Source organism: Pseudomonas gessardii, assembly GCF_001983165.1.
Classification (GTDB): Bacteria; Pseudomonadota; Gammaproteobacteria; order Pseudomonadales; family Pseudomonadaceae; genus Aquipseudomonas; species Aquipseudomonas gessardii.
Window position 1 is genome coordinate 112,361 of record NZ_MNPU01000006.1, and the last position, 56,525, is coordinate 168,885.

General features: G+C 58.1%; 56 protein-coding genes, 1 tRNA gene and 2 pseudogenes (2 of these 59 running past the window's edge). 35 read left to right on the forward strand and 24 right to left on the reverse strand.

The features are described from left to right. Nucleotides 1–22, reverse strand: the beginning of a protein-coding gene (locus BLL38_RS06935) for an AAA family ATPase (RefSeq protein WP_076961885.1). The gene continues 971 nt to the left of window position 1, outside the view; the window shows 22 of its 993 coding nt (coding positions 1–22); the start codon lies at nt 20–22; its stop codon lies off the left edge, out of view. 878 nt (nt 23–900) lie between these two features. Here BLL38_RS06935 and BLL38_RS06945 point away from each other — a divergent pair. Together BLL38_RS06945 and BLL38_RS06950 are read left to right on the forward strand one after the other, a co-directional pair. Beyond that, entirely contained in the window at nt 901–1,536 is a 636-nt protein-coding gene (locus tag BLL38_RS06945; RefSeq protein ID WP_076961887.1) for a lytic polysaccharide monooxygenase auxiliary activity family 9 protein, read from the forward strand. Nucleotides 1,537–1,576: 40 nt separating this feature from the next. After that, nucleotides 1,577–2,578, forward strand: a pseudogene (locus BLL38_RS06950) (chitinase); the annotation flags it as partial. Between the two features lie 336 nt (nt 2,579–2,914). On the opposite strand, the gene BLL38_RS31845 reads toward BLL38_RS06950, so the two are convergent. The 5 genes from BLL38_RS31845 to BLL38_RS06970 form a co-directional block, all read right to left on the reverse strand. After that, complete coding sequence (locus tag BLL38_RS31845; RefSeq protein WP_428839098.1) at nt 2,915–3,046, reverse strand: hypothetical protein; 132 nt, start codon at nt 3,044–3,046, stop codon at nt 2,915–2,917. 91 nt (nt 3,047–3,137) lie between these two features. Continuing rightward, nucleotides 3,138–4,295: a DUF4350 domain-containing protein gene (locus tag BLL38_RS06955; protein WP_076961889.1), complete on the reverse strand. Its 1,158-nt coding sequence runs from the start codon at nt 4,293–4,295 to the stop codon at nt 3,138–3,140. Continuing rightward, complete coding sequence (locus tag BLL38_RS06960; protein ID WP_076961890.1) at nt 4,292–5,821, reverse strand: DUF4129 domain-containing protein; 1,530 nt, start codon at nt 5,819–5,821, stop codon at nt 4,292–4,294. Before BLL38_RS06960 ends, BLL38_RS06955 begins: the two co-directional genes overlap by 4 nt. Continuing rightward, entirely contained in the window at nt 5,808–6,788 is a 981-nt protein-coding gene (locus tag BLL38_RS06965; protein WP_076961891.1) for a stage II sporulation protein M, read from the reverse strand. The genes BLL38_RS06960 and BLL38_RS06965 overlap by 14 nt, the downstream gene beginning before the upstream one ends. Continuing rightward, nucleotides 6,785–7,477 (reverse strand): RDD family protein, encoded by a 693-nt coding sequence (locus BLL38_RS06970; protein WP_076961951.1) that lies wholly within the window; start codon nt 7,475–7,477, stop codon nt 6,785–6,787. The genes BLL38_RS06965 and BLL38_RS06970 overlap by 4 nt, the downstream gene beginning before the upstream one ends. Nucleotides 7,478–7,687: 210 nt before the next feature. On the opposite strand from BLL38_RS06970, the gene sbcB reads away from it, so the two are divergent. Next, nucleotides 7,688–9,115: an exodeoxyribonuclease I gene (sbcB, locus tag BLL38_RS06975; protein WP_076961892.1), complete on the forward strand. Its 1,428-nt coding sequence runs from the start codon at nt 7,688–7,690 to the stop codon at nt 9,113–9,115. A gap of 89 nt (nt 9,116–9,204) precedes the next feature. Here the strand turns inward: sbcB and mvaT are convergent, their stop codons facing one another. After that, a complete protein-coding gene (gene mvaT, locus BLL38_RS06980) occupies nt 9,205–9,579 on the reverse strand; it encodes a histone-like nucleoid-structuring protein MvaT (RefSeq protein ID WP_029295469.1) in 375 nt (124 codons plus the stop codon). A 349-nt stretch (nt 9,580–9,928) separates the two neighbouring features. Between mvaT and purU the strand changes: the two genes are divergently transcribed. Further along, complete coding sequence (gene purU, locus BLL38_RS06985; protein WP_076961893.1) at nt 9,929–10,777, forward strand: formyltetrahydrofolate deformylase; 849 nt, start codon at nt 9,929–9,931, stop codon at nt 10,775–10,777. Between the two features lie 87 nt (nt 10,778–10,864). Continuing rightward, the gene (locus tag BLL38_RS06990) at nt 10,865–11,062 is read left to right on the forward strand and encodes a hypothetical protein (protein ID WP_076961894.1); all 198 of its coding nucleotides are present in this window, start codon (nt 10,865–10,867) and stop codon (nt 11,060–11,062) included. Nucleotides 11,063–11,107: 45 nt separating this feature from the next. On the opposite strand, the gene BLL38_RS31850 is transcribed toward BLL38_RS06990, so the two are convergent. Together BLL38_RS31850 and BLL38_RS31855 are read right to left on the reverse strand one after the other, a co-directional pair. Next, nucleotides 11,108–11,872, reverse strand: a complete 765-nt coding sequence (locus tag BLL38_RS31850) for a methyl-accepting chemotaxis protein (protein ID WP_373562108.1) — start codon at nt 11,870–11,872, stop codon at nt 11,108–11,110. A gap of 93 nt (nt 11,873–11,965) precedes the next feature. Beyond that, a pseudogene (locus tag BLL38_RS31855) lies at nt 11,966–12,997 on the reverse strand (cache domain-containing protein); the annotation flags it as partial. 197 nt (nt 12,998–13,194) lie between these two features. Between BLL38_RS31855 and BLL38_RS07000 the strand changes: the two are divergent. Then, the gene (locus tag BLL38_RS07000; RefSeq protein WP_076961952.1) at nt 13,195–14,673 is read left to right on the forward strand and encodes a helicase HerA-like domain-containing protein; all 1,479 of its coding nucleotides are present in this window, start codon (nt 13,195–13,197) and stop codon (nt 14,671–14,673) included. Nucleotides 14,674–14,744: 71 nt separating this feature from the next. Here BLL38_RS07000 and BLL38_RS07005 read toward each other — a convergent pair whose 3' ends face one another. Beyond that, complete coding sequence (locus BLL38_RS07005; protein ID WP_076961896.1) at nt 14,745–15,200, reverse strand: DUF721 domain-containing protein; 456 nt, start codon at nt 15,198–15,200, stop codon at nt 14,745–14,747. Nucleotides 15,201–15,508: 308 nt separating this feature from the next. Here BLL38_RS07005 and secA point away from each other — a divergent pair, with 308 nt between their 5' ends. The 4 genes from secA to BLL38_RS30395 all read left to right on the forward strand — a co-directional run bounded on the left by secA (nt 15,509) and on the right by BLL38_RS30395 (nt 22,042). After that, a complete protein-coding gene (secA, locus tag BLL38_RS07010) occupies nt 15,509–18,244 on the forward strand; it encodes a preprotein translocase subunit SecA (protein WP_076961897.1) in 2,736 nt (911 codons plus the stop codon). Nucleotides 18,245–18,364: 120 nt separating this feature from the next. Next, nucleotides 18,365–19,582 (forward strand): bifunctional glutamate N-acetyltransferase/amino-acid acetyltransferase ArgJ, encoded by a 1,218-nt coding sequence (gene argJ / locus BLL38_RS07015; RefSeq protein WP_076961898.1) that lies wholly within the window; start codon nt 18,365–18,367, stop codon nt 19,580–19,582. A 58-nt stretch (nt 19,583–19,640) separates the two neighbouring features. Next, nucleotides 19,641–20,585 (forward strand): Nudix family hydrolase, encoded by a 945-nt coding sequence (locus BLL38_RS07020; RefSeq protein WP_076961899.1) that lies wholly within the window; start codon nt 19,641–19,643, stop codon nt 20,583–20,585. A 96-nt stretch (nt 20,586–20,681) separates the two neighbouring features. Next, a protein-coding gene (locus BLL38_RS30395) for an IS3 family transposase (RefSeq protein ID WP_415640219.1) occupies nt 20,682–22,042 on the forward strand; the annotation gives its coding sequence in 2 pieces (ribosomal slippage) (nt 20,682–21,149 and nt 21,152–22,042; 1,359 coding nt in all). A 112-nt stretch (nt 22,043–22,154) separates the two neighbouring features. Here the strand turns inward: BLL38_RS30395 and BLL38_RS07035 are convergent. Genes BLL38_RS07035 through BLL38_RS07045 form a run of 3 tightly spaced genes read right to left on the reverse strand, consistent with a single transcriptional unit; the run spans nt 22,155 to nt 25,736 of the window. Then, complete coding sequence (locus BLL38_RS07035; protein ID WP_032862480.1) at nt 22,155–22,733, reverse strand: cob(I)yrinic acid a,c-diamide adenosyltransferase; 579 nt, start codon at nt 22,731–22,733, stop codon at nt 22,155–22,157. A 2-nt stretch (nt 22,734–22,735) separates the two neighbouring features. After that, on the reverse strand, nt 22,736–24,772 hold the full coding sequence (locus BLL38_RS07040; RefSeq protein WP_076961954.1) for a sensor histidine kinase: 2,037 nt from the start codon (nt 24,770–24,772) through the stop codon (nt 22,736–22,738). A gap of 46 nt (nt 24,773–24,818) precedes the next feature. Beyond that, a complete protein-coding gene (locus BLL38_RS07045; RefSeq protein WP_076961901.1) occupies nt 24,819–25,736 on the reverse strand; it encodes a putative 2-dehydropantoate 2-reductase in 918 nt (305 codons plus the stop codon). A gap of 137 nt (nt 25,737–25,873) precedes the next feature. Between BLL38_RS07045 and BLL38_RS07050 the strand changes: the two genes are divergently transcribed. Together BLL38_RS07050 and BLL38_RS07055 are read left to right on the forward strand one after the other, a co-directional pair. Further along, nucleotides 25,874–26,359, forward strand: a complete 486-nt coding sequence (locus BLL38_RS07050) for a YajQ family cyclic di-GMP-binding protein (RefSeq protein WP_057440144.1) — start codon at nt 25,874–25,876, stop codon at nt 26,357–26,359. Nucleotides 26,360–26,488: 129 nt separating this feature from the next. Continuing rightward, nucleotides 26,489–27,331 carry a mechanosensitive ion channel family protein gene (locus BLL38_RS07055; RefSeq protein ID WP_076961902.1) on the forward strand — a complete coding sequence of 281 codons (843 nt, stop codon included), beginning with the start codon at nt 26,489–26,491 and terminating at the stop codon, nt 27,329–27,331. A gap of 176 nt (nt 27,332–27,507) precedes the next feature. Here BLL38_RS07055 and BLL38_RS07060 read toward each other — a convergent pair whose 3' ends face one another. Next, on the reverse strand, nt 27,508–28,803 hold the full coding sequence (locus tag BLL38_RS07060) for an OprD family porin (protein WP_076961903.1): 1,296 nt from the start codon (nt 28,801–28,803) through the stop codon (nt 27,508–27,510). Between the two features lie 729 nt (nt 28,804–29,532). Between BLL38_RS07060 and BLL38_RS07065 the strand changes: the two genes are divergently transcribed. Together BLL38_RS07065 and BLL38_RS07070 are read left to right on the forward strand one after the other, a co-directional pair. Beyond that, on the forward strand, nt 29,533–29,958 hold the full coding sequence (locus BLL38_RS07065; RefSeq protein ID WP_076961904.1) for an HIT domain-containing protein: 426 nt from the start codon (nt 29,533–29,535) through the stop codon (nt 29,956–29,958). A 3-nt stretch (nt 29,959–29,961) separates the two neighbouring features. After that, nucleotides 29,962–30,168 (forward strand): SlyX family protein, encoded by a 207-nt coding sequence (locus BLL38_RS07070; protein ID WP_076961905.1) that lies wholly within the window; start codon nt 29,962–29,964, stop codon nt 30,166–30,168. Between the two features lie 81 nt (nt 30,169–30,249). Here the strand turns inward: BLL38_RS07070 and BLL38_RS31650 are convergent, their stop codons facing one another. After that, on the reverse strand, nt 30,250–30,852 hold the full coding sequence (locus BLL38_RS31650) for a cold-shock protein (protein WP_076961906.1): 603 nt from the start codon (nt 30,850–30,852) through the stop codon (nt 30,250–30,252). A 408-nt stretch (nt 30,853–31,260) separates the two neighbouring features. Between BLL38_RS31650 and BLL38_RS07080 the strand changes: the two genes are divergently transcribed. From BLL38_RS07080 to BLL38_RS07165, 18 genes are all read left to right on the forward strand, one after another. Further along, nucleotides 31,261–31,734: a Dps family protein gene (locus BLL38_RS07080; RefSeq protein WP_076961907.1), complete on the forward strand. Its 474-nt coding sequence runs from the start codon at nt 31,261–31,263 to the stop codon at nt 31,732–31,734. A gap of 192 nt (nt 31,735–31,926) precedes the next feature. Next, nucleotides 31,927–32,277 (forward strand): ribbon-helix-helix domain-containing protein, encoded by a 351-nt coding sequence (locus BLL38_RS07085; RefSeq protein ID WP_076961908.1) that lies wholly within the window; start codon nt 31,927–31,929, stop codon nt 32,275–32,277. A gap of 163 nt (nt 32,278–32,440) precedes the next feature. After that, a complete protein-coding gene (locus BLL38_RS07090) occupies nt 32,441–32,662 on the forward strand; it encodes an FmdB family zinc ribbon protein (RefSeq protein WP_029300317.1) in 222 nt (73 codons plus the stop codon). A 110-nt stretch (nt 32,663–32,772) separates the two neighbouring features. Then, nucleotides 32,773–34,548, forward strand: coding sequence for an aspartate--tRNA ligase (aspS, locus tag BLL38_RS07095; protein ID WP_076961909.1), 1,776 nt, complete (start codon nt 32,773–32,775; stop codon nt 34,546–34,548). Nucleotides 34,549–34,683: 135 nt separating this feature from the next. Then, a complete protein-coding gene (locus BLL38_RS07100; protein WP_076961910.1) occupies nt 34,684–35,430 on the forward strand; it encodes a YebC/PmpR family DNA-binding transcriptional regulator in 747 nt (248 codons plus the stop codon). Between the two features lie 182 nt (nt 35,431–35,612). Further along, nucleotides 35,613–36,137, forward strand: a complete 525-nt coding sequence (ruvC, locus tag BLL38_RS07105) for a crossover junction endodeoxyribonuclease RuvC (RefSeq protein ID WP_005790910.1) — start codon at nt 35,613–35,615, stop codon at nt 36,135–36,137. Between the two features lie 63 nt (nt 36,138–36,200). Continuing rightward, complete coding sequence (gene ruvA / locus BLL38_RS07110; protein WP_076961911.1) at nt 36,201–36,812, forward strand: Holliday junction branch migration protein RuvA; 612 nt, start codon at nt 36,201–36,203, stop codon at nt 36,810–36,812. Next, nucleotides 36,813–37,871, forward strand: a complete 1,059-nt coding sequence (ruvB, locus tag BLL38_RS07115) for a Holliday junction branch migration DNA helicase RuvB (RefSeq protein WP_029300308.1) — start codon at nt 36,813–36,815, stop codon at nt 37,869–37,871. Between the two features lie 136 nt (nt 37,872–38,007). Beyond that, nucleotides 38,008–38,463: a tol-pal system-associated acyl-CoA thioesterase gene (gene ybgC / locus BLL38_RS07120; protein ID WP_076961912.1), complete on the forward strand. Its 456-nt coding sequence runs from the start codon at nt 38,008–38,010 to the stop codon at nt 38,461–38,463. 1 nt (nt 38,464) lies between these two features. Continuing rightward, entirely contained in the window at nt 38,465–39,160 is a 696-nt protein-coding gene (gene tolQ / locus BLL38_RS07125; protein ID WP_029300305.1) for a protein TolQ, read from the forward strand. 23 nt (nt 39,161–39,183) lie between these two features. Continuing rightward, nucleotides 39,184–39,636 carry a protein TolR gene (gene tolR / locus BLL38_RS07130; protein WP_162473200.1) on the forward strand — a complete coding sequence of 151 codons (453 nt, stop codon included), beginning with the start codon at nt 39,184–39,186 and terminating at the stop codon, nt 39,634–39,636. Further along, nucleotides 39,636–40,709 carry a cell envelope integrity protein TolA gene (gene tolA / locus BLL38_RS07135; RefSeq protein ID WP_076961913.1) on the forward strand — a complete coding sequence of 358 codons (1,074 nt, stop codon included), beginning with the start codon at nt 39,636–39,638 and terminating at the stop codon, nt 40,707–40,709. The genes tolR and tolA overlap by 1 nt, the downstream gene beginning before the upstream one ends. Nucleotides 40,710–40,726: 17 nt before the next feature. Continuing rightward, entirely contained in the window at nt 40,727–42,007 is a 1,281-nt protein-coding gene (gene tolB, locus BLL38_RS07140; protein WP_154220440.1) for a Tol-Pal system beta propeller repeat protein TolB, read from the forward strand. A gap of 55 nt (nt 42,008–42,062) precedes the next feature. Beyond that, complete coding sequence (gene pal, locus BLL38_RS07145; protein ID WP_029300299.1) at nt 42,063–42,563, forward strand: peptidoglycan-associated lipoprotein Pal; 501 nt, start codon at nt 42,063–42,065, stop codon at nt 42,561–42,563. Between the two features lie 6 nt (nt 42,564–42,569). Further along, nucleotides 42,570–43,394: a tol-pal system protein YbgF gene (ybgF, locus tag BLL38_RS07150; protein WP_076961914.1), complete on the forward strand. Its 825-nt coding sequence runs from the start codon at nt 42,570–42,572 to the stop codon at nt 43,392–43,394. A gap of 165 nt (nt 43,395–43,559) precedes the next feature. Next, nucleotides 43,560–44,207: a 7-carboxy-7-deazaguanine synthase QueE gene (gene queE / locus BLL38_RS07155; RefSeq protein WP_057441364.1), complete on the forward strand. Its 648-nt coding sequence runs from the start codon at nt 43,560–43,562 to the stop codon at nt 44,205–44,207. Between the two features lies 1 nt (nt 44,208). Continuing rightward, on the forward strand, nt 44,209–44,898 hold the full coding sequence (queC, locus tag BLL38_RS07160) for a 7-cyano-7-deazaguanine synthase QueC (protein ID WP_076961915.1): 690 nt from the start codon (nt 44,209–44,211) through the stop codon (nt 44,896–44,898). Nucleotides 44,899–44,961: 63 nt separating this feature from the next. Next, nucleotides 44,962–45,037, forward strand: a tRNA-Lys gene (locus BLL38_RS07165). 258 nt (nt 45,038–45,295) lie between these two features. Here BLL38_RS07165 and BLL38_RS07170 read toward each other — a convergent pair. Together BLL38_RS07170 and BLL38_RS07175 are read right to left on the reverse strand one after the other, a co-directional pair. Continuing rightward, complete coding sequence (locus BLL38_RS07170) at nt 45,296–45,553, reverse strand: DUF3077 domain-containing protein (RefSeq protein ID WP_242627603.1); 258 nt, start codon at nt 45,551–45,553, stop codon at nt 45,296–45,298. A 681-nt stretch (nt 45,554–46,234) separates the two neighbouring features. Next, nucleotides 46,235–46,900, reverse strand: a complete 666-nt coding sequence (locus BLL38_RS07175) for a hypothetical protein (protein ID WP_232243736.1) — start codon at nt 46,898–46,900, stop codon at nt 46,235–46,237. 583 nt (nt 46,901–47,483) lie between these two features. Here BLL38_RS07175 and BLL38_RS07180 point away from each other — a divergent pair. Both BLL38_RS07180 and BLL38_RS07185 read left to right on the forward strand, forming a co-directional pair. Beyond that, entirely contained in the window at nt 47,484–47,762 is a 279-nt protein-coding gene (locus tag BLL38_RS07180; RefSeq protein ID WP_076961917.1) for a type II toxin-antitoxin system Phd/YefM family antitoxin, read from the forward strand. Beyond that, nucleotides 47,734–48,042, forward strand: coding sequence for a Txe/YoeB family addiction module toxin (locus BLL38_RS07185; RefSeq protein WP_076961918.1), 309 nt, complete (start codon nt 47,734–47,736; stop codon nt 48,040–48,042). Before BLL38_RS07180 ends, BLL38_RS07185 begins: the two co-directional genes overlap by 29 nt. Nucleotides 48,043–48,071: 29 nt before the next feature. On the opposite strand, the gene BLL38_RS07190 is transcribed toward BLL38_RS07185, so the two are convergent. Further along, entirely contained in the window at nt 48,072–49,409 is a 1,338-nt protein-coding gene (locus BLL38_RS07190; RefSeq protein ID WP_076961919.1) for a site-specific integrase, read from the reverse strand. Beyond that, a complete protein-coding gene (gene mobH / locus BLL38_RS07195; protein ID WP_169897717.1) occupies nt 49,406–51,259 on the reverse strand; it encodes a MobH family relaxase in 1,854 nt (617 codons plus the stop codon). Before mobH ends, BLL38_RS07190 begins: the two co-directional genes overlap by 4 nt. 538 nt (nt 51,260–51,797) lie before the next feature. Here mobH and BLL38_RS30400 point away from each other — a divergent pair. After that, the gene (locus BLL38_RS30400; protein WP_076961921.1) at nt 51,798–52,157 is read left to right on the forward strand and encodes a DUF3742 family protein; all 360 of its coding nucleotides are present in this window, start codon (nt 51,798–51,800) and stop codon (nt 52,155–52,157) included. Nucleotides 52,158–52,191: 34 nt separating this feature from the next. Here the strand turns inward: BLL38_RS30400 and BLL38_RS07205 are convergent, their stop codons facing one another. The 5 genes in view from BLL38_RS07205 to BLL38_RS07225 are tightly spaced (at most 22 nt apart) and all read right to left on the reverse strand, a layout consistent with a single transcriptional unit that may run on beyond the window. Beyond that, nucleotides 52,192–53,745 (reverse strand): conjugal transfer protein TraG N-terminal domain-containing protein, encoded by a 1,554-nt coding sequence (locus tag BLL38_RS07205; RefSeq protein ID WP_076961922.1) that lies wholly within the window; start codon nt 53,743–53,745, stop codon nt 52,192–52,194. Beyond that, the gene (locus BLL38_RS07210) at nt 53,742–54,116 is read right to left on the reverse strand and encodes a hypothetical protein (RefSeq protein ID WP_076961923.1); all 375 of its coding nucleotides are present in this window, start codon (nt 54,114–54,116) and stop codon (nt 53,742–53,744) included. The genes BLL38_RS07205 and BLL38_RS07210 overlap by 4 nt, the downstream gene beginning before the upstream one ends. A gap of 10 nt (nt 54,117–54,126) precedes the next feature. After that, a complete protein-coding gene (locus tag BLL38_RS07215) occupies nt 54,127–55,488 on the reverse strand; it encodes an integrating conjugative element protein (RefSeq protein WP_076961924.1) in 1,362 nt (453 codons plus the stop codon). 22 nt (nt 55,489–55,510) lie between these two features. After that, nucleotides 55,511–56,452, reverse strand: coding sequence for a TIGR03756 family integrating conjugative element protein (locus BLL38_RS07220; RefSeq protein WP_076961925.1), 942 nt, complete (start codon nt 56,450–56,452; stop codon nt 55,511–55,513). Beyond that, nucleotides 56,449–56,525 carry the end of a TIGR03757 family integrating conjugative element protein gene (locus tag BLL38_RS07225; RefSeq protein ID WP_169897716.1) on the reverse strand. The gene runs 352 nt beyond the window's last position, so 77 of the gene's 429 nt are visible here — the last part of the coding sequence; its start codon lies off the right edge, out of view; the stop codon is at nt 56,449–56,451. The genes BLL38_RS07220 and BLL38_RS07225 overlap by 4 nt, the downstream gene beginning before the upstream one ends.

Consider the following 56,525-nt stretch of genomic DNA (forward strand, 5'->3'; position numbering starts at 1 on the left):
CGTCCACTGGAGAGTCGCTCATTGGTTCTGGAGCCTTGCTAACGGTTACATGTAGTTTATCGTCCATAAGTCAGTCACTTACCTAATCTAACTGTTTCTAAAATTTTTTACGCGTGGAACGAGTGTGTGACTACCAAGCTGCCCCGTAGCAAGTCTTCGGCAACCTCCTCCTTTGTGCGTTCGTCTGAAGTGGAGGTTAGGCCATGATGGCAATCATGTTTGTAGGTAGTGATCCTATCCTTCAGAAGAACGAACTCCGGAACTGGGGCTATGCCATCGCGAACAAAAGTGGCTTCGATAGTCAGTAGCCTAACGACATGGACTCAAAAGGTAAGCCGAATTTTATCTCATCCGATTTCGATCTCTTCAACACCAGCGTCCGTCAGCAACTGATAGAGCTCGGAGGCATTCCGTCTTGCACCTCGATGCGGACAGAACATAAAAATTGCGCGTTGCTTGGCGCGACAGGGCGACTGGCTGGCATTACGTTGCCGAGCACGCTCGCCGCTTTGGTCGCGACCAACTGATCTGCGATTCCTGGCATTACCTGATGCTTTGAGGAAGCGATAAAGCCGATTCCAAAACTGCATCGCCCCACTGCTATCCCGCGCGCCCAGACCAATGCTTCATCCCATGCAAATGGCCATCCCTTACGAACGGGATAAGGCGATTTACGAGAGAGACTGTGTTGATTTGCGCCTAGTTTTGTAGGAAATCGACCTTTAGTCGCGTAGGTTATTTCCATAATACTGGTTTTATATCCAGTATTTTCAGGTCGGTGCTCTCATGAAACGAAAATGAGTGAAAAATGGGCCTGTGGAAAAAAAAAGTAACTCCGTTAGTTTGAAGTCCTCTCCTTCAAGAAAGGAGAGTTCTTAATCAATCTCAATGGAGTAACACATGAACAAACCACAAACCCAGACACCTCTTCGCCATGGTCGTGTCACGTCCCCTTCCAGCCGTGGCGCAGTCGCCGTGGATCTCGGCCTGTTGGCTACCTGGCAGGTCAATGAAATGGAAGGCGGCAAGAACTTCCCGGCATTGGTTGCCGGTCCGTTCCCGGCGCCTTATCAAACCGACAGTGACAGCGTCACCCCACCAGCCGACGGCTTCATCCTCAGCGGCGGCAAGACCGATGCCCGTGACTGCATCAACTTCACCAACGAGGAAATGGCCAAGAAACTCAACCGCGCCTTCACCTGGCCGCTGCTCAATGTCGACCCGGGTCAGACCTTCAAGGTCACCTGGGAATACACCGCAGCGCATACCACCCGTGGCTATCGCTGGCTGATCACCAAGGATGGCTGGGATCCGAAACAGCGCATTACCCGTGCACAACTGGAAACCCAGCCGTTCGCCGAAGACTTCTATACCCAGGTGCCGTACTACAGCCATGCAGGGGAACTGAAGGCCAAGGTCAATCACGAAGTGAAACTGCCGGCTAACAAAAAGGGCCAGCATGTGATCGTGTTGATGTGGATCGTCGCCAACACTGGCAACGCCTTTTATCAAGCCTTCGACGTGGACTTCAAATAAGCCCGCGCCGTTAAACCCACACGTTCTGAAGGATTAGAACATGTCAAAGATTGACTTTACCTTACTGAAATCACCGCTGAGCGATGCTGCTTCGCTGATGCCGAGCATTGCCGGCAAAAAGATCCTCATGGGCTTCTGGCACAACTGGCCTGCCGGCCCAAGCGACGGCTACCAGCGTGGCCAGTTCGCCAACATGAACCTGGTCGACGTACCAAGGGATTACAGCGTGGTGGCCGTGGCCTTCATGAAGGGCAACGGTATCCCAACCTTCAAGCCGTACAACCTGTCCGACGCCGAGTTCCGCCGCCAGGTGGGCGTGCTGAACAGCCAGGGCAGAGCGGTGTTGATTTCCCTTGGCGGCGCCGATGCGCACATCGAGCTGCATAAAGGCAACGAACAACCACTGGCCAACGAGATTATCCGCCTGGTGGAAACCTATGGCTTTGATGGCCTGGATATCGATCTTGAACAGAGCGCGATTGATTTCGCCGACAACAAGACTGTCCTGCCCGCCGCGTTGAAACTGGTCAAGGACCACTACGCAGGTGAAGGCAAACACTTCATCATCAGTATGGCGCCGGAGTTTCCGTACCTGACCACTGCCGGCAAATACGTCGGTTACATCCAGGCGCTGGAAGGCTATTACGACTTCATCGCCCCGCAATATTACAACCAGGGTGGCGACGGGATCTGGGTGCAAGAGGTCAACAACGGCAACGGCGCCTGGATTGCCCAGAACAACGACGCGATGAAAGAGGATTTCCTGTTTTACCTGACCGAAAGTCTGGTGAGCGGAACGCGCGGGTTTACCAAGATCCCAGCGGACAAGTTCGTCATTGGCCTCCCCGCCAACGTCGACGCGGCCGCCACCGGTTATGTGATCAACCCCACAGCCGTGACCAATGCATTCAAGCGTTTGTACGACAAAGGCGTGTCGATCAAGGGCCTGATGACCTGGTCGGTAAATTGGGACAACGGGACCAGCAAAGACCACGTGCCCTACAACTGGGAATTCAGCAGCCGTTATGGGCCGATGATCAACGGCACTCATCTCTCTGGCCTCGGGCAGGATGAGGCGGATCTTGAAGTCGCCAATCGGCAGTAGCTCAAAGAGGCATCTGGCAGACGTGTCTGATGTCAAGCAGCTGTGCTTATGATCTGACTGTTGGCTTTATGAAATAAAATCCGGTGCCTGTTCGGGCATCGGATTTTTTGTGTCACGCTTAAATCTACATCCAGCTTTCTATGAATTTGCTTTGCCCGTTTCTGTTGGCATTCCTGAGGGCTGTTCCCGTTTCTATCTAAGTCATTGATATATATGAACAAGATCGTATCGTTATAGTTCTCACCCCCCCAATACGAGCTTGCAATGCCCCGATTACTGTTCAGTGATGAGCATTGGTCGAAGCTGCGGGAAATTCTGCTGCACAAGGCCATCTACAACAAGCGTGAACCCCGCATAGGGCTGCCCGGCAATTACGAAATCCTCAGTAGCCCACACAAGCTCCATCTGCCGTCTCCTGCACTGAACAGATACCCATTGCTCATTACCAAGACCTATGGGCTTCTAAGGTGTCGACTAACGGTTTTCAAGTGCCGGATCATAGGGCATTCCTGAGCGTTTGCAGGCAGGCCACCTGGCGGCTGAAGTCGGCGCTGGAAAGCCGCTTTGCCGGGAGTGGGCCGAGGGCCTGGCTGATAAGTGAAGCGGGTTGGCGGGTCAGGCGTTCAAGCGCCTGCCATTGCCCGGCGGTGTCCAGCTGCTCGAACCCAGGATGGCGGCGGCGAGCGGTGCGCAGGATGTCCCGCTGCAAGGCTTGTAACAGGCTGTTTTGCCCGCTGCGGCGCAACAGGAAGTCGGCACTGGCATTCAAGTGTTCCTGCAATTGCCGGCGGGCTTTCGGGGACGGCGCCTGGATCGGCCCCTGGCGTACTCCGGCTCGCCACAACCCCAGCAGGATCAAGGCGGCGAGTGCCAGCAGGGCCTGGGGGAAGTAACGCAGTAACAGGCTGAACAGGTTTTCGGCGTCGGTGTTGGACAGCAGGGTGACTCCGCTGCCCTGGGTCAGGTACCACAGCAACCAGGCATTGTCGTGCAAGCCGATGGCCGGGGTTTTCCACAGCTCGCTGTCGGTGATCACCGTCACACGGCCGCGCCCGAGATTGAGTTGCATCAGGTGGCTGGACTTGGCGCTGTTGGCCGAAAACTGTGCCAGGTGCCTGGGGTCGATCAGTGTGAAGTCCGTGTCGAAACTGAAGAAGGCGGGTGCGGTTTCGTTATCGACATAGAGCCGTGTGAGGTCCGGTTGCTTGCCCTTGCGAGCGGAGGGCGGCTGGTCGAAGTCGTCGCTGAACGCCTGGCGCAACTGCAGGCGGTTGAGCAGCAGGTCGCTACTGTCCTGGGTTTCTTCATCCCATATGGCTTCGGCCACCAGTAGCAGATGGCCGCCAGCCTGGGTCCACTCCAGCAACTGGTCAACCTGGCGCGGGGTCATGTTGCTGCGCTCGCTGAGCAACAGCAGGCTGTTGTCATTGGCAGGCAGGGTGGCCAGGCGCTCCAGGCTGTGGGCATGCTCGACGGCCAGGCCTTGTTGGCGCAGAAAATGTTCCGCTGCCAGGTAGGGATTGGCCTGGGCTTCGGGGGATGGGCCACGGTCGACCACTTCGTCGTAGGGCGTGGCCCTGTGCCAGGCGTAGAAGCCCCCGGCTGTCAACAGGCAGGCCAGGATCAGCCCGACCCAGATCAGTGGCCGGTTCATCGCGTGGCCTCGCTGTCGAACAGGCTGCGCCAGTGGTTGCAGAGCTGTTGTTGGGCCAGGGGCGGGGGCGTGCGATGGCCATAGGCAAGGTTTTGCCAGTGCCGGGTCAGGTCGTCGCTGAATGCCAGCAATTGCGGCTGTTGCAAGTGGCGCACACGCTCCAGGACCTGGCCTTCGGTATCGGCGTTTTTCAGTGGCAGGTTGAAGTCATGCAGCAATCGGCTAAGCAGGCCGCGATAGAGCAGGCCAAGGGCTTCGCGGGGTTGCGTGGCCCACAGTTGCTCGGCGGTACTGGCAATATCCTCGGGCAAGGTCTCCACGCCCATGTCCAGGCCGAACAGTTGTGACGGCACGGGCTGGTCGACGCTAGGCCGGGGGGCGCGGCGACGGCTGACAAAGGCGTGTAACCAGTCACGATAGCGCCAGGCAACCAGGGCAATGCCGGCGATCAGCACGCCCCAGAGCAACACCTCCATGACCAGGGCCAGGGCCTTGAAGGTGTCGCTGTTGAGGTTGTCCAGTAGGGACTTAAGCCAGGCGGGTAACTGGGCATCACCCGGGGTCTTGGGTTTGTGCAGGGGTTTTTCCTCGCCGAAGCGGTAGCGGGTAACGGTTTCCGGGTTCTTGAACGGGGGGTGTTCCAGCAGGCGCTTGATCGCCTGGCTGGCGACCGGCGTACTCAAGGGTTTGGCGGGCGCGGGTTGATCGGCCATGGCGTGGGGCGTTGGCGGGATCAGCAGCAGGCCGACAGCCAGCAGCAGGGCGGCGGCTGCCGACCCCAGGCGCTGGCGCAAACGGCGGAACACCAGTTCCAGGTCCCAGGCTTCAAGCACGGTACGCCGGTTGAGGTAGAGGCTGAAGCCACAGGCCACATAGATCGGCTCCCAGAACACCAGGATCAGGGCGTACAAGGCATTGCTCAGGTGTTCCAGCCAGAGCCAGTCCTGGTCGCTGGCCAGTGCCAGTTGCTGCCAGTCCCAGTCCAGCTCTATCTGTTGCGGCAGGAGCAGGTAGAACAGGGCCATCAAGCCAAGCCACAGCGCGCTTTCCAGGTGCATGCCGATCAGCGTCAGCCAGCGCGCCGCGCCGCCATTGTGTTGCAGCAGTACCCCCAGCCGTTGTTGACGGGCCTGGCCGCCGAGGCCTTCAAGTTGCACCACGGGCATGGCAAAGCTGCGGCTGAGGCTAAAGCGCCTCCAGGTCAGGCTGGCCAGCAGTTGCCCCCTGAGCAGGCGGGGCCATTGGCGTAGCGCCTGCTTGAGGGTGGGTGTCTCGCCAAACAGGGCCTTGGACAGGATATACAGCGGCAGGCGCTCAAAGGCTGGTTTCAGCCACCAGAACACCAGCATGGTGACAGACGGGTAGTCCCACAGCACAAGGCTGATCAGGATAAAGACCGGCAGGCTGACCAGGGCCCAACTGCTCATCAACAGCACGCGGTGTTCACGGGCCAGCAACACCCCGAGGTCCATGGCTTCCCATGAGGTGCGGGGGCGGATCACCACACTGGCGTCACTCAGGCGCATGACGACTCCGACCGGCGAACAGCAGATAGGCAATCACCATCGCCCAGAGCGCGGCGCCCACCAGGTATTTGCCCCAGGGCTCCACGGCGGTGGTCGAGGACCAATAGGCTTCTATAAAGGCCGCGATCAGCAGGAAGACAATCACGCCACAGATCATCTGCACGCTTTTACGGGCTGCCAGGCGCAGTGCCTCACCCCGGGGCAATGCTCCCGGCGCGATCAGGGCCCAGCCCAGTTGCAGGCCGGCCGCACCGGCCAGGGCGATGGCCGTCAGCTCGAAAGCACCGTGGCCAATGACAAAGGACCAGAAGGTTTGCCCGTAGCCGATTTCGGTCAGGTGCCCGGCGATGGCCCCGATCATCAGGCCATTGAAGAACAGGAAAAACACACTGCCCAGGCCAAACAGCAAGCCGCCGGCGAAGGTCTGGAATGCGATGCCGATGTTGTGCATGACGTAGTAGCCGAACATCATCCAGTCCTCGCTCGATGCCCGCTCGGCCGCGCGCCCCAGGCGGCTGGCGTCGGGGTCGTACATGCCTTGCATTTCGGTCACTTGTTGGGGGCTGACGATGGCGTAGATCAAGTCGGGGAACAGGTAGACCAGCAACGCAATGCCGATCAGGCTGCCAAAGAACAGCAGGCTGGCCACCAGCACGAAGCGCCATTGTTCACGAACCGTGCGGGGGAAATCCGCGAGCAGGAAGCCCAGGACCTTGGCGCCGAGCTGGCTGCGATGGCGGTACAGCTGTTGATGGCCGCGCAGGGCCAGTTGTTGCAGCGGGTCGATCAGGTAGCTGCTGTAGCCGCGTTGCTGTGCCAGCGCCAGGTGCTGGCACAGGCGGCGGTAATCCTGGGGGAAGTGCGTCAGGTCCTGGGCCTTGGCCTTGCCTTGCTCAAGCAGGGCCAGTTGCGTGGCAAATGCCTGCCAGTGCGGCTGGTGACGGGTTTCAAACAGGCTTTGCTTCATGTCGGCCCCAACAGGCCGCGGGCCACGCCATTGAGCTGTTCCACGGCGCGTGCGGGGGAAACCTGCAGGGGCGTGGCCAGAATTGCGGCCAGCTCGTGGGTCCGTTCGGTGGAGAGTTCACCCTGGCGCTCGGCAAAACCCAGGATCGCACGCTGCTCGTTCAGCTCAAGGGCAAAAGGCAGGCGCAAGGCCGGGGCCTGGGGCAGTTGGGGACGGGCCAGGGGCTGTTCGCGATAAATCACCAGGGTGCCGGCCGCGATGTCGCCCAGGCGTTTGAAGTGGGGGTGTTGCAGGCAACTGATGGCGCCGAGGAAGTAGCCGAACGGCAGCATATCGACAAAACGCAGCAGGTTGCGGATCAGGGACGCGGACCAGCCAATGGGCGTGCCGTCATCCTGTACCACGCGCAGGCCCATGATCTGCTTGCCTGGCGAGCAGCCCTGGTTGAGTACTTCAAACAGCACCATGTACCACCAACTGACGAGGAACAGCAGGATCGAGCCCAGGCCGATGCCCAGGTTGCCGAGAAAGGCCAGGGCGATGAACAGGATGCCGAGGATCAGGCCGCGCAGGCCCAGGTCGAACCCGAATGCGAGTGCGCGGGGCATCAGCCCGGCGGGGCGCAAGGGCAGATCGATGCCTTCCGGGGTCTCGATCTGGTAGCGGGTGTCCAATGGTACGGTGGGCATTGCGTTCCCTGGCAGTGCGGCGTGGCTGGGCATGGGCAACCTCATCGGGCAGCCGGCAAATTGAGAGGTCGATGCTAGCAGTGTCGTCGCTGGAAGTAACACCTGAAAATGTGCCAAGGTTTCACTGCATATTTATCCAGTACACATGGCGCTGGCCCCGGGCGGCATCCAGCGCCTAGACTTTGTCGGTCTTCAGCACAGGAATAGCCCGTGACCTCGATCTTCTGGTACGACTATGAAACCACCGGCATCAACCCGCGCAGCGACCGTCCGTTGCAGGTTGCCGGGATTCGCACCGACCTTGACCTCAATGAGGTAGGGCCGCCGGTCAACCTTTATTGCCAGCTCAGCGACGATATCCTGCCGCACCCGGCGGCGTGCATGATCACTGGCATTACCCCCGGCCAGCTGGCGGAAAAAGGCCTGGCCGAAGCCGATTTCATGACCCGGGTGCATGCCGAGCTGGCGGCCCCCGGCACTTGCGGCGCGGGTTACAACACCCTGCGTTTCGACGATGAAATGACCCGCTACAGTTTGTATCGCAATTTTTTCGACCCCTATGCCCGGGAATGGCAGGGCGGCAACAGCCGCTGGGACTTGATCGATGTGCTGCGCACGGCCTATGCCCTGCGCCCCGACGGCATCGTCTGGCCCGAGCAGGACGGGCGCGTGACCCTCAAGCTGGAGCGCCTGACAGCGGCCAACGGCATTGACCATGGCCAGGCTCACGAGGCTTTGGCCGACGTGCGTGCCACCATTGCCCTGGCGCGCCTGGTCCGGGACAAACAGCCCAAATTGTACGATTGGTTGTTTCAACTGCGTAGCAAGCAACGGGTCATGGATCAAATCCGTCTGTTGCAGCCCATGGTGCATATTTCCGGGCGTTTCTCCGCCGAGCGCCATTACCTGGGGGTGGTCCTGCCGCTGGCCTGGCATCCGCGCAATCGCAACGCGTTGATTGTCTGTGACCTGGGGCTCGACCCACAGGGGCTGCTGGACCTGGATGCCGATACCCTGCGCCAGCGTCTGTATACCCGGCGCGATGAGTTGGCCGAAGGCGAGTTACCGGTGCCGCTCAAATTGGTGCACATCAATCGTTGCCCGGTGGTCGCACCGTTGAGTGTGTTGCGGGCGCAAGACCAGCAGCGTTTGAACCTGGACATGGGTGAATATCAGGCCCGGGCGCTGCGACTAACTGACGCACAGGAACTTTGGCGGGATAAATTGCCGGCGATTTATGCCGAAGAAGGTTTTGCTGCGAGCGCCGACCCGGAGCAGCAGCTCTACGATGGTTTTATTGGTGATCGGGATCGGCGTTTATGTGAACAAGTGCGCAGCGCAGAACCGGCGCAACTAGCACGCCAGCAATGGCCTTTCGATGATCATCGTTTGCCGGAATTATTGTTTCGCTATCGTGCCCGTAACTTTACGTCCACCCTGGACAGTGAAGAGCAACAACGCTGGAAATTATTCTGTCAGCAACGCTTGTCAGATGCAGATTACGGTGCGCCCAATACCCTGGAGAGTTTTAATAAGGCCAGGCATGAATTGGACGCTAGTGCTACATCGTTTCAGCGTCAGGTGCTGGATGAGTGGCAGGAATATGCTGACGCTTTATGCCAGCGCCTGAGCCTGTAATCGGTCTTTCATAAAAGCGGGCAATAAAAAAACGCCAGCAAGCTGGCGTTTTTTAGTGTGTCACGAATCAGGTGACGACCTGGCGAGCCTTAGCCCAGCAGGGTGGCCCAGCCTTCAACCACGTCACCGCCCCACTTGGCTTTCCACTCTTTCAGAGTCTTGTGGTTGCCACCTTTGGTTTCAATCACTTCGCCGTTGTGCGGGTTTTTGTATTGCTTGACCTTGCGCGCGCGCTTGGTGCCGGTAACTTTTACGGCGCCGCGTGGTGCTTTAACTTTCGATTCTGGATCCAGCAGCGCGATGATGTCACGCAGGGATTTGGAGTACTCACCCATCAGGGTGCGCAATTTGCCTTCGAATTCCAGCTCGGTTTGCAGTTTGTCGTCTTGGGACAGGTTCTTCAAACGGGCTTGCAGCTCTTTGATCGCTTCTTCGGTGGCACGGTATTCGTTGATCAGGGACATGTGGACTACCTTATAAGGGGCGCTGAGGGACAGGGATAGTGGCTTAATAATAGTCAGACAGTTTCCCCAAGTAAACATTTAAGCTCGGTTTTACGTAATTTACTTTGGTTGTTTCTAGGGGAAAGCCGGGAATGCATTTTTTAGTACGCTCAACCGGCTAAAGATATTCTCATTAGATCTAGGCTAATTGCGGTAACAGATGCTTGGGTTGACATAGTGCTCAGGTAAAAACCTTATGCTGTTTAGGGGCACCGCAAGGAATCGCTCGAATAAGCGTTGAGGAATACTGCAGTTTTTCTACGGTGTCGCTAGAATGGCGGCCTTTGCGAAGTTCTGGAGTTTGCCCCTAATGCGCACTTTTCGTCTGGTGATTGCTTGCCCGGATCGGGTTGGTATCGTCGCTAAAGTCAGTAACTTTCTGGCCTCCCACAACGGCTGGATCACCGAAGCGAGCCATCACTCGGACAATCTCAGTGGCTGGTTTTTCATGCGCCACGAAATTCGTGCCGACACGTTGCCCTTTGGCCTGGAGGCGTTTCGCGAGGCATTTGCGCCTATCGCCGAAGAGTTTTCCATGACCTGGCGCATCACCGACACCGAACAGAAAAAGCGCGTGGTGCTGATGGCCAGCCGCGAATCCCATTGCCTGGCGGACTTGCTGCACCGCTGGCACAGCGATGAGTTGGACTGTGAGATCGCCTGTGTGATTTCCAACCACGACGACCTGCGCAGCATGGTGGAGTGGCATGGCATTCCGTACTACCACGTGCCGGTCGATTCGCAGAATAAACAGCCGGCCTTCACTGAAGTCTCGCGCCTGGTCGAGCAGCATGAAGCCGACGTCGTGGTACTGGCGCGCTACATGCAAATCCTGCCGCCGGAACTGTGTCGCGCCTATGCAGGCAAGGTGATCAACATCCACCACAGCTTCCTGCCGTCGTTTGTCGGGGCCAAGCCGTACCACCAGGCCTCCCTGCGCGGCGTGAAGCTGATTGGTGCAACCTGCCACTACGTCACCGAAGAGCTGGACGCAGGTCCCATCATCGAACAGGACGTGGTACGCGTCAGCCACAGCGACAGCATTGAAGACATGGTGCGCTTCGGGCGTGACGTCGAGAAGATGGTCCTGGCCCGTGGCCTGCGCTATCACCTGGAAGACCGCGTGCTGGTGCACGGCAACAAGACCGTGGTGTTCTGATCGGCGGTTTCGGGTTGAAGTAAAAAGGGCCTGGGCGTTAAATCACCCCAGGCCCTTTTTATATGTATCAACTACGAGGATCGAACCATGGCTGATCCCCTGGATAAAGCCACGTCCAAGGCACCCGCCACCTTGGGTGAGGGCTGCTTGAGCCGCTATGACCCGGATGCCCTGGATGCCGAGGACGGCACGGACTTCCCCGATGCCGCCCGGTTGTGGGAGCAGTTGCAGGAAGCGTCAGAGCCGTACGACAAGCCCGGCCCTGACACAAACAACGCAGGTTGAATGTGGGCGCTATCGCAGCCTCGCTCGGGCTCGACAGCTCCTACATCAGATACGGAAGCTACCCACCAGTTGTTTCAAGCGCGCCGCCTGCTGCTCCAGGTCGGAACAGGCGCGCAAGGTGGATTGCAGGTTTTCCACGCCTTCCTGATTGAGCGTATTGATTTCGGTGATATCGATGTTGATCGACTCCACCACCGAGGTCTGCTCTTCAGTCGCGGTGGCCACCGATTGGTTCATGCCGTCGATCTCCCCGATGCGCTGAGTCACGCTGCTCAGGCGTTCGCCGGCGAGGTTGGCGATCTCCACGCTGTCGAGGCTGTGGCGCTGGCTTTCGCTCATGGTGCTGACCGACTCCCGGGCGCCGACTTGCAGCTCCTCGATCATCTTTTGCACCTGTTGCGCCGATTCCTGCGTGCGATGGGCCAGGTTGCGCACCTCGTCGGCCACTACCGCAAACCCGCGCCCGGCTTCCCCGGCTCGCGCCGCCTCGATGGCCGCGTTGAGCGCCAGGAGGTTGGTTTGCTGGGAAATACTGGTGATCACTTCAAGGATCTGCCCGATATTCACGGTCTTGCTGTTGAGTGCCTCGATATTGCTGCTGGAGGCGCTGATCATCTCGGACAGTTGGGTCATGGCCTTGATATTGCGCTCCACCACGTGCTGGCCATCTTCGGCCAGGTGGCGCGCATCGCTGGCCTGGTGCGAGGCCTGGGCGGCGTTACGGGCAATTTCCTGGGCGGCGGCACCCAACTGGTTGATCGCCGCGGCGACGCTATTGGTACGGTTGGCCTGTTCGTCGGAGTTGACCATCGACGAGTTGGAGGCGCTGACCACGCGCAGTGCCACTTCATTGACCTGGCCGGTGGCGGAGGAGACTTCGCGAATCGAGGTATGAATCCGCTCCACAAAGCGGTTGAAGGCTTTGCCGAGGATGCCGAATTCGTCATGGTTCTGGATAGTCAGGCGGCGCGTCAGGTCGCCTTCACCATCGGCAATGTCTTCCATGGCCCGGGTCATGATATGCAGCGGCTGCATCAACACGCGGATCAGCATGCCCAGCAACGCGATGATGATCGCCACGGCAATCACGGTGGCAATGATGGCTGAGGTGCGGAATTCGCGGAGCATGGCGAAGGATTTGTCTTTATCTACCGACAGACCGACATACCAGTTTACCGACGGCAAGCCCTTGATCGGGGCGAAGGTGACGATGCGGGTTTTGTCGCCGGTCTCGATTTCGTTGAAGTCAGTATTGATTTTAATGGGCTGGTTCGGGTAAGCCTCGCCCAGGGTTTTCATCACCAGGCTTTTGTCCGGGTGGACCAGGATCTTGCCGTCGGCACTGATCAGGAACGCATAGCCCATGCCGCCGAAGTTCAGCGCGCCGATGTTGTCCACCAGGGTTTGCAGGCTCAGGTCGCCGCCCACCACGCCGACGCTTTGCCCGGCCTTGCTGCTGGGGGTGGCGATGGAAATGATCAACTGGCCAGTGGCCGCGTCGATATAGGGTTCGGTCAAGGTCGAACCATTGCTGGCCTGGGCGCCCTTGTACCAGGGGCGTGCGCGGGGGTCGAAGCCGTCGGGCATCTTGGCATCGGGGCGAATGGTGAAGCCGCCTTTGCTGTCACCCAGGTAGGTGGCCATGAACGATGACGTCAGGGCTTTCTGCTCCAGCAGGCTGGCGACCACTGTCGGCTCGGGGTTGATGGCGATGTTCTGGGCGGCGTTTTCCACCAGGACAATGCGTCCGGTCAGCCAGCCCTGGATATTGCTGGCGGTGACGTCGCCCATTTCATGTAGATAGCTGTCGAGGTCGTCGCGAATCGCGTTGCGTTGCAGGTAGTCGTTATACAACGTGAACAACGCAAATGCGGCAATGACGATAAGGGCGGCTGCAAGCAGGATTTTGTGGCTGAAGCGCAGATTTTTATTCATGGCTTGTCGTGTCCGCTAAGGTCTTAATGTCCGAGGCGCGTTTTTTATGGAAACGCACAAATGGCAGCGTTAAATAAAGTGTGATATTTCCATCTGCTCCTGCAGGAATTATCTGGTCTAACTTTTTTAGACTTTTTGGGTCTCTCGCTTTGTCTGTATCGACCGTGCAGCGCTAAAGATTAATCATGGGTGACAAAATGCCTGACTCCTCGCAACTTCTTATTGGCGCAGACCTCGAAGGCCAACCTATCGCCCAGGCCATGCGCCTGGCTAACCGCCATGGCCTGATCGCCGGTGCCACGGGTACGGGCAAGACCGTGACGTTGCAGCGGCTGGCGGAGGCATTCAGCGATGCCGGGGTCGCGGTGTTCGCCGCAGATATCAAAGGTGACCTGTGTGGCCTGGGTGCCGCGGGTAACCCTCAAGGCAAGGTGGCCGAGCGTATTGCCGGCATGCCGTTCCTGAATTACGCGCCTAAGGCGTATCCGGTAACGTTGTGGGATATCCACGGTCAGTCCGGTCATCCGCTTCGTACAACCTTGAGTGAAATGGGCCCACTGTTGCTGGGCAGTCTGTTGGAACTGACCGACAGCCAGCAGTCGACGTTATATGCGGCGTTTAAAGTGGCCGATCGCGAGGGCTTGCTGCTGCTGGATCTCAAGGACCTCAAGGCCCTGCTCAATCACCTCAAGTTCCATCCCGAGCTGTTGGGTGAAGATGCGGCCCTGATGACCACCGGCTCCAGCCAGGCTTTGCTGCGGCGCCTGGCCGTGCTGGAACAGCAGGGCGCCGAGGCCCTGTTCGGCGAGCCGGCGCTGCAACTGGAAGATATTCTGCAACCGGCCAGCGATGGGCGGGGGCGTATTCACCTGCTGGATGCCAGCCGCCTGGTGCACGAGTCGCCCAAGGTCTACGCGACCTTCCTGCTGTGGTTGCTGGCGGAGTTGTTCGAGCAGTTGCCGGAGCGCGGCGACGCCGACAAGCCGCTGCTGGCGCTGTTTTTCGACGAGGCGCATTTGCTGTTTGCCGATACCCCCAAGGCCTTGCAGGACCGCCTGGAGCAAGTGGTACGGCTGATTCGTTCCAAAGGCGTGGGGGTGTATTTTGTCACCCAGTCGCCGGGCGACTTGCCGGACAACGTACTGGCCCAGTTGGGCTTGCGGATCCAGCATGGGCTGCGGGCGTTTACCACCAAGGAGCAAAAATCCCTGCGGGCGGTGGCGGATGGTTTCCGGCCTAACCCGGCGTTCGATGCGCTGGCGGTGTTGACCGAGCTGGGTACGGGTGAGGCGCTGGTGGGCACGCTGCAGGAAAAAGGTACGCCAGAGGTGGTCCAGCGGGTGCTGGTCGCGCCGCCGCAATCGCGGATCGGGCCGTTGACCGCCGCCGAGCGCGCGGCATTGATCGCCAGTTCGTCGCTGTTGGGGCGCTACGATAAGCCGGTTGATCGGGAGTCAGCCTATGAGGTGCTGATGGCCCGCAAGGCGCTGGGGCCAGAGGAGGGGGCCGCGCCTGCCGCTGAAGAGCCGAGCTTCACCGACAAGGCCGGGGCGTTCCTGGGCACGGCTGCGGGCAAGGCCCTCAAGTCAGCGATGCAGCAGGCGGCCAACCAGATGGGGCGTCAGTTGGTGCGTGGGCTGCTGGGGTCTTTGCTTGGCGGTAGCAAGCGCAAGTAGCCATCAAGGTCTATGCAACTCAATGTGGGAGCGGGCTTGCCCGCTCCTACACTATTTAGGTTGTGCAGTTTTCAGGCCTTGGGCTTGGCATGACTGGCCAAGCGCTCCAGCGCCGCGCGCAACTTCGGATCTGTAATCCCGTCCGCCGTCGCCTGGATGGTTTCGGCGGCATTCACCGACAAATCCATGGTATGGCCCACCGCACCTTGCGGCACGGTGGGTGGCTGGACCTTGAACTGGATGCGCAGCAGGCTCTCAAATACCTCAAACGCCTGTAGCTGGCGCTGCAGGCGTTTTTGCTGGTAGCGCAGGCGGGTCGCCCAATGCCCGTCGGTGACGATCAGCAGGAGCGTGCCTTCGCGCCACGAGGCCACATGGCAGTGCTCGCGGGCCGCAGGTTGCAGTTGGCTTTCCAGCAGGCGTTGCAGATGGCCCAGGCGTTGCGCATGGCCAAAGATGGCTTTTAAAGGCTTGGCTTCGCGCAGCAACACGGCGGGAGCACGGGCCGTAAGAGGGCGAAATGCCATGATCTAGACACCTTAGGTAACAGAGCCGCCATGGTAGCAGAAAGCGTGTGCGGCACCGTGGTCATTGCTTTGTCAGCAGTTTATCCATTAAATCAATAAGTAACTTCTCGCTCGAATGGGTTGAAGTTCAGCAAAAAGCCCTTATTTTAAACAAGCCCTCCCGGAACGCTGTGCCTGCATCGTGGAACAACGCCACTTTCCTCACCCTCGTTTCCGGGTAGAATGCTCGTTCGCATGCGGCCGTGAGGGCTGCTCGGGCGACTTACGGGGCGCCCCTTCATCCCTAATGTGTGGAAGAACCTGCCGATATGTTTGCGCCTTTGTTAAAGAAACTTTTTGGAAGCAAGAATGAGCGCGAAGTCAAACGCATGCTCAAGACGGTGCAGCTGGTCAATGCCTTCGAAGAGCAGATGGTTGCCCTGTCGGACGAGCAATTGCGCGCCAAGACCGAAGAGTTCAAGGCCCGCATAGCCAAAGGTGAAACCCTCGACAAGCTGCTGCCCGAAGCCTTTGCGGTCGCCCGCGAAGCCGGCAAGCGGGTGATGGGCATGCGCCACTTCGACGTCCAGTTGATCGGCGGCATGACCCTGCATGAAGGCATGATTGCCGAAATGCGTACCGGTGAAGGCAAGACCCTGGTGGCAACCCTGGGCGTTTACCTCAATGCACTGTCCGGCAAGGGCGTGCACGTTGTGACGGTGAACGACTACCTGGCCCGCCGGGACGCCAACTGGATGCGCCCGTTGTATGAGTTCCTCGGCCTGAGCGTCGGCGTCGTGACGCCGTTCCAGCCGCCGGAAGAGAAGCGCGCCGCCTACGCTGCCGATATTACCTACGGCACCAACAACGAATTCGGTTTCGACTACCTGCGCGACAACATGGCGTTCAGCATGGAAGAAAAATTCCAGCGCGAACTCAACTTTGCCGTGATCGACGAAGTCGACTCCATCCTGATCGACGAAGCCCGTACCCCGCTGATCATCTCCGGCCAGGCCGAGGACAGCTCGCGCCTGTACACCGAGATCAACAAGCTGATCCCGCGCCTTGAGCAACATATCGAGGAAGTGGAAGGCGTGGTGACCAAAGAAGGTCATTACTCCATCGACGAGAAGACCCGCCAGGTCGAGCTCAACGAAGCCGGTCACCAGTTCGTCGAAGAAATGCTGACCCAGATCGGCCTGCTGGCCGAAGGCGAAAGCCTGTACTCGGCACACAACCTGGGCCTGCTGACCCACGTGTATGCCGGCCTGCGCGCCCACAAGCTGTTCCACCGCAACGTCGAATACATCGTCCAGGACGGCCAGGTGGTACTGGTCGACGAGCACACCGGCCGTACCATGCCCGGTCGTCGTTTGTCCGAAGGCCTGCACCAGGCCATCGAGGCCAAGGAAGTGCTCAATATCCAGGCCGAGAGCCAGACGCTGGCCTCGACCACCTTCCAGAACTACTTCCGCCTGTACAACAAGCTGTCCGGCATGACCGGTACCGCAGATACCGAAGCGTTCGAGTTCCACCAGATCTACGGTCTGTCGGTGATGGTCATCCCGCCGAACAAGCCACTGGCGCGTAAAGACTACAACGACCTGGTGTTCCTGACCGCGGACGAGAAATACGCGGCCATCGTCGCCGATATCAAGGAATGCATGACCCACGGCCGTCCGGTCCTGGTGGGTACGGCAACCATCGAAACCTCCGAGCACATGTCGAACCTGCTCAACAAGGAAGGGATCGAGCACAAGGTCCTCAACGCCAAGTTCCACGAAAAAGAAGCCGAGATCATTGCCCAGGCCGGTCGTCCAGGCGCGCTGACCATCGCCACCAACATGGCCGGTCGTGGTACCGACATCCTGTTGGGCGGCAACTGGGAAGTGGAAGTGGCCTCCCTGGACAACCCGACCCCTGAGCAGATCGCCCAGATCAAGGCCGACTGGCAGAAACGTCACCAAGCGGTGCTGGAATCCGGTGGTTTGCAGGTGATCGCGTCCGAACGCCACGAATCGCGGCGTATCGATAACCAGTTGCGTGGCCGTGCCGGTCGCCAGGGTGACGCCGGTTCCAGCCGTTTCTACCTGTCCCTGGAAGACAGCCTGATGCGTATCTTTGCCTCGGATCGGGTGAAGAACTTCATGAAGGCCCTGGGGATGCAGTCTGGCGAAGCCATCGAGCACCGCATGGTGACCAACGCCATCGAAAAGGCCCAGCGCAAGGTCGAAGGCCGTAACTTTGACATTCGTAAGCAACTGCTGGAGTTCGATGACGTCAACAACGAACAGCGTAAAGTGATTTATCACATGCGTAACACGTTGCTGGCCGCCGACAACATTGGCGAAACCATCGCCGACTTCCGCCAGGACGTGCTCAACGCCACCGTCAGTGCCCATATCCCGCCACAGTCCCTGCCTGAACAGTGGGATGTTGCCGGCCTGGAAGCGGCGTTGAAGAGCGACTTCGGTGTCGACTTGCCGGTCCAGCAATGGCTCGACGAAGACGATCACCTGTACGAAGAGACCCTGCGCGAAAAACTGATGGCCGAACTGCTGGCCGCGTACAACGAGAAAGAAGAGCAAGCCAGTGCCGAAGCGCTGCGCACCTTCGAGAAGCAAATCGTTCTGCGCGTGCTGGACGACCTGTGGAAAGACCACCTGTCGACCATGGACCACCTGCGTCACGGTATCCACCTGCGTGGCTACGCCCAGAAGAACCCGAAGCAGGAATACAAGCGCGAGTCGTTCACGCTGTTCTCCGAGCTGCTGGATTCGATCAAGCGCGATTCGATTCGTGTGCTGTCCCACGTTCAGGTGCGCCGCGAAGACCCGATCGAGGAAGAAGCCCGTCTGCGTCAGGAAGCCGAAGCCCTTGCCGCGCGCATGCAGTTCCAGCATGACGAAGCGCCAGGCCTTGAGTCGCCGCAAGTGCTGGGCGAAGAGGTCGATGTGGCCCTGGCCCAGGCGCCGGTGCGCAACGAGCAGAAGCTGGGCCGCAACGAGCCGTGCTGGTGCGGTTCGGGCAAGAAGTTCAAACACTGCCACGGCGAAATCAACTAAGATTTTTGCCTGACGCTGCAATACCCCGCGCCGCGACCGGCATCAGCCGTCGCGGCGTTTTGCCATTTATTCACCGTCGACGACGACGGTGCAGACATCACATCGTTAAGGAGCGCATTCATGGCTGTTGGTCTTGGTCCTTTGCCCACGTTGCACCCGGTTGCCGGTTTTGAACTCGGTATCGCTTCGGCCGGTATCAAGCGTCCCGGGCGCAAGGACGTGGTAGTGATGCGCTGTGCCGAAGGCTCGACCATCGCGGGCGTGTTCACCCTGAACGCGTTTTGCGCCGCGCCCGTGATCCTCGCCAAGCAACGGGTCGAAGGCCCGGTGCGTTACCTGCTGACCAATACCGGCAATGCCAACGCCGGCACCGGCGAGCCTGGCCTGGCCGCTGCCGCGCGCACTTGTGCCAAGCTGGCGGAGTTGACCGGTGTGGATGCCAGCCAGGTGCTGCCGTACTCCACCGGGGTGATCGGCGAGCCGTTGCCCGTGGAAAAAATCGAAGGCGCCCTGCAAGCCGCGCTGGACGACCTGTCGGTGGATAACTGGGCGGCCGCGGCCACCGGGATCATGACCACCGACACCTTGCCCAAGGGCGCCAGCCGTCAGTTCGTACATGACGGCGTGACCGTGACCGTGACCGGCATCAGCAAGGGCGCGGGCATGATCCGTCCGAACATGGCGACCATGCTCGGCTACATCGCCACCGACGCCAATGTCTCCCGTGACGTGCTGCAAAACCTGATGCTCGATGGCGCCAACAAATCGTTCAACCGCATCACTATCGACGGTGATACCTCGACCAACGACTGCTGCATGTTGATTGCCACCGGTAAAGCCGACCTGCCGCAAATCACCTCGTCCAACGGCCCGCTGTTCGCAGCGTTGAAGCAGGCGGTATTTGAGGTGTGTATGGACGTGGCCCAGGCCATCGTGCGCGATGGCGAAGGCGCGACCAAGTTCGTCACCGTGCAAGTCAACGGCGGCGGCAATCACCAGGAATGCCTGGACGTCGGCTACACCGTGGCCCACTCGCCACTGATCAAGACCGCATTGTTTGCGTCCGACCCGAACTGGGGCCGGATCCTCGCGGCGGTTGGCCGTGCCGGCGTGCCGAACCTGGATGTGAGCAAGATCGACGTGTTCCTCGGCGATGTGTGCATCGCCAGCCGTGGCGCCCGTGCCGAGACCTACACCGAAGCCCAGGGCTCGGCGGTGATGCAGCAGGAGGAAATCACCATCCGTATTGAGCTGGGTCGTGGTGAGTGCAGCGAAACCATCTGGACCACCGACCTGTCCCACGAATACGTGAAGATCAACGCCGAATACCGTACTTGATACCTGCCCGGGGCATTGGCAATGCCCCGGCAGGCGCCGGCTTAGAGGACGTAATACCGTGAAACGAGTTCATGTAGCAGCCGCAGTCATTCGCGGTACCGATGGCCGGATTCTGCTGGCGCGTCGTGCAGATACCCAGCACCAGGGCGGCCTCTGGGAGTTTCCCGGTGGCAAAGTGGAGGCCGATGAGTCGGTTGTCACTGCACTGGGGCGAGAGCTGCAAGAGGAGTTGGGCATCCAGGTCACCACGGCGCGGCCGTTGATCCAGGTCCAGCATGATTACCCGGACAAGCAGGTGCTGTTGGATGTCTGGGAGGTCTCGGCGTTTACCGGCGAGCCCCATGGCGCGGAAGGGCAGCCCCTGGAATGGGTCGCGCCACGGGACTTGCAGAACTACGAATTTCCAGCGGCCAACGCGCCCATCGTTGCGGCTGCGCGTTTGCCCGCCGACTACCTGATTACCCCGGGCGAACTGGAAACCCCGGTGCTGTTGCGTGGTATCCAGAAAGCCATTGCCGGTGGCATCAAGCTGATCCAGCTGCGCGCGCCCAATGGCTACGACCCCAAGTACCGCGACCTGGCGGTGGACGCCGTGGGCCTGTGTGCTGGCAAGGCGCAATTGATGCTCAAGGGGCCATTTGAATGGCTCGGTGACTTCCCTGCGGCGGGCTGGCACATGACCTCGGCGCAACTGCGCAAGTACGCCAGCAAGGGCCGGCCGCTGCCCAAGGACCGCTGGTTGGCGGCGTCTTGCCACAATGCTGAGGAACTGGCACTGGCCGAATTGATGGATGTGGATTTTGTCACCCTGTCGCCGGTGCAGCCGACCCAGACTCATCCCGATGCGCAACCCTTGGGTTGGGAGCAGGCGGCGCAGTTGATCAAGGGCTTCAGCAAGCCGGTGTTCCTGTTGGGTGGGGTTGGGCCTGACGAGCGGCAGAAGGCCTGGGAGAGCGGGGCGCAGGGTGTTGCGGGGATTCGGGCGTTCTGGCCTGAGGTATGAGTCGTCAGTGCTGGCCCCATCGCAGGCAAGCCAGCTCCCACATTGTGGACTGCCCCCAAGAAGTTGGACACAAATCCAATTTCTTGGGGTGTTCACATGAGCAAGTATTCAGATCAATTCAAGCTCACCGCCGTCCAGGCCTACCTGGAGGATGGCAAAGGATTCAGAACAGTAGCTCAGCGATTTGCAGTGGACTTCAGCCTGCTGCGGCGCTGGGTCTGCGCTTTTCAGAAGCATGGTCAGTTCAGCCTGCGCAAACCAGGCCAGCGGTACAGTGCGACCTACAAGCGCTCAGTCCTTGAGTACATGCACAAGCATCAGCTTTCCTCGCGCCAGACCGCCGCCCATTTCGGCCTCGGTCAGTCCTCGCAGATAGGCATTTGGGCACGGCAGTACTACAGTGGGAGTCCGGCTTTACCTGCTCCCAAGAGAAGAAAACCTACTGCCATGTCGAAAAAGCCTTACCCCATCAAACCTACGACGTCCGATGACACCGATAAAAGCCGCGGCCAGTTGCTGGCTGAGCTTGAGTGGCTGCGTATGGAGAACGCTTACCTAAAAAAGCTGGAAGAACTGAAGGAGCAGGAGCGAAGTCGGCCCAAAAAGCCCTGATCGTGTCGACGCTCAAGGACAGGTTTCCCTTGGGCGCCGTTCTGCAGTTGGCGGACTTGCCTCGCAGCACGTTCTATTACCAGCTCCAGGCGCAGGTCAAACCTGACAAGCATGCTGTCCTAAGACAGCTGATTCAGCGTGTCTATCACGAGGAAAAAGGGCTTTACGGTTACCGGCGTGTTACGGCGGTGATCCGCAACGCCGGCACCTTGGTTAACAAGAAGGTCGTAGAACGCTTGATGGCCGCGCTTGATCTTCGCTCACTCGTACGGCCCAAAAAGTACCGGTCGTACAAGGGCGTCGTCGGCCTCATCGCGCCCAACCTGCTGGAGCGAAACTTCCTCGCGCAGCGCCCGAATCAGAAGTGGGTGACCGATGTGACCGAGTTCAAAGTGGCTCAGAAAAAGGTCTATCTCTCTTCCGTGATGGACTTGTACAACGCCGAAATTGTGGCATACGAAGTGGCCAGCAGGCCGTGCCTTGGGCTGGTCACCAACATGTTGGACAAGGCCTTCAAGCGCCTGGAAAACAAGCCGAAACTGGTGCTTCACTCGGATCAAGGCTGGCATTACCAGCACTCGCAGTACCGCCACAAGCTGGCAGAGCAAGGGCTGAAGCAGAGTATGTCACGCAAAGGAAACTGCCTGGACAATGCGGCAATGGAGAGCTTTTTTGGTACGCTTAAGTCCGAGTTTTTCTACCTGAAGCGTTTCGAGAGCGCTGAGGAACTGAAAGCCGGTCTGGACGAGTACATCCACTACTACAACCATGACCGCATCAAGCTAAAGCTCAATGGCATGAGCCCTGTGAAATACAGGACTCATGCTGCTGAGGCTGCTAGCTGAAACTGTCCAACTTTTCGGGGGCAGTCCATTGGAATGTATTCACACATCAAAATGTGGGAGCGGGCTTGCCCGCGATGAGGTCCCATCAGGCAATACAAAACCCCGCAGAATCTCAGTGCGGCTTGGCCGCCGCCTGCCACAAAATCTCCGCAACCCCCTGCCGCCGGGCAATCACCCTCGCTGCCACAAACAGCAAGTCCGATAACCGATTGATATACGCCAACCCCACCCCCTCCAACGGTTCCAGCGCATTCAATTGCTGGCAACGCCGCTCGGCGCTGCGGGCCAGGCTGCGGCATACATGGGCCTGGGCAATCAGCGCCGAACCGCCGGGCAGGATGAAGTTTTCCAATGGCCCGACTTCTTCATTCCAGCGATCAATCGCGGCTTCCAAGCGGTCCACCTCGCCCGCATTAAGTGCCTTGTAGACCGGCATCGCCAACTCGCCCCCCAGGTCAAACAGTCGATGCTGGCAGGGTGTCAGTACCTCGATCACATCCTTCAGGGCTGGATGCTGGCCACTTTGCTCCTCAAGCCCGGCCAGCAGCAGGCCCAGTTGGCTGTTGAGGCTGTCCACTTCACCGATCGCCTCCACCCGGGGGTGATCCTTGGGCACGCGGCGACCGTCACCCAGGCCGGTTTCGCCTTTGTCGCCGGTACGGGTGTAAATTTTCGACAGGCGAAAGCCCATGGTCAGTGCTCCAGTTGAGTCAGTTCGTGGGGGGCAAGCTGGCTGCCGGCCAACGGCAGGCGCAAGGTAAAGCAGGTGCCCTGGCCCAGGGTGGAGTGAACCTCCATCTGGCCCTTGTGATTGTTGGTGATGATGAAGTACGAGACCGACAGGCCCAGCCCCGTGCCCTGGCCGATCTCCTTGGTGGTGAAGAAGGGCTCGAACGTGCGTTTGCGCACGTTCTCACTCATGCCGATGCCATTGTCCTCCACCTGGATCTCGGCCCAGGGCGGGTTGAGCCGGGTGCGCAGGATGATGCGCCCCGGCTCGCTGTCGTCTTCGCGCAGGTGGATGGCCTGGGCGGCGTTTTTCAGCAGGTTGAGCAGTACCTGTTCCAACTCGTTGGCGGTGCCTGGGACCGGGCCCAGCAACGGGTCGAACTGGCGAGTGATCGCCTGGCCCTTGAAGTCGAAACCGATGGCCAGGTCGAAGTCGTTGCCGGCAATCTCCACGGCCTGGTCGATCAGCGCCGGCAGATCGCACGGTGCCATCTGGCGGTTGCTGCGGCGGCTGAAACTGAGCATATGGGTGACGATTTTTGCCGCGCGGGCCCCGGCTTGCTGGATGCCGTCAAGCAGTTGCGGCACTTCACGGCTTTGCAGGTAGCGGTTGACCGTTTCCAGTTCCACGCCCACCTGCTCGGCGTGCTCCAGGTTTTTCGGCAGTTCTGCCGACAGGCGCCGGCGAATGTTCTGTACGTTATGCAGGATCGCCCCCAGGGGGTTGTTGATCTCGTGGGCCATGCCCGCCGCCAGCCCGCCAACGGACAGCATCTTCTCCGATTGCACCATCATCTCTTCAAGGGACAGGCGCTGGGTGATGTCATCGATACGGATCACCACCCCGCGCCCGGCGCCGCCCATCAGCGGGTAAAAGGTCAGGGCATAGTGCTTGGGTTCGTCGTCCTTGACCCAGGTGACGCGCTCGATGCGTTCCACGGTGTGTTGTTCCACCGCAGCCTTGAGCTGGGGCAGGTAGGGCTTGAGCGGTTCAAAGGCAAGGAAGATCGGCTGGTTCAGCGCTTCGTCCAGGCGTGTGCCCGACAGGGCGCTGGCTTCCTGGTTCCATTGCGTGACGTAGAGTTGCTCATCCAGGGCGATCAGGGCGGAGGGCATGGAGTCGATGATGCTGTTGAGATAATTCTGGAAACCGGTGAGTTTTTTCTCGATCTTGCTGCGCACCTGCACTTCCAGCTCCAGCTTGCGGTTGGTATGCCGGGTTTCCTCGGCCAGGCCCTGGGCCTGGTCATAGGCGGCCTGGGAATCGTCCCGTGCGCGCTTGAGCTGCTGCTCCCGGGCTTCGATGCGCGACAGCATGGTATTGAACGCTTCGGCCAGGCTGCCGATTTCGTCATGGTTGCCGCGACTGGCCCGCAGGGCGTAGTTCTCTTCGCGGGTCACCTGGCGCGACAACTCTTCCAACTCGTGGATGGGGCGGGTAATCAGGCGCTTGATTTGCCGGGCAATGACCATCCACAGCAGGATGCTGAAAATCAGGATACCCAGGCTGGCGGTCAGGGTGCCGGTGTAGAAGGCAACCGGCAGTTCGCTGCTGGCCACCAGCAGCAGATGCCCCGAGGGCAGGCCGGGGCGGGGCAGGGTGATGACTTGGTTACTGCGAAACTCGGTGATCCGCCAGGCTTCGATATCGCGATAGTGCGTCGGCAGTTGCAGGCGGTCACCCTGTTGTAGCTGCGCCAGGCGATTGCCTTGCGCGTCGTACAGGGCTGCGGCCCGTAGTGGCGAATAGCTGGTCAGCTCATTGAGCAGGGCGTCGGCCTCGGCGGGAGAGTCCAGGGCTTGCGCGGCTAGGGCCGGGTTGGAAACCAGCCGGCCAATGGCCTGCAACGCCTGGGGGGCCATGCTTTCCTGGGAAATCCAGTAGGCGGCGCTGATAAAGGTCAGGTTGGCCACCAGCAGCACGGTGGTCAGCAGTACCAGCAGGGCCGCCAGCAGTTTCTGCCCAACGGGGAGATTTTCGAGACGCTGGCGCAGTGGCATCAGGTTGTTCGCAGGCAAGGATCAAGTGGGCAGGGTAGCGCGTGCCTCAGTCGCTGGGCAATCCGCGTGCGTCCAGGTCGCCGGCCAGGCGCACATGTAGTTGTTGCAGGTGTGGCAGGCTCAGGCGATGGCGCAAGGCCGCCTGGCAGGCATGGCCGAGCAGATAGCTGATCTCGGTGCGCCGCCCGTTGGCCACATCCTGATACATCGACGAGAAATTGGCTGCCGTCGCCTGGATCACCCGCTCCACTTCAGCCTGAAGGTCCTCGGCCGCCGCAGGCTGGCCGCAGCATGCCAGCAGTTCGGCGAGTTCGGCACACAGGGTTGCCACCTCGCATTGATGCGCCTGCAGCCCGCCATTGCGGCATTGATAGAGCACGGTCAGTGGATTGATTGCACAGTTGAGGGCCAGTTTTCGCCAGAGGCGCGTGAGGATGTCGGTGCTCCACTGGTGCGCAATGCCGGCAGCGTGCAAGTCGTCCAGCCACAGCGGCGCCGTGGGATGGGTGGCGTCACCCAGCCAGGTAAAACCATGGCCGGCGAAGACCACGCTGCCATCGCCCTGGCGAAATGCACCCTCGGTGCTGGAGGCGAAGATACAGCGCGCCTGGGGCAGTTGGGCGGCAACCGCATCCTGGCTGCCCAGGCCGTTCTGCAGCAGGATCAGCTCGGCGTTGGGTGTCAGGCGTCGGGCCAGTTGTGCGACGGCGCCAGGTGCGTCGTAGGCTTTACACGCGACCAGCAGGCGATCAATTGGCTCGAGGCTGTCGGATGTTTGTGCAATCACCGGATAAACCTGGGCATGCCCCTGCTCGATCAGGGTCAGCCCGGGAGAGGCCCGGTAGCTGGCCAGGCGCGCCTGATCCCGCAGGATCAGCGTGACGGGCAGGCCGGCGCGGGCCAGGCGTGTGGCCCATAATGTGCCGAGACTGCCTGCGCCGAGGATATGCCAGGGGGTGGACATCAATTTTGCTCCGTCGGCCTTTGGGTGAGCCAAGCAGCTCGGGGTAAAGAGTCGTTATAATGCCCCGGCATTTTACCCGCAAGCCAGGCGCGCTCCATCTCTACTGAGCCGCGCCCCTTTTTTATTGGAGAAACTACATGCCGTCGTTCGACGTGGTATCTGAACTGGACAAGCACGAAGTCACCAACGCCGTCGAGAACGCCGTCAAGGAGCTGGACCGTCGTTATGACTTGAAAGGCAAGGGCAGCTTCGAGTTCAAGGAAAAGGAACTGACGGTCAACCTGACCGCTGAAGCCGACTTCCAGCTCGAAGCGATGATCGAGATCCTCAAGCTGGCCCTGGTCAAGCGCAAGATCGATGTGCAGTGCCTTGAAGTCAAGGATGCCTATGCTTCGGGCAAGTTGATGAAACAGGAAGCCGTGCTCAAGGAAGGTATCGACAAGGAGCTGGCGAAGAAAATCGTGGCCCACGTCAAGGATGCCAAGCTCAAGGTCCAGGCCGCGATCCAGGGCGAGCAGGTGCGTATCACCGGCAAGAAGCGCGATGACTTGCAGGACGCGATTGCCGCCCTGCGCGCCAAGACCTTCGATATGCCGCTGCAGTTCAATAACTTTCGCGACTGATCCGGTTTTGGGGAACCCGTAGGGGTTTTCGACGTCCCACGCCCCAGCCTCTGCAGAAACGATTGAGCCCTTCGGGGCTCAATTGCTGTGGCGACTTATATTGCAGTTCGGTAAACAGAGAGAATCTAGATGGACTTGAACGCTGAAGTAGATCAATTGATCAAGGCTTCCCAAGCCTGGGTCCCCATGATCATGGAATACGGCAGCCGGGTATTGCTGGCGGTGCTGACCCTGGCCATTGGCTGGTGGCTGATCAACAAACTGACTCACAAGGTAGGGCGCCTGCTGGCCCTGCGCAATGCCGACCTGGCATTGCAGGGCTTTGTGACCAGCCTTGCGAACATCGTGCTCAAGGTGATGCTGATTGTCAGCGTAGCCTCGATGATCGGCGTTGAAACCACCTCGTTCGTTGCCGCAATTGGTGCCGCGACCCTGGCCATCGGCCTGGCGTTGCAAGGCAGCCTGGCCAACTTTGCTGGCGGTGTGCTGATCCTGCTGTTCCGGCCATTCCGTATCGGTGACTGGATCGAAGCCCAGGGCACCTCGGGCACCGTCGATAGCATCCAGATCTTCCACACGGTGATCCGTACCGGCGATAACAAGACGGTCATCGTGCCTAACGGCATCTTGTCCAACGGCATTATCACCAATACCAATCGCCAGCCGACCCGCAAGGTGATATTTGACGTGGGGGTCGACTACGAAGCCGACCTGCAAAAGGCTCGCGCCGTGTTGCTGGAGCTGGCCAAGGACCCACGGGTTCTGGCAGACCCTGAGCCGGTTGCCGTGATTTCGACCCTGGGCGACAGTTCCATCACGGTTTCCCTCCGGGTATGGACCAAGACTGCGGATTATTGGGACGTGCTGTTCATGTTCAATGAACTGGCGCGGGATCGTTTGAAAGCGGCCGGGATTGATATCCCATTCCCGCAGCGCGTTATTCGCGTGATGCAGGAAGCCTCTGCCAAGTAATAAGCGAAGCGAGGATCAAACTTGGCTGAAGGGTCAAGTTTGAGCGCAATAATAAACTCGATAGCTAGCTTGCTAGTTATTTGGTCGGTAGAAATATAAGTGCAATAAAAAAGCCGCTCACGGATTAAAAGTGAGCGGCTTTTTTATTAAGGGCCAAAGCCCTCGGGCATCGTTGATTACAAGATGTTCAGCGGGTATTGCGCGATCAGGCGCAGTTCGTCGATAGACGAAGAACCGTAGTAAACGCCATCAGACGAACGATAAGTCGCTTGGCGAATACGCAGGCTCAGGTCTTTGGCCGGGCCGCTCTGGATCACGTACTTGGCTTCGAGGTCGCGTTCCCACTCTTTACCGTTCGAGGTGGTGGCCATGTTGGCACCGCTACCCGTTACGTAAGCTGCCAGGAAGCTCAGGCCTGGTACACCGAAGGTGGCCATGTCGAGGTCGTAGCGAGCCTTGAACGACTTCTCGCCTTCGGCGTTGAAGTCGGAACGCGCGACGGAGTTGGCCAGGAAGACGGTGCCACCGCCATCAATGCCGTAGGCGTAGTCGCCATCACCGGTGACTTTCTGCGCTGCCAGGGTGAAGGTGTGCGCACCGATGGTGTAGGCACCCTGCAAGCTGAATGCGCGGTTGTCGATTTTGGTAACGTCGTCTTTGTAGGCGCGTTGCAGGCCGGCACCCTCGCTCTTGGTGTCGTAGATGTTGAAGTCGACAGCCACCGACTGGTCAGCGCCCAGGGCGTGGGTCCAGTTGACGTTGGCGTAGTATTTGCGCCAGTAGTCTTCGACTTTCGAGTAGTAGAGGCTGGTGGTGAACTCAGGCGTCCAACCGTAGGTGCCACCCACGAAGTTGGCTTGCTTGATGCCGCGGGAGGTTTCAGGGAAGTCGAGGATACTGTCCTTGAAGGTCTGGGCCTGGGCAACGCTGGAGGTGAAGTGACCGGCTTCGAGCTTGAGGTCCTTGATCTCGTTGCTGACGAGCGAGATACCTTGTGGCAGCTCCGGCAGCAAGCGACTGTCGTCGGACGCGAACACCGGTGCGGTGGTGTACTGGTCACCGACTTTCAGCACGGTATTGGAGAGGCGGAACTTGATGGCGCCGCCGCCCTTGGAGTATTGATCCTGCGAGCGGCCGTCCGAGCCTTCGGGGAACAAGCCAGTGCCATTACGGCCTTTGCCACTGTCCAGCTTCACGCCCAGCAGGCCAATCACGTCAACACCCACACCCACGGTGCCCTGGGTGAAGCCCGATTGGTACAGGCCGTTGAAGCCCAGGCCGGTTTCATTGCTGTAGCTTTGGCCGGTTTCGTTGTTGCGGTTGTCCCGGCGGAAGTTCAGCAGGCGAGTGTTGATGCTGAAGGTGCTGTCTTCAACAAAGCCTTTGGCATCATCTTGAGCGGATGCCATTGCGAACTGCGAGGTGCCTGCTGAAACAGCCAGGGCGATCATGCTCCACTTCATCACGCGCATCGTGATTTGCTCCTTTGGTTTTAGGAAGAGTACTGCCGTCCCACCTGATTTTTTTTGTCTGGGCGGCTCTTTCTTTTTTGTGACAACGTAAACTTATAGCACGCTGGCAATAATTGGCGATACTTGCACATCTATCCTTTCTGCTTCTTTACGAGGCTGTCGTAAATTGCTAGATCCATGTCGCAAATCTACAGTCTTTTTGTAACCAGACTGACAACTTCAATACCGTGTTTAATACCCTGGAAAAGGGTAGGAAATACCCTTCTCAAAGTTTAAAACTTTTTATTTATGTATTGACTCACTGTTCTTTTTATCGTGAAACACTGCCTTCCTGGCAGGTGTGGTTGTCGACGATATGGGAGTGAATGCAACAAGCGTGCACAAACGGCCAGGCGGATGTCATTTTTTCGTGAAAAATGTGCTGGATTTGTGAAAGGCTCATGGCCACGGGCGTTTCGCGTGGTTTTTTTTGGAATTTTGGGGCGTGGTTGTGCGGGATTTTGAACGGATAAAAAGATGCGACTGTCAGAAATGTTACCGGTTCACCCTTGAAAGTGAGTAATCGGCGGATAGTCCTTGCTCAAGGCGGGGCATAAAAGACTCATTTTGGTGCGTCGGTGCCCGGCAGTGGGATTGCTCGCAGGTGGCGAGCGGATTGCCCCGTGAAGCAGCCGCCATTCGCAGGTATGCTGGGCGCCTGAAACTGACTAGCCGAACGGAGTGACTGCGGTGTTCGCCTTGGATCCACGTCTGCAAAACGACACCTTGCCCATCGGGGAATTTCCCCTGTGCCGGCTGCTGCTGTCCAACGATTCAAACTACCTGTGGCTTATCCTGGTGCCGCGCATTGCGGGCATCAGCGAAGTGTTCCAGCTCGATGCCGGTGACCAGTCCCGGTTGTGGCACGAAACCACCACCTTGGCGCAGTTGCTCAATACAGGGTTCGATGCCGATAAAATGAACATTGGCGCGCTGGGCAATGTGGTCAACCAGTTGCATATGCACGTGATTGTGCGCAAGCGCGACGATGCGGCCTGGCCTGCCCCAGTCTGGGGCAGGCACCCGGCAGTGCCTTATACCGACGCTCAGGTCGCGGTGATCCGTGCCCGTCTGCGCCAGTTGTTGCCCCCCGACTTCACTTTTGCCCAGGACTGAGCCATGGACCTGCAAGACCGCGTGACGGACCTTGAGAGCCGCCTGGCTTTCCAGGACGATACCATCGAGACACTCAATGACATCCTGGTCGCCCAGCAGCGGGCGGTAGAGCGCCTGCAATTGCAGATAACGGCCTTGCTCAAGCGCCAGGAAGAAATGGGCGGGCAGTTCGAGTCTTCCGAGGAAGAAGCGCCGCCGCCCCATTACTGATGCCCGGATAAACCCCAGGCGATAAAAAACCGCGATGCAGTCTCGACTGCATCGCGGTTTTTTTTGGGGCCTGGTCTGGGGTCAGCGACGCGGCAGGGCGGCGATCACGTCTTCAGCTTGCAGGCCTTTGTCACGGTTCATCACGGAGAACTCCACGCGCTGGCCTTCCACCAGGACGCGATGGCCTTCGCCGCGAATGGCCCGGAAGTGGACGAAGATATCGTCGCCCGAGTCCCGGGAAATAAAGCCGAAGCCTTTGGAGGTGTTGAACCACTTGACGGTCCCGGTATCCCGGTTGGTCATATCGTAGTTTTGCGAGGTGGCCGGGGCCGATGCACGGTAGAAACTGATGGCCAGGTGAAGAACGATAGCCACAACAGCAATGGCCAGGCTGAGCAGGATGGCTGGATGGCCGCCGACTTCAGGCATGGGGGCCAGGAGGGTGAGGGTTTGTACGACGACGGTGAGTACCAGCAATGCGCTGACCAGGTTTTGCAGTTGATGGCGTGTGCCTTTGTTCCAGTAGGGAATCACTGGCGCCAGCGTCAGGTTGAGAAGGCCGAACAGAGCCAGGTACAGCGCGTCGTGTTGTTGCAGGTACGGCAGGCTTTCTGGTTGCAGGCTAGGGATAAAGGACAGCAGCAACGCTGCAGCGCCCGTTAGCAGGTGGACGATTTTCAACATTTTAATTAACTCACGTTAAGACGGATCACAAGGAAGAGCTGACTGGCACGGTTCGCTTCTGAACAATGGGAGGCGTTGGGCACGTGCGCGATTTTCAGCCTATGCCGCTTACCACAGGAAATAGCGGCGGCGACACGCTGCCTATTTAACAGCAAAGCCTGTGCCTTCTCAAATCAAGCGTTTCAAGGCGTTGCGAAGATTATGGCATTTGTGCGGCAAACGCTTGTCCTAGACAGGTGCGCGGTTTTTTCAGGGCGCCGGGCCTTGTCGCTCGTGCATCAAGCGTGAGGCAAAGAGGCGATTTGTCGCAGGCTTCCTGCGGCGCGAGGGCTGCGCAAGGCGGGTACTCTTGCTAGAGTGGGTAAGCGCCTGATCAATGAATTTTCATCACAATTGAAGGGAATAAACATGGCAATCGATATCGGTATCAGCGAAGAAGATCGTAAATCCATTGTTGACGGACTTTCACGGCTGCTTTCAGATACCTATGTACTCTATCTGAAAACCCATAACTTTCATTGGAACGTCACAGGGCCGCAATTTCGTACATTGCACTTGATGTTTGAAGAGCAATATAACGAACTGGCGCTGGCCGTCGACTCCATTGCCGAGCGTATTCGTGCCCTGGGCTTTCCTGCACCGGGTGCCTACTCTATCTATGCCCGTCTGTCTTCGATCAAGGAAGAAGAAGGTGTACCCAGCGCTGAAAACATGATCAAGCAACTGGTTGATGGCCAGGAAGCCGTTACCCGCACGGCCCGCGGGATCTTCCCGTTGCTCGATAAAGTCAGTGATGAGCCCACCGCAGACTTGCTGACCCAGCGCATGCAGATTCACGAAAAAACCGCCTGGATGCTGCGTGCGCTGCTCGAAAGCAAGTAAGCACCGCAGGCCAGTGGTGCCTGGCAGGCGCCACTGGCTTCACCTGGTTGCTTCCTGATCCATACGTTGGCTTGTCCTACGCACAGCGACTCTCCGTCTTCTGGCTGCCTTTGCCTGCTTGATGTTTTATAGGCTCAACGGTCAATAACAGCCGTTTATTCAAGAGCCGTTTGGCAAGGGAGTGTCAAGTGTATGTCGCGTAGTATGGGTAAAGGTGTGCTGGAAACTTCCGGCGTCTACAAGATAAAGATCGACCCCTTCGTCAAAGGGTTCGATATGGCGCTGGCCCGGCCATTATCGCGTTCTGTCCGGTTGAATGGTTTCTCAACATGCCTGCGGCTTGAAGAAGTGTATTGGAATATCCTTGGCGAGATCGCCAGGATCAATACCTGTTCGGTCAGTGCGCTGCTGTCTTACGTCGATCGCGAAGTGCACCTGCGTTATGGCGGGGTCAAGAATTTCAGCGGCCTGGTCAGGGTGGTGTGTGTGGTTCATGCGTTGAAAGGGCAGGTATCCACCGCAGATCAGGCTGGGGTTATGTAGCCGGGTTACCCTGTATCAGAGGGGCCGGAGTGTTTCTATAGCGTGCGCTGCGCGTTGCCACGGCTGCACAGCCTCGATTTAACGGATATAATCTCGCCCTTTGCTGCGCATACCGGCTGGTACGGGGCGTGGCGCAGCAGTGATGTGATCGCCGAGATATTCCATGCCCATGTACGATTACCAATGCGCTTCCTGTGGTCATCAGTTGGAAGCCATTCAAAAGATCAGCGACGCGCCGTTGGTCGACTGCCCTGCTTGCCGGGCGCCCGAGCTGAAAAAGATGTTGTCCATGCCGGGCTTTCGCCTGAGCGGTAGCGGCTGGTACGAGACCGACTTCAAGACCGGCGCCAAGAAGAACCTGGCGGGCGGCGACAAAGCAGACTGAGTTGAACTCTACGCGCGAGCTCCTGCATTATCCGTGGCCTGACTTAAAAGGTGCGGTGTCCGGGCAGGAACTCCACCGAATTTCGAATTACGAGAAGTGAAACCACTACCATGATGCGCAGCCACTATTGCGGCCAACTGAACGAGACCCTGGAAGGTCAGGAAATCACCCTTTGCGGATGGGTTCACCGTCGCCGCGACCATGGCGGGGTGATTTTCCTCGATATCCGTGATCGTGATGGTCTGGCCCAGGTGGTATTCGACCCGGATCGCGCCGAGAGCTTCGCTGCCGCCGACCGCGTGCGCAGCGAGTACGTCGTGAAAATCACCGGCAAGGTCCGCCTGCGTCCGGCCGGTGCCACCAACGCCAACATGGCGTCGGGCATGATCGAAGTGCTGGGCTACGAGCTGGAAGTGCTGAACGAGTCGGAAACCCCGCCGTTCCCACTCAACGAGTTCTCCGACGTTGGCGAAGAAACCCGCCTGCGTTATCGCTTCCTCGACCTGCGTCGCCCGGAAATGGCCGAAAAGCTGCGCCTGCGTTCGCGCATGACCACCAGCATCCGTCGCTTCCTCGACGAGAACGGCTTCCTCGACGTCGAGACGCCGATCCTGACCCGGGCTACGCCGGAAGGCGCCCGTGACTACCTGGTGCCAAGTCGTACCCACGCCGGTAGCTTCTTCGCCCTGCCGCAATCGCCGCAGCTGTTCAAGCAACTGCTGATGGTCGCCGGCTTCGACCGTTACTACCAGATCGCCAAGTGCTTCCGCGACGAAGACCTGCGCGCCGACCGCCAGCCGGAATTCACCCAGATCGACATCGAGACCAGCTTCCTCGATGAAAAAGAGATCATGGGCCTGACCGAAGAAATGATCCGCAACCTGTTCAAGGAAGTGCTGGGCCTGGAATTCGGCGAGTTCCCGCACATGACCTTTGAAGAAGCCATGCGCCGCTACGGTTCCGACAAGCCAGACCTGCGTAACCCGCTGGAACTGGTCGACGTTGCCGACCAGCTCAAGGAAGTCGACTTCAAGGTGTTCAGCGGCCCGGCCAACGACCCGAAATGCCGCATCGCCGCACTGCGTGTGCCAGGCGGGGCGAGCATGCCGCGCAAGCAGATCGATGACTACACCAAGTTCGTCGGCATCTACGGCGCCAAGGGCCTGGCGTACATCAAGGTCAACGAGCGCGCCAAGGGTGCTGAAGGCCTGCAGTCGCCTATCGTCAAGAACATCCCGGAAGACAAGCTCAATGTGATCCTCGACCGCGTTGGCGCAGTCGATGGCGATATCGTGTTCTTCGGCGCCGACAAGGCCAAGATCGTCAGCGAAGCCCTGGGCGCGCTGCGGATCAAGCTGGGCCACGACCTCGACCTGCTGACCTGCAAATGGGCACCGATGTGGGTCGTCGACTTCCCGATGTTTGAAGAGAACGACGACGGCAGCTTCAGCGCCCTGCACCACCCGTTCACCGCACCCAAGTGCACGCCGCAAGAGTTGGAAGCCAACCCGGCGGGCGCTCTGTCCCGTGCCTACGACATGGTGCTCAACGGCACTGAGCTGGGTGGCGGTTCGATCCGTATCCACCGCAAAGAGATGCAGCAGTCGGTCTTCCGCCTGTTGGGCATCAACGAAGCGGAACAGGAAGAGAAGTTCGGCTTCCTGCTCGACGCCCTGAAATATGGCGCTCCACCCCACGGTGGCCTGGCCTTCGGCCTTGACCGCCTGGTGATGCTGATGACCGGTGCCCAGTCGATCCGTGAAGTGATTGCCTTCCCGAAAACCCAGAGTGCTGCGGACGTCATGACCCAGGCTCCGGGTGTGGTGGATGCCAAGGCGCTGCGCGAGCTGCACATCCGCCTGCGCGAGGCGCCGAAGGCTGAGTAAGGCTGCGGCGTGAAAGCGCGATAAGGTTGTACGCAGTCAAAAAGGCGCATCTTCGGATGCGCCTTTGCGTTTAAAAGAGGGAAATCCCGCCTGGGGCGGGATTGAAAGGTTTCTAGAGAATTTCGGAGTTGTGTTATGGCTGGCCATTCCAAGTGGGCGAACATCAAGCACCGCAAAGAGCGTCAGGATGCCAAAAAAGGCAAGATCTTCACCAAGTGGATTCGCGAACTGACCGTCGCTGCCCGCCAGGGCGGCGGTGATCCTGGCTCCAACCCGCGCCTGCGCCTGGCCTTGGACAAGGCCCTGGGCGCCAACATGAGCCGCGATATCATCGACCGCGCCGTGGCCCGTGGGGCCGGTGCGGCAGATACCGACGACATGGTCGAACTGACCTATGAAGGTTACGGTCCGGGCGGCGTCGCGGTGATGGTCGAATGCATGACCGACAACCGCAACCGTACTGCAGCGGCCGTGCGCCATGCCTTCAGCAAGTGCGGCGGCAACCTGGGGACGGATGGTTCGGTGGCCTATCTGTTCGAGCGCAAGGGCCAGATCACCTTTGCACCCGGCACGGATGAAGACGCCCTGATGGAAGCTGCGATGGAGGCGGATGCCGACGACGTGGTGACCAACGAAGACGGCTCCATCGACGTGTTCACCTCGTTCGCCGGCTTCTATGCGGTGCGTAACGCCCTGGAAGCGGCTGGCTTCAAAGGCACCGACGCAGAAATCGTCATGCTGCCGACCACCAGCGCCGAACTGGACCTGGATGGCGCGCAAAAGGTGCTCAAGATGCTGGATATGCTTGAAGACCTGGATGATGTGCAGAACGTCTACTCCAACGCCGACATTCCAGAGTCTGTCGCCGAACAGCTTTCTTAACCGCAACACCGATCCAATGTGGGAGCTGTCTCGCCCGGCGAGGCTGCGATGCAGGCAACGCGCAGTGTCGGGTGTACCGCGGCGATACCATCGCAGCCTCGCCGGGCGAGACAGCTCCCACAGGATTTCATGTCGCCCTGCATGTTTTATGCTGGCTTTTGTTCACTCTATCTGCAGGCGTTATGACTTTAATCCTAGGTATCGACCCCGGTTCGCGCATCACCGGCTTTGGCGTGGTGCAGCAGACCCCGCGTGGCTGCATCTACGTCGCCTCGGGGTGTATCCGTACCGGCGCAGGGGAACTGGCCGAGCGCTTGCAGATCGTCTACCGCGGCGTGCGCGAAGTGATCCAGACCTACGGGCCGGTGACCATGGGCATTGAAAAGGTGTTCATGGCCAAAAACGCTGACTCGGCCCTGAAGCTGGGCCAGGCCCGGGGCGCGGCGATTGTCGCCGGTGCGGAGGAGGGCATGGAAATCGCCGAATACACCGCGACCCAGGTCAAGCAGGCCGTGGTCGGCACCGGCGCGGCCAATAAAGAGCAGGTGCAGATGATGGTCATGCATATGCTCAAGCTCACCTCCAAGCCACAGATCGACGCTTCTGACGCCCTGGCCATTGCCATTTGCCATGCGCACACCCGGTCCAGCCTGCTGCCCCATGGCCTCGGCACGGCACGCAGTCGTGGCGGGCGCCTGCGTCTCTGATAGCATCAGCGCAATCGTTATGGTCGGGCCTCGATCTGACCTCAAGCTTTAAGGATCTGAACCGTGATTGGACGCTTGCGCGGCACCCTGGCTGAGAAACAGCCGCCGCACCTGATTCTGGATGTAAACGGGCTGGGGTATGAGCTGGAAGTGCCCATGACCACCCTGTACCGCCTACCGTCGGTCGGTGAGCCGATAACCTTGCACACCCATCTGGTGGTGCGCGAAGACGCGCAACTACTCTATGGTTTTATCGGCAAGCGTGACCGCGACTTCTTCCGCGAGCTGATCCGCCTCAATGGCGTAGGCCCGAAACTGGCCCTGGCCTTGATGTCGAGCCTGGAAGTGGACGAACTGGTACGTGCCGTTTCGGCCCAGGACACCTCGGCGCTGACCAAGGTGCCGGGGGTTGGTAAAAAGACCGCTGAGCGCCTGCTCGTGGAACTCAAGGACCGCTTCAAGGCCTGGGAAGTGGCGCCAAGCATGTTTACCCTGGTGCCGAACCAGCCGGATATGCCGGCGACCCAGGTCGCCAGTGCCGAAAGCGATGCCGTCAATGCGCTGATCTCCCTGGGCTACAAGCCCCAGGAGGCCAGCAAGGCCGTGTCGGCCATCAAGGACAAGAACCTGAGCGCAGAAGACATGATCCGCCGAGCCCTGAAGGGAATGATTTAAGTGATTGAAGCTGATCGTCTGATTGCGGCCACCGGCCCTCGCGACCGCGAAGAGGTCCAGGACCGGGCCATCCGCCCCCTGAGCCTTGCCGACTACATCGGCCAGCCCACCGTGCGCGAGCAGATGGAGCTGTTCATCCAGGCGGCGCGCGGGCGTGCCGAGTCCCTGGACCACACGTTGATCTTCGGCCCGCCGGGGCTGGGCAAGACCACCCTGGCCAATATCATCGCCCAGGAAATGGGGGTGTCGATCAAGAGCACCTCCGGCCCGGTGCTGGAACGCCCGGGCGACCTGGCCGCGCTGTTGACCAATCTTGAGCCCCATGACGTGCTGTTTATCGACGAAATCCATCGGCTGTCGCCCATCGTCGAAGAAGTGCTGTACCCGGCCATGGAAGATTTCCAGCTGGATATCATGATTGGCGAAGGCCCGGCGGCGCGCTCGATCAAGCTCGACCTGCCGCCCTTCACCCTGGTCGGCGCCACCACCCGTGCCGGCATGCTGACCAACCCGTTGCGAGACCGTTTCGGCATTGTTCAACGTCTAGAGTTCTATAGCACTGCCGATCTGGCGACGATTGTCAGCCGTTCGGCGGGGATTCTTGGCCTGCCGCTGGACCCGGAAGGCGCCTTCGAGATTGCCCGCCGGGCCCGGGGCACGCCGCGGATCGCCAACCGCTTGCTGCGCCGGGTGCGCGATTTTGCCGAGGTGCGGGCCAAGGGCCATATCACCAAGGCCGTGGCCGACCTGGCGCTGAACCTGCTGGATGTCGATGAGCATGGTTTCGACCACCAGGACCGGCGCCTGCTGCTGACCATGATCGAGAAGTTCGACGGCGGGCCGGTGGGTGTTGACAGCCTGGCGGCGGCGATCAGTGAGGAGCGCCATACCATCGAGGATGTGCTGGAGCCGTACCTGATTCAACAGGGTTACATCATGCGTACGCCGAGGGGGCGTGTGGTCACGCGCCATGCGTATTTGCACTTTGGGTTAAACATTCCGTCACGATTGGGGGAGATGCCTGTGGTAGACGAATTCCTCGATGCAGTGGACGATTAAAGGCATGAGCGGTCGATTTATTCGACGTTTGTGCTGTCCTAGTGGCTGGCGTCGTCATTCTTTCGTTAGAAATGCTGCTGAGAATGAAAAACAGTTGCCTGGCCGGATTGGCAACCTGAGGAGTAAGCACTAGAGTATGCGCGCGCAAAACGGGGATCAGTCGTTCGCACATCGCTGTCGCGTTTATTACGAGGACACCGATGCGGGCGGCATCGTGTATTACGTCAATTACCTAAAGTTTATGGAGCGGGCTCGAACCGAGCGGCTACGGGAACTGGGCTTTGCCCAATCCCAGCTGGTAGGGGAGGACCTGTTATTTGTCGTGCATTCCAGCGAGGCCCGTTACTACGCGCCGGCGCGACTGGACGATGAATTGCTGGTCAGCGCGCAAGTAATCGAATTGAACCGTGTCAGCCTGCGCTTTAAACAGCAGGTCAGGCGGGCAACGGATGCAACGCTGCTCTGCGAGGGGCAGTTCCTGGTGGCGTGTGTGCGCACCAACAGTTTGAAACCCAGGGCCATTCCCGAAACTCTACGTGCGGCCTTTGCCAACGTGAGCGGCGCGGGTCAACAATCAAAGCAGGAGATTTAGCGTGGAACCTACCGTCGTCGACCATTCCTCCATGTGGAGCCTGGTCAGCAATGCCAGTGTCGTGGTTCAACTGGTCATGCTGACCCTGGTAGCCGCATCGGTTACCTCATGGGTCATGATTTTTCAGCGCAGCAACCTGCTGCGCGCCGGTCGACGTGCCCTGGAGAGCTTTGAAGAGCGCTTCTGGTCGGGTATCGACCTGTCCAAGCTGTATCGCCAGGCGGGCAGCAACCCGGACCCGGATTCGGGCGTCGAGCAGATCTTCCGCGCCGGTTTCAAGGAATTCTCCCGCCTGCGCCAGCAGTCCGGCGTTGACCCGGAAGCGGTCATGGAAGGCGTGGCCCGTGCCATGCGCGTAGCGATCTCGCGCGAGGAAGAAAAACTCGAGCAGAGCCTGCCATTCCTCGCCACCGTCGGCTCGGTCAGCCCGTATATCGGTCTGTTCGGTACCGTATGGGGCATCATGAACTCCTTCCGTGGCCTGGCAACGGCCCAGCAAGCGACCCTGGCCACCGTGGCCCCGGGTATCGCCGAAGCGCTGATCGCCACTGCCATCGGCCTATTCGCTGCAATCCCCGCAGTAATCGCCTACAACCGTTTCGCCGCCACCAGCGAAACCCTGATTGGCCGTTACTACACCTTCGCCGATGAATTCCAGGCGATCCTGCACCGTAAAGTGCACACCAGCGAAGAATAAGCAGGTAATTCCCAATGGCTTTAATCGCTCGAGCTCGCAAAAAGCGCAAGCCGGTCGCCGAGATGAACGTCGTGCCTTACATCGACGTGATGCTGGTGCTGCTGGTGATCTTCATGGTGACCGCGCCGATGCTCAATCAGGGTGTGAAGGTTGATCTGCCCAAGGTTTCCAGCGAAGCCTTGCCGCAGGACAACAACACCCAGGTCCTGACCATCTCGATCAAGGCTGACAAGACCTATTACTGGAACCTTGGCAGCGAAGTCGACACCCAGAAGCAACAGGACAAGGCCATGACCTTGCCGCAGATGACCGACGCGGTGACCAAGATCATCCGCGCCGGCAACGAAGGCGGCAAGCACACCCAGGTGTTCATCCGCGGTGACAAGTCGGTCGACTATGGCTCCGTCATGGGTGCCATGGGCGGGCTGCAGAAGGCCGGGGTCGGTAATGTTGGCTTGATTACCGAGGCGCCCTGATGCAGCAACAGCGAGAGCCGTCCGCCTCGGAAAGCTTCTTCTGGCCTAGCGTCTGGGCAATTGCCCTGCACGTTCTGGTGTTTGGCATGCTGTTTGTCAGCTTTGCCATGACCCCGGAGTTGCCGCCAGCCAAGCCGATCGTGCAGGCGACCCTGTATCAGCTGAAATCGAAAAGCCAGGCCACCACCCAGACCAATCAGAAGATTGCGGGTGAGGCCCAGAAGTCGGCTGCGCGCCAGACTGAAGTCGAACAGATGGAACAGAAAAAGGTCGAGCAGGAAGCGGTGAAGGCTGCTGCGGAACAAAAGAAAGAAGAGGCGGCTCAAAAGGCCGAAGAATCGAAAAAGGCTGACGAAGCGAAGAAGGCCGATGAGGCGAAAAAGGCTGATGAAGCCAAGAAAGCCGAGAAAGCCGCCGAAGCGAAAAAAGCCGAAGAGAAACAATTGGCTGATATAGCCAAGAAGAAATCTGAAGAAGAAGCCAAGAAAGCGGCTGAAGAAGAGGCCAAGAAAAAGGCCGCTGAAGAAGCCAAGAAAAAGATAGTCGAAGACGCGAAGAAGAAAGCCGCCGAAGACGCCAAGAAAAAAGCCGAAGCAGACGAGGCGAAGAAGAAAATCGCCGACGACGCGAAGAAGAAAGCTGCCGCCGACGCCTCCAAGAAAAAGGCCCAGGAAGCAGCACGCAAATCCGCCGAAGATAAAAAGGCCCAGGCCTTGGCAGATTTGCTTTCCGACACGCCGCAGCGTCAACAGGCCCTGGCCGATGAGCGTGGTGATGAAGTCGCGGGCAGTTTCGACGATCTGATTCGCGCACGCGCAGCAGAAGGCTGGACACGTCCACCTTCGGCACGCAAAGGCATGACAGTCGTGCTGCAGATCGGCATGTTGCCGGACGGTACGGTGACTTCGGTCAGCGTGGCCAAGTCTAGTGGCGACGGTTCGTTCGACAGTTCGGCGGTTGCAGCGGTCAAGAATATTGGCCGCCTGACCGAGATGCAGGGAATGAAACCAAGCGACTTCGCTCCCTATCGTTCATTCAAGATGACATTCACACCTGAGGATCTAGCCTTGTGAGAAACCTTCTTCGAGGAATGCTTGTCGTTATTTGCTGTATGGCAGGGATAGCGGCGGCGGATGAAAAGAACATCCTGGTAACCAGCGGTAGCGATCGGGCCACCCCGATTGCGGTTGTACCGTTTGGCTGGCAGGGCGGCAGCGTGCTGCCGGACGATATGGCGGAAATCATTGGCAATGACCTGCGCAACTCGGGTTACTACGCGCCAATTCCGAAACAGAACATGATCAGCCAGCCGACCCAAGGCAGCGAAGTGATCTACCGTGACTGGAAAGCCCTGGGCGCCCAGTACCTGATGGTAGGTAGCATCGTGCCAGCGGGCGGTCGCCTGCAGGTGCAATACGCCCTGTTCAACGTGGCTACCGAGCAGCAAGTGCTGACCGGTAGCGTGTCGGGCAGCGTCGATCAACTGCGGGACATGGCGCACTACATCGCCGACCAATCGTTCGAGAAACTGGTCGGTATCAAAGGTGCGTTCTCCACCCGCATCTTGTACGTGACGGCTGAGCGTTTCTCGGTGAACAACACCCGCTACACCTTGCAGCGTTCGGACTACGACGGTGCCCGTGCAGTGACCCTGTTGCAGTCACGCGAGCCGATCCTGTCGCCGCGTTTTGCCCCGGATGGCAAGCGTATCGCCTACGTGTCGTTTGAACAGAAGCGTCCGCGCATCTTCGTCCAGCACATCGACACCGGTCGCCGCGAGCAGATCACCAACTTTGAAGGCCTGAACGGCGCGCCAGCCTGGTCGCCGGATGGCAATCGCCTGGCATTTGTACTGTCCAAGGACGGTAACCCGGATATCTACGTGATGAACCTCGGTTCGCGCCAGATTACCCGTGTCACTTCCGGCCCTGGTATCAATACCGAGCCGTTCTGGGGCAAGGATGGTTCGACCATCTACTTCACCTCGGACCGTGGTGGCAAACCGCAAATCTACAAGAGCAGTGTTGGCGGTGGTGGTGCCGAACGTGTGACCTTTATCGGCAACTACAACGCCAATCCGAAGCTTTCGGCCGATGAAAAGACCCTGGTTATGATCCATCGCCAGGATGGCTTCACTAATTTCAAGGTTGCGGCCCAGGATTTGCAGCGCGGAAGTGTAAAAATTCTCACAGATAGCACTCTTGATGAGTCACCTACTGTTGCGCCCAACGGCACCATGGTAATCTACGCCACCCGCCAGCAGGGCCGGGGAGTCTTGATGCTCGTGTCCATTAATGGACGCGTAAGGCTCCCGCTTCCTACCGCACAAGGCGAAGTCAGAGAACCGTCCTGGTCCCCTTACCTGAACTGACGCGGCGCTACAAAAAGAAGTACTTAACACACTGGGGTTCATTAGGAGTTTCACGATGGAAATGCTGAAGTTTGGTAAGTTTGCTGCTCTGGCTCTGGCTCTGTCCGTAGCCGTTGGTTGCTCGTCTAAAGGCGGCGACAATGCCGGTGAAGGCGCAGCTGTTGATCCAAACGCTGGTTACGGCGCTAACACTGGTGCAGTTGACGGCTCCCTGAGCGAAGAAGCTGCTCTGCGCGCAATCACCACTTTCTACTTCGAATACGACAGTTCGGACCTGAAGCCAGAAGCCATGCGCGCTCTGGACGTTCACGCGAAAGACCTGAAAGGTAACGGCGCTCGCGTTGTTCTGGAAGGCAACACCGACGAACGTGGTACTCGTGAGTACAACATGGCACTGGGCGAGCGTCGTGCGAAAGCCGTTCAGCGTTACCTGGTACTGCAAGGTGTTTCCCCAGCTCAGCTGGAACTGGTTTCCTACGGTGAAGAGCGTCCAGTTGCTACCGGCAACGACGAGCAATCCTGGGCTCAAAACCGTCGCGTCGAACTGCGTAAGTAATTCGTCATGCGAACGTGCCGTCGTGTTGTAACCGTATTGGCTCTCAGCCTTGCACCGCTTGCGGTGTGGGCTGCGGTTCCCGTGGAAGATAGCAACTCTGGCTATAACAATAGTGGGAGCAGCTATCCACCTGCAGGTTATGGCACGAACGGCGCCTATGCGGGAGGAGCGGCCACGGCCGCTCCTTCGGCACAGGGCGAACTGTTCAACCAACTGCAACGCATGCAGGATCAATTGGCGCAGCAACAAGGCACCATTGAAGTTCTGCAAAATGAAGTGCGTCAGCTCAAGCAGGAAGGCCTGGAGCGTTACCAGGATCTTGACCGACGTATAGGAGCCGGCGCTACACCAGCCGCTACTCCTGATAATTCTTCTGCCGGTGGTGCCGCAAGCGCCGCCGGTGGTGCAGCCGCAGGTGCCACACAGGCCCCTGCCGCCAACAGCGAGCCGGGTGATCCGGCGAAGGAAAAGCTGTATTACGACGCAGCCTTCGACCTGATCAAGGCCAAGGATTTCGACCGGGCCAGCAAGGCGTTCACCGCTTTCCTGGGGCGTTATCCAAACAGCCAATACGCGGGCAATGCCCAGTACTGGTTGGGTGAGGTCAACCTGGCCAAGGGTGATTTGCAGGGGGCAGGCCAGGCATTTGCCAAGGTCAGCCAGCTTTACCCCAAACACGCCAAGGTGCCTGATTCGTTGTACAAACTGGCTGATGTAGAGCGCCGCCTGGGTCATACCGACAAGGTCAAAGGCATTCTGCAACAGGTGGTGGCCCAGTACCCGGGTACCTCTGCTGCCCAGTTGGCCCAGCGCGATTTGCAGCGTTTGTAACCACTGCTGTTCCGCCTGGAAGAAACCCGCGCCTATCGCGGGTTTTTTCGTTAGAATCCACGCCCTTTTATGAAATACGCTTTTTGGGGTTCACGCTTTGCCGGGATCCCACAAAGTGCCTGACGGAGGCGGACAGCCTGTTTAGCTGTTACGCCCGTGGCGACTATGCAAGACACATTACGCATCACCGAAGTTTTTTACTCGTTACAGGGTGAAACGCGCACTGCCGGCCTGCCCACAGTATTTGTGCGCCTCACCGGCTGCCCGTTGCGCTGCCAGTACTGTGACAGCGCCTACGCTTTCAGTGGCGGCACCATTCGCACCCTCGACGACATCCTGGAGCAGGTTGCAGGCTTCCGGCCGCGCTACGTCTGTGTGACGGGCGGTGAGCCCCTGGCCCAGCCCAATGCCATTCCTTTGCTCAAGCAGCTGTGTGACGCCGGTTACGAGGTGTCGCTGGAAACCAGCGGCGCCCTGGACATTTCCGCGGTCGATCCGCGTGTCAGCCGCGTGGTTGACCTGAAGACGCCGGACTCCAAGGAAGCGCATCGCAACCGTTATGAGAACATCGAGCTGCTGACCGCCAACGACCAGGTGAAGTTTGTCATTTGCTCGCGGGACGACTACGACTGGGCCAACTCCAAGCTGATCCAGTACGGCCTGGACCGACGCGCCGGCGAGGTGCTGTTCTCCCCCAGTCACCATGACTTGAACGCTCGCGACCTTGCTGATTGGGTGGTCGCGGACAACCTGCCGGTGCGCCTGCAATTGCAGCTGCATAAATACCTTTGGAACGACGAGCCAGGACGCTGAAATGACTGAACAAATCACTGACCAAAAACGTGCCGTAATCCTGCTGTCTGGCGGCCTCGACTCCGCCACCGTGGTGGCGATGGCCCGTGCCGAGGGCTACAGCTGCTACACCATGAGCTTCGACTATGGCCAGCGCTCTCATGCCGAATTGGACGCTGCCGCCCGTGTCGCCCGCGACCTTGGCGTGGTGGAGCATAAGGTGATCGGCCTGAATCTCAATGGCATTGGCGGTTCGGCCTTGACCGACAGCTCCATCGACGTGCCTGAGGCGCCCACTGAGGGCATCCCGGTCACCTATGTGCCGGCCCGTAACACCGTGTTCCTGTCGCTGGCCCTGGGCTGGGCAGAGGTGCTCAATGCCCGTGACATCTTTATCGGTGTCAACGCCGTGGACTACTCCGGCTACCCGGACTGCCGCCCAGAGTTCGTCGAGTCGTTCGAGCGCATGGCCAACCTGGCGACCAAGGCCGGCGTAGAAGGGCACGGCTTCCGTATCCAGGCGCCACTGCAAAACCTGAGCAAGGCCGATATCGTCAAGGCAGGTGTAAGGCTTGGTGTCGACTACTCGCTGACTGTTTCCTGCTACCAGGCAGATAATGACGGTCGTGCTTGTAGGAAATGTGACAGCTGCCGACTGCGTGCAGAAGGCTTCCAAGCGGCCGGAATTACTGACCCAACGCGTTATTTCTGATTTATTTAAAATAAGGTGTTGAATAATCCTTAGAAATCAGTATTATACGCGCCACCACACAGCGGGTCGTTAGCTCAGTTGGTAGAGCAGTTGGCTTTTAACCAATTGGTCGTAGGTTCGAATCCCACACGACCCACCATTTTTAGCGGTTTAGAAAATCCGGAAGGCCCACGCAAGTGAGGATTTCCGGGTTTTTTTTTGCCTTGTGCAAAGGCAAGCGTGGGGTTCTCTGAGGAGCGTGACGTACTGCTTACAGGTTAGACATGCAGCCGTCTGGAGTGAACAATAATTTCGCGGGTGGGTTGATGTCAATATGCTGAAGATGGCTTTCGGCTGCCCCTGAGTGCTTCGGATTTCAGGCCTTCAGACAATTCATACGTACTTTGAAACCCGTTATTCACGAGGTCTGAGAATCAGACCGTGTCGGCAGCAGTGCCTGCCTCACGTCGTCAATGACTGCTTTCGCCATTTCGCTCAGATAATGCGTTGCCCAAGCGTAATGCTCTCCACGTGTATCCATCGCGGCATCCACCGCGAGTCTGTGAGCGCAGTGTAGTAACGATGAGGCATGTTCCAGAGCATCGTTCACCGGCATGCCGGCGTTTACACGAAAAACATCTCTCTCTTGCTCTAACGACTGGGCGAATGTTGTCACGCCTACAGTTTTTACTACGGATTGCTGGGTTATGGTTGACCTCCAGGACTTGAAAGGCGATTGCAGAGTTGAGCAGTGCGGATCGGGTTAGTCGAGGAGGGTGGGTCTGGGGATGGCAGGGTCATGTCGTCAACTCCTAGTGCAAGGACTGGGAGGCTGTCACCTGTGCTGCTAAACGGTAAGGGTGGCAGCCGTGCGCAGGTTAGCAGACCGGCGCACTAGGAAAACCGGCGCGCCCAAAGGCGCCCTGCGCACGGCCACCATAAGCTGCAGGCCAAAAAAAGCGCCATGCAGAGGTGGCGCTGTGCGCCTAGTTGCGGTCCAGGCTGCTAAACCTGATCGCTGAGGTGCAGCGACGTGGGCAGGCTAGATAGAGAGGGCTCTAGGCGCAAGCAGTGTGAGTCTCTCTCGGAATTGACCTACTTGTTTAAAGGAAAATTCGTTGAGGGGAGTGCCATCAAGATGTTTTTGACTTTCCTCGAACTACATCAGTTGAGTGACCTGCAGCTGTCATGAGCTACAGCAGCATGATGTCACGCTTTGGCAGACGGTCAGTGAGCGGATAGGTTTAATACGTCAGGGGCTATTTGTATCGATGTAGATGCGGCCTTGTCATTCGCGGCTACCGTCCCGGAGTTGTTTAATCACACAATACGCGCCTCGGTGATTAATTTAGGTTTGTCATGGCCGCTGATCAAGCACGGTGGTGACACTCTCGATTTCATCCAGCCACGTGGCAGTGGTCGGACACCGCCAAGCCACCAGTGTCAGCATCCGCGTGTAGTCGGCAGCAAGGTTCCTGGCAAAAATTGGCTCATGATGTGCTATCCGATTTCGGATACTCCTAACCCCATCCAGTTCGTAGTAAATCATCTGCCGGCATTGCTGAACTGTCAGCCCTGCCGGCATGCCTGGAAATGAAGCTTTCAAGTGGGGCAACCACAAACGATTGTCAAATCGTTGCGTGAAAAGCCGGACCCAAAAAGCAAATTTCAGCTCGGGAATTACTGTATTTGTATTCCCAGCCCGAGCCTTTCCCCTTGCAGTACATAACTCTTTGCGCATGCTAAAACCTGACTGGGGATCTGGAAGGCTTCGCTCAAAGCCTAGGGACCATGGCCATTGGAGGCCGTAGACAGCACTCAAGACGTCTGAAACAGCGTTGCGCACAGCAACCTCGCAAGCCTGCTGAGGCAGCATGAACGCCCCTGATATCTCCGCGTTCCAAGCGTAAAGCGTGAGAGCCTGCCTTGTGTTCAGCATAGTTAGCGTGCGTGCATAGGTCCCAAGGCGCTCCTTGGAAAGCACTTTTTCGACGGCTTGAGCGTCAGCAGCAGAGATTGGCACACAGCTCTCCTTGATATTGCTACTCAACTATCTGTTGACTTGATCAAATATGATCAATAGGATTGATCTACTCGCTCTGGGACTCGTTGGTGGAAACCTCCCCCCGGAGACATGCGAAAAAAGAAGGCTCACCGAAAGGTGGGCCTTTTTCGTATCTGGTCAAATAATTCTCCGCACGATATCGCCAAAACGGACAAGATCACCAGCAAAAAAGTCGAGGATAGCCCCGGTCTTATGGTGTTTCTGCTGTTCACGGAATATTCCTGCAAGGTAAAGGGACTGATCTGATGAGTAGATGTGTCAGGCTGCTGATTCGTTAGCAGCTGTAATTACCGTGCAGACACAAACACATGTTATCGCCCCTGTACTGCTAGCTCGCTGATCGGGTTGCGTGGATGTGGTCTTTAAAGGTGGTACAAAGTTTTGTACCATGGCGACGGCCTGTTGCTACACGGTGTCTGCAAATGACGCCAGTTCCCTCAGGTTCGCCATATCACACCACCTTGCACATGCAGGGGATTCTGAATCCAACCAGAGGAAGTTTCTGGGGATGACCTGAGAAGTCTCAGGAAGGACTCAAACAATGCACGTAATTACCTTTAGCCAGGCTCGCGCCGGTTTAAAGCAAACGATGGACGATGTATGCCGGGATCATGAGCCGACCGTCATCACACGCCAGCGTGGCGATCATGTAGTCATCCTTTCTCTGGAAGACTACAACTCCATGGCTGAGACCATGTACCTCTTGGGTACCGAGTCCAACGCTACACGCCTACGTCGTTCCATCGCACAGCACAAAGCCGGGAAAACCTTCACCAAGGAGCTCCCCCTAAATGTCAGCGAAGCAGAAGCTGAAGAATAAGCGCAACATTCGGGAGAATGTGGCCGTCTCGTTTGTGCCCGATGGCTGGGAGGACTACCAGCACTGGGACAGAACTGACCCGGTCAAACATGCGGCCGTGAACGAGTTGATCGAGGCCTGCCTACGAGATCCATTCAAAGGGCTGGGCAGGCCTGAGCCGCTAAAAGGTGATTTGACCGGTTACTGGTCCCGGCGGATCGACAAAGAGCACCGACTTGTCTATGCCTACGAAAGTGACACGCTGACCATCATTGCTTGTCGTTTCCACTATGCGAAGTAACACAGGGAAAGCTCTACCTGGGGCACTTTTCAGCTCCAGCCCCCGCCAAATGTATTCGCTCCGTAGCGGTCCATCATCATCCTAAGCATCACAGCTGCCTCCTCGTTGTCGTCAGCCGGGGCTCGCTCCTGGATGCCAAGATCCGCCCACAAGGTTCCAGGGCCGTCCCACGGCAGCTCATGGCTTAGTCCTGTTGCGTAAGGTGATGGCTTGTCTTCCAGAGAGGTGCAGTCGCCGTATCTTCCAGCGAGCGGACCAATCACAGACAGCGGTTCACCCGTTGCGTCGGAGAGGCTTTGTTCAAACGGAAGTTCGTCTGAGCCCGCATCAAAGATCGCCATCAGCGAAAGCTGCTCAGGCACCTGCTCCAGGTCTTCTGTCACTGGGTCTGGTGTAATCTGCTCAGCCACATAGTGCTCATGCCCTAATGCCCCCTGCACCGCGCTACGTTCATGCAGCACGTTGCGCATGTGCTCGTAGTCGACCTCGATGTAATTCAAGGTTGTCGCGAGATTCGAGTGATTGAGTAGGCTTTTCGTCAGGTGGATGTTCCGCTCTGGCTGTCTCATCAGGTCGGTAGCCAAGGTATGCCTGAACCGGTGCGGGGTCATTCGTGTGCCCGTCTGCACTGTTAGCTTCTTGTACATAGCCTCCACCTGGTCGGTGTCCATTACCTTGCCGTAGTGATATTTAGAAAAGCGATTCACGTTGAACAGCTGATCCCCGGGTTCAAAGCCCAGCCCTTTTGCCGTCTCAAACACCTGTGACAAATGAGGCAGCAGTCCTTCCATAATGGGGATGCAGAATTCCCGATGAGTTTTCTCGGTATCGGCACTTACCATGATCAGCCGTTGCGCCCAGTCGATATCGGCATACCTCAAACACAGCAGTGCATTAAGCCGAATCCCGGTGTAGTAGAACGTTTCAAAGACGGCCAGCCAGAACCAGGCGGGTGTGATTTTGCTGCGTTTCTTGGTTGTCGCCTCTTGTTCAACGAGTGTTCTAAGCCAACTGCGGGCTTTCCTGATCTCGTCACGCACGACTGTTTTGCTTCGTCGTTTGGGAGGGATGACAGAGGTCTTTTTGAACGGGTTAGTTGACGTCCTCGGTAACGCGCCGTGTTCAATGGCGTAACCCCATACCGTGCGCAGATGATTTGAATAGGTGTTCCAGCTCGTCTTAGCCAGGCCACCATCGAGCACCGTCCTACGCCAGTCCAGTACCGCTCGATGGTCAATAGCCTCAACCGCACTGTCATTGAAGTGGCGGATCAACGCTCTGGTCGATGCTCGATAGATGTCTGCAGTCGAGTTTCTAAGGTCATGGGTAACGATGTAGTCCTCGGCCAGGTCCATGGGCGTTGTCATTCAGCGACCTCCTTGGTGTCGAGGCTGAGGCTGACATTGTCGAAGGGGACCTCAGTAAAAAGGACATGCGGATCCTGCAGCAGGTAGCCTTTGAGCTGATTGGTGCGACGCGGGCCAATGACATTGCAGTCCCAGATATTCAGTTTCTTTGCGGTCTTGCGGTGCAGTTTCTGTTTTTCAAAGCTGCGCTGAACCAGCTCCCAGCCTTCCAGACGCAACGGTTTGGCCTGCTGCTCCACGTCAGGGAATTCTTGGGCGTAGCGCTTGAAGATCCCCGGAGTGACCAACATGGCGGTGCCGTCTACGGTGTGAACCAGGGCTCTAACATCATTGATGATGAGATGCCGGGAGGCGATCCCGGTCTTCAACCAATCAACGAATTTCAAGCCTAGGTCAGTGCTATTGCTTGTCATCGGTTTCATTACTTCGGTGTTTGCTGAAGATTCACTTTTCACGTCCGTGTCGACTGTTGTCGGTTCCGGCGGGAGGGTGTCCGTCATGGAGGTGGAGTTGTTTTCAGTTGATAGGGAAGAGGGGACGCGGTTAAACAGGGTCAGCAGATCCTCAAGGTCTTCGTGTTCATTGGGTGATGCTGGCCCGAGGTGGGTGGGGTGCTGGTCAATGGGCTCGGCTTCGGCAATACCTGCAGTCTTGTGTTGAGGTTGAGCGCGGACTTGTTTGAGCTTCTCCTCGCTGGGTTCGACGCTTGGGTTGCCCGCCTCGACCTCAAGCGTGCCGAAGTAAGATTGAGGTCGATCCTTGGGATCGTTCCAGATCAGCGCGGGCGAGAGCTTGAGTAGCGTGAAGGTGTTTCTCCAGCCCCGGTCGTTGTCGACCGTCACTTTCCAAATCGCCTTGTCTTGAGCGTTTCTCTGGATCACGCCCTGGTCCTGGAGCAGGTTGAAGAACGGCGCGTTGGAGCTGGGAATGCCCTCGATACCTTGTGCCAGCAGATAAGCGCGCAGTTGATCGGCAGTCGGTTTGCTGACGAGCCATAGAGCATCATCTGACAGCCAGCCATCCGACGGACCGTCAGCCTGGTTCAGTTTGAACTTGTCTCGCACCAGGTGCCGCAAGCCATCAGCCAGTTGGCGTTGCAACGATTGTCTGGGGGCGCTGACGGCTCGCTCTGGATTGCCTCCGAGCGCCTGGGCAACAGAGGCCTGGTCGGCTTTGATGACGATCTCACCCAGGATGCCAGCATGTTCGTACTGGCCGGCGAGGGTGAATATCAGTTGGGCCCACAATTCTGGAAAGCCGCAGAGCCAATCGAGGATTTCGGGCGTGAGCACCTGGGCATAAATCAACGATGCCGCAGCGCCGTGCAGTTGGTAGTTGCGATCTTTCACGTATTTGAATCGATAGGGGTGACTCAACGGGCCGTGCCAGGGGTGCCAGGTTTCCCCGGCGGCAGTTTCAATGTACATATCCACGGCTATCTTTCCCAAATCATGGATAAGCGCGCCATAGGCTGCGGCAGCCGTCCACGCCTCAGCCTGTGCCGATTGCGACTCGGGTGGGGCACCAATGGGGAGTAAGTAGGTTTGTCGGATCTTAAGGGCATAGGCAACGATCTCCAGCCCGTGATCAAGCATTCCGCCGAGGTGTGCATGGTGGTGATTCTCAGAGGCAGGGAGCTGCTGGACCAGTTCTGCGAAGCGTTCAAGCGGGTGCCTGTAAAGCTTTGCAAATTGAAGGCGTGACAGGGATGCGCGCTGCCAGATGTTCTCAAGTAGCTTTTGTCGCCGTGGGGTATTCAGCAATTCCACGCCAGACGCTGGTTGCAAAAAATTGGTGTGAGAGGGGACCGCTGGGTTTGCTGCTTTTTTGCGGCGCAAGAGTGAAAACATCACGAGCTCCATAAGTGGTTATGGGCCGGCCTTTTCCTCTATTCAGTACCTACTGCTCAATGGAAAACCATTACCAATTGGTTGTCTCAATTGTTGGGCGATATGACATCGCTTGCGATTGATGGAATGCATTTTGGACAAATTTAGAAACATGATGAAGCAGGATGGTTCTCTTTGAAATGTAGGTTTTTTCTGTTCAAGTTGGTGTAGGTTAGTTTATGGGTTGACTATATTGAGAGGATTGGTCTGAAGGAGTGTTAGCCCTTTCCGCTAGGCGGCCCTTTCAGATAGGGCTTTTACCTTTGTTATCCATTCCATTGGCTTTTAAACATGCCATTTCCTTTTGGGATGGTTGATTGGTGGTTGCAGTTTGATCTCATTGGTGTGCTGCGAGTGGTAATAGGAAGATTTTTGGGATATGTAGGAAATTTCAGATAATTTTCAGTTTTTTCTAGGAGTCTTGTGAGCATGCGGTTTTTGGTTTATACCGTTTTTCAATAAACAGCCTTCGTTTTGAGCGTCAGAGGGGAGCGCCAGTATGAAATTTCAATGTACTCCACAAAGCTTAGGATTTGGGGTTGGAAAGGTGATGCGTTTTTTGATTTTCGATTCAAAACCTTTAGTGCGCTGGATTGCAAGATTGACTTTGCTTGTGTTGTTACTGATAGCTGGAGCCTATTTTGTTCATTGGTTTATCAGTTTTTTTATGTCGTTTTTGAGCCTTGGTCTAATTTTGTGGGCTATTGGTAAAGGCGATTTATCAAAATTATCCTCCAAGAAGGAAGGAGGTCTACGTTTGACGAGTGCTGATGGCTATCGATATGGGGAGGCTGGATATGGTTATTATATCAACGGCTATCGAATTGACGCTGATGCAGATAATACAGCCTCCCACTGATGCGCTATATTCCCTAATATTAGACGATTTGATTTTAACTTTTCTTCTCTTCGTCAGGTCCGTGAATTGCATCGTTTGCCCCTTGGGTCGCAAACTCTGCGCCTTGAGATCCTGCATTTTTCACGGGGTCAGTTCCACTTTGAAGGCCACTTATCAGTGATGATCCAACACTGATTCCTGCCCATCCAAGGGCACCAATCCAGAACATTGGCATAATGATAAACATCGAAGCCATTACGAAATTAAGAATTGCATCTTGTGTTGCGGTGTTGAGCCCCATAACTGGGTCGAGACTGAGATGTGGTGATCCAGAGCCGTAGAGAGCATCCAGGATGGTACTGTCAATCCATCTGGCGAGCTGGAACCAAAAGTCTACAAAGACTAATGCGAAGAAAATCACGCTCATAGTCATCGCAACTTTCAGTTGGTATGCTCCTATAATCAAGGCGATAGGTAAACATATCACCATTGCCATTTTCAAGAATGCCATCACCATTGGAAGTGCTTGTCTCAGCATGTCCATAGCCGGAAAGTACCCCACTGATCCAAGAGCGATACCAAACGTTCCTACTGCGCGCGCGGCACCATTCCAAATCGTTCCACCCACCTGGCCACCGTAATCGGTATAGACAGCCGCCGTAATTTGATTGGATGGTGAAACCAACTGCCGGGTCAGTGCTTCACCCACCTGTTCTTGAGATAGCCATCTGGCCCAGCCAAAGAAGCGTGATCTCAAGTCGGGGTCGATCTGTTCCTGTAATCGCGCCTTCAATCCGATAGTGCTGTCTAGCCACCACTGTTTGCACGTTGGGTAGCCTCCGCCCCCAGATACTTGCGGGAGACCGACATCCCGCGTCGAGTTGTATGGCCAAGGTGTTCTAGGCGTTCGGGAATAGTCTGTGTCGTAATAACCGGGGGTGTTCAAGAAGTACTTCGATCCGACCCAGCTCAAGTCGGCAAAAGCCCCTGATTTTGGGTCTTCGGCGATCACCTCAGGATTACGCATAAACAACCGCGCCCGCGAACGCCCGTAACAATCCCGAGTGAAATCCGCAACCTCCTGGACCAGCAACGGATTGTTGATCCTCGTATTATTCACCTCCATTCGCATCTGCCGCAGATCCGTGCCACAAGGAATGGATGCCACAGCCCCACTGGTGACGGCTTTGGACAGCGCGTGCATAAAAGCCCACCATACCGGCATCTGCGCACTTTTCCCTGCGAGGGTGCTGAATGAGGTATTCCAACCCGTTTCCGTAGGCGTGGGCAGTTGATACTGGCATTGGCTGGCCCGGGAATGGTCGAACTCCAGGGTGTCGAAACCGACGTTGATCACTGGAAGCGCACAAAAAGCCACCACCACGTACCCCACGTAGACATTCGTTTCAATACGCGCCAGGGACAGAACACCTTTGTTCCCTTCATCCGCACCCTCACCGCGAACCTTCAACCATTCGCGGATCACGATGACGGCGAAGGGCAAGGCGTAGAGGCCACTGTCCTCGATCATTGACCAGATACCGTTATTGATGATCCAACCCACAAGGGTCAGGTAGTACTCCAGGTAATCGTGGGTATAGAGCGTCACACCTGACCTCCTGATTGAAAGAATGCCTTGTTCAGCTCAACGAGCAGCAACAGCAGAACCACCAGAAACTCTGCTCTGCGCAGGCGTTTACGCTGGTGCATTGAAAGGGTGAGGCGAGCCTTGAGCTTGAGCCAGAACAGCGTAACGACGCTGTACAGGGTTAAGCGCCAGGCCAGCAGGTATCCGTAGTTGTCTTCTCGCCACTGGTGAAACTGCTCCACATCGTCAAAGACATGCATGAGCAAGGCGCTGAAGAGGAGCGTGCCGATGCTGATGACAAACAGCGTCAAAAGCCCGATGCCGACACTTCGCAGAAGCCTCTTGATCATTGATGGTATTGCGGTTGAGTTGGGGGGCTGAACATTGGGCATGGACAGGTCCTTATCTTCTGTCTTGATCGGAGCGTTGTAATTGATCCAGTCGACCGGTTTCGGGGTCGCCCTGGAGCACGCCTCGGGAGTTTTCGGTGCGTTCCTGACCACGCTCGATGATGGTCATCGGCGAGTTCTTCGCCAGTTGCTGACGCATATCGAGCTCCATCTTCAGGTTGGAGATTTCCTGTTGTAGGGAGGCGCTCTGAGTGCCCACGGCCTGCACGGCCAGATCGTTGGCCGCGACATTCGGCTCCCTGCTACCGGCGAGGAGGGTTCGTTGGAGCAGCAAGGCTTTTTCCAGTACATCGGACAGTGCGACTTCCGAAGCCAGGCGCCGGGCGAGAATGTCCTGGTCCCGCTCATCTTTCAGGGCGGCGATTACGCCACGGGTGATTGGCAGCGAGTTGCTGCTGGCGGCGTTGAGGTTTTCCGCTGACAGGGTTTTGCTGCCATTGAGCAATTCCTGTAGCGTCTTGAGTTTGGTTTCGTAGGTTTCCTGGATCAGCGGCGTCAGCCCTACACCCGCAGAGGTCACGGTTTTTGGGCAGCTGTTGCAGGTCTGTTGCTGCTGCTCACCCAGGACTCGATTGGCAAAGGTGGTGGCCTCTTGCGGTGAGGCCCAAACATTACAAACCAGCCCGTTATTACAGGTGTCTTTGCTGATGGACGAACTGTCGTCGGCGGAGCGTCTATTCAGCAGGTTGTAGCCGGCCTTTGCGACGTCTTCCACAATACGGATCGGCTTCTGCCCGGACCCGCCGGCTCGATCACCTCCTACCCAAGTCACACCGTCATCGCCGCCTTTATCCTCCACTTGTTCGACGGCAGAGACTGCATCGCGGTTAGAAGTCAGGGCCTGGCTCATCGCCTGGCCTTCGGCGAGCGACCCCCAGCCCATCTGGTTGCCGGCAATGTCTGCCATCTTGTTGGCGATTGCCCGGCAGGTGCCTTTGGAGCGATCAAAATCCAACCTGGCTTGCAGGATTCCATTGGTGATCAGGTTGTAGAGCGCGGGGTTGGCACGTTGCAGAATCAACGCCGGCAGTGACGCGACGGCACTGGTCGCGTTCTGTACCACGGACGTCATGATGTTCTGGAAGCCCTCTGTGGCGCCGTTCAGCTGGTTCTCCAGGGTGTGGCTGAGGCTCATGTTTCCGCAGATCAGATTGCTGTTCCAACTGCCCCCCACGGAAATACTGTCCATATTGCCCACGCTGCCCATCGTCACCGCATTTCCGCCGCCGATGCTGTAGAGCACCTCGTCACCAATGACACTGCCGGACGTCTCAATATTGATCGGGTCGTTGGCAAAGGCGGTTGCGCTGGCAACACAACACACCAATCCGGCGGCCCATGGGATGAGTTTCATATGCTGCTCCAATAGGTACTGTTCAAAGGAAGTCCGTGCTGCCAAGAAAGGTTTGGCCGCGCCGCTGGCAGCAGGAATACGGCCGCCAAAGTGCCCAGGCATAGCCGCCATCCTGGGATTGAATGTTCATCCCCAGATTGGGAAAGGCGGAGCACGATGGACTCGGAATGGGCGTCAGCTCCTGCCACTTGCCGGTGAAGGGCAGACCTTCCCTCAGCTCTCCGGCAGGCCAATAACCGGGGTAGGGCAGGGCACGCATCGGCAGGTAGACATGGGGTTGGCCAACCCGCGTCGTAATGTCCCCGGCGCGCTGGGCAATCACTGCACCAGCCTTGTAGTCATTGGGTTGGTGAAGAAAGCCACTTCGGGGGTAAACGTTTCCCCACAGATCGACGGTAAACAGGCTGCCGACTTCACGCATTCCCGGAATCAAGGCTTCGGGATAAACGGACTCGGGAATGCCGTAACGCCAGGCAATCGGGTCGAGTGCGCTGAGGAAATACGGAACCAACGGCAGCGTTGCCCCTTGGCAGGCATAGCCGGACGCGCTGGCGAAATGGCTGAAGGTCGCGCCGCCTGGATGACCAATAACATCGGCCTCCTTGAACTTCGCAATATTGTTTTCACCAATGTGATTGGTGGTCCCGTCGTTTCCGGCCTGCGCCATGGGGTTGGGCGAGCCGAGAGGCGACATCTCGATCCAGGGGTTCATCCCAGTGTCGGAGTAGGCCGACACCACGGCATCCGGGACAAAATGGCGGACCTTGGTTGAGGTTTTGACCTTGCAGCCGAAGGGCGTACAGCGCAGCCAGTAGCAGACACCCACGACCATGTACTCCAGGCATTGCGGGGAGAGGGACGAGGCGATGATTGCGGCCGAGTTGATAGCGGCGGAGGCGGAAAAGGACAGGCTGAAAATAGCAGCCAGGGAAAAAGATCGGAGCAGTTGAGGGCTCAGTTTCATTGCTGAGCGCTCCGGGCGTTGTTGATGAGCTGAATGGCGACGGCCACATCTGGTTCGCCGTACACGACGTAAC

Coding starts and splice junctions, on each gene's coding strand:
- BLL38_RS06945 (WP_076961887.1), top strand. CDS start 901: ATGAACAAACCACAAACCCAGACACCTCTTCGCCATGGTCGTGTCACG.
- BLL38_RS31845 (WP_428839098.1), bottom strand. CDS start 3,046: ATGGAGCTTGTGTGGGCTACTGAGGATTTCGTAATTGCCGGGCAGCCC.
- BLL38_RS06955 (WP_076961889.1), bottom strand. CDS start 4,295: ATGAACCGGCCACTGATCTGGGTCGGGCTGATCCTGGCCTGCCTGTTG.
- BLL38_RS06960 (WP_076961890.1), bottom strand. CDS start 5,821: ATGCGCCTGAGTGACGCCAGTGTGGTGATCCGCCCCCGCACCTCATGG.
- BLL38_RS06965 (WP_076961891.1), bottom strand. CDS start 6,788: ATGAAGCAAAGCCTGTTTGAAACCCGTCACCAGCCGCACTGGCAGGCA.
- BLL38_RS06970 (WP_076961951.1), bottom strand. CDS start 7,477: ATGCCCACCGTACCATTGGACACCCGCTACCAGATCGAGACCCCGGAA.
- mvaT (WP_029295469.1), bottom strand. CDS start 9,579: ATGTCCCTGATCAACGAATACCGTGCCACCGAAGAAGCGATCAAAGAG.
- purU (WP_076961893.1), top strand. CDS start 9,929: ATGCGCACTTTTCGTCTGGTGATTGCTTGCCCGGATCGGGTTGGTATC.
- BLL38_RS06990 (WP_076961894.1), top strand. CDS start 10,865: ATGGCTGATCCCCTGGATAAAGCCACGTCCAAGGCACCCGCCACCTTG.
- BLL38_RS31850 (WP_373562108.1), bottom strand. CDS start 11,872: ATGGTCAACTCCGACGAACAGGCCAACCGTACCAATAGCGTCGCCGCG.
- BLL38_RS07000 (WP_076961952.1), top strand. CDS start 13,195: ATGCCTGACTCCTCGCAACTTCTTATTGGCGCAGACCTCGAAGGCCAA.
- BLL38_RS07005 (WP_076961896.1), bottom strand. CDS start 15,200: ATGGCATTTCGCCCTCTTACGGCCCGTGCTCCCGCCGTGTTGCTGCGC.
- secA (WP_076961897.1), top strand. CDS start 15,509: ATGTTTGCGCCTTTGTTAAAGAAACTTTTTGGAAGCAAGAATGAGCGC.
- argJ (WP_076961898.1), top strand. CDS start 18,365: ATGGCTGTTGGTCTTGGTCCTTTGCCCACGTTGCACCCGGTTGCCGGT.
- BLL38_RS07035 (WP_032862480.1), bottom strand. CDS start 22,733: ATGGGCTTTCGCCTGTCGAAAATTTACACCCGTACCGGCGACAAAGGC.
- BLL38_RS07040 (WP_076961954.1), bottom strand. CDS start 24,772: ATGCCACTGCGCCAGCGTCTCGAAAATCTCCCCGTTGGGCAGAAACTG.
- BLL38_RS07045 (WP_076961901.1), bottom strand. CDS start 25,736: ATGTCCACCCCCTGGCATATCCTCGGCGCAGGCAGTCTCGGCACATTA.
- BLL38_RS07050 (WP_057440144.1), top strand. CDS start 25,874: ATGCCGTCGTTCGACGTGGTATCTGAACTGGACAAGCACGAAGTCACC.
- BLL38_RS07055 (WP_076961902.1), top strand. CDS start 26,489: ATGGACTTGAACGCTGAAGTAGATCAATTGATCAAGGCTTCCCAAGCC.
- BLL38_RS07060 (WP_076961903.1), bottom strand. CDS start 28,803: ATGCGCGTGATGAAGTGGAGCATGATCGCCCTGGCTGTTTCAGCAGGC.
- BLL38_RS07070 (WP_076961905.1), top strand. CDS start 29,962: ATGGACCTGCAAGACCGCGTGACGGACCTTGAGAGCCGCCTGGCTTTC.
- BLL38_RS31650 (WP_076961906.1), bottom strand. CDS start 30,852: ATGTTGAAAATCGTCCACCTGCTAACGGGCGCTGCAGCGTTGCTGCTG.
- BLL38_RS07080 (WP_076961907.1), top strand. CDS start 31,261: ATGGCAATCGATATCGGTATCAGCGAAGAAGATCGTAAATCCATTGTT.
- BLL38_RS07085 (WP_076961908.1), top strand. CDS start 31,927: ATGTCGCGTAGTATGGGTAAAGGTGTGCTGGAAACTTCCGGCGTCTAC.
- BLL38_RS07090 (WP_029300317.1), top strand. CDS start 32,441: ATGCCCATGTACGATTACCAATGCGCTTCCTGTGGTCATCAGTTGGAA.
- aspS (WP_076961909.1), top strand. CDS start 32,773: ATGATGCGCAGCCACTATTGCGGCCAACTGAACGAGACCCTGGAAGGT.
- BLL38_RS07100 (WP_076961910.1), top strand. CDS start 34,684: ATGGCTGGCCATTCCAAGTGGGCGAACATCAAGCACCGCAAAGAGCGT.
- ruvC (WP_005790910.1), top strand. CDS start 35,613: ATGACTTTAATCCTAGGTATCGACCCCGGTTCGCGCATCACCGGCTTT.
- ybgC (WP_076961912.1), top strand. CDS start 38,008: ATGCGCGCGCAAAACGGGGATCAGTCGTTCGCACATCGCTGTCGCGTT.
- tolA (WP_076961913.1), top strand. CDS start 39,636: ATGCAGCAACAGCGAGAGCCGTCCGCCTCGGAAAGCTTCTTCTGGCCT.
- tolB (WP_154220440.1), top strand. CDS start 40,727: ATGCTTGTCGTTATTTGCTGTATGGCAGGGATAGCGGCGGCGGATGAA.
- pal (WP_029300299.1), top strand. CDS start 42,063: ATGGAAATGCTGAAGTTTGGTAAGTTTGCTGCTCTGGCTCTGGCTCTG.
- ybgF (WP_076961914.1), top strand. CDS start 42,570: ATGCGAACGTGCCGTCGTGTTGTAACCGTATTGGCTCTCAGCCTTGCA.
- queE (WP_057441364.1), top strand. CDS start 43,560: ATGCAAGACACATTACGCATCACCGAAGTTTTTTACTCGTTACAGGGT.
- queC (WP_076961915.1), top strand. CDS start 44,209: ATGACTGAACAAATCACTGACCAAAAACGTGCCGTAATCCTGCTGTCT.
- BLL38_RS07180 (WP_076961917.1), top strand. CDS start 47,484: ATGCACGTAATTACCTTTAGCCAGGCTCGCGCCGGTTTAAAGCAAACG.
- BLL38_RS07185 (WP_076961918.1), top strand. CDS start 47,734: ATGTCAGCGAAGCAGAAGCTGAAGAATAAGCGCAACATTCGGGAGAAT.
- BLL38_RS07190 (WP_076961919.1), bottom strand. CDS start 49,409: ATGACAACGCCCATGGACCTGGCCGAGGACTACATCGTTACCCATGAC.
- mobH (WP_169897717.1), bottom strand. CDS start 51,259: ATGTTTTCACTCTTGCGCCGCAAAAAAGCAGCAAACCCAGCGGTCCCC.
- BLL38_RS30400 (WP_076961921.1), top strand. CDS start 51,798: ATGAAATTTCAATGTACTCCACAAAGCTTAGGATTTGGGGTTGGAAAG.
- BLL38_RS07210 (WP_076961923.1), bottom strand. CDS start 54,116: ATGCCCAATGTTCAGCCCCCCAACTCAACCGCAATACCATCAATGATC.
- BLL38_RS07215 (WP_076961924.1), bottom strand. CDS start 55,488: ATGAAACTCATCCCATGGGCCGCCGGATTGGTGTGTTGTGTTGCCAGC.
- BLL38_RS07220 (WP_076961925.1), bottom strand. CDS start 56,452: ATGAAACTGAGCCCTCAACTGCTCCGATCTTTTTCCCTGGCTGCTATT.